Raw genomic sequence first — 56,078 nt, 5'->3', positions numbered from 1 at the left:
CGGTCGGCCTGATCTTCGCCGCCGTCTATATCAGCCTGAACATCATTGCGGACATAGCGGCCATCGTCGCCAATCCGCGTCTCAGACACCCGAAATAGGGGGCGGATATGCTCGATATCAAACGCATCCCCATCCCCGCTCTGATCGGCATCGTGCTGACGGCATTGTTCGTCCTGGCGGCGGTCTTCGCCCCCTGGATCGCGCCGCACGGCAACGGCGAAATCGTCGGCGATGTCTGGGAACCGATGTCGGCTGCTCATTTGCTAGGCACCGACAATCTCGGCCGCGACCTGCTTTCGCGCATGATCTACGGCGCCCGCATCACTTTGTTCATCGCGGTGCTGGCCACCGCGCTGTCGTTCTCGCTCGGCGCCATCCTCGGCTTCTCGGCGGCCGTGTTCGGCGGCTGGTTCGATACGCTGCTGTCGCGCCTCGTCGATCTCTTGATGTCTATCCCGACGCTGATCATGGGTCTCGTCGTGCTGTCCGTGCTGCCGACCAACCTGGTGACGCTGATCCTGGTGATGGGCATTCTGGATTCGACCCGCGTCTATCGCCTGTCGCGCGCGGTCGCCGTCGACATCAACGTCATGGACTATGTCGAGGCGGCGAAACTGCGTGGTGAGGGCAGCGGCTGGATCATCTTCCGCGAAATCCTGCCCAACGCATTGTCGCCACTGGTTTCGGAACTCGGCCTGCGCTTCATCTATGCCGTGCTGTTCCTGTCGACGCTGTCGTTCCTCGGCCTTGGCGTGCAGCCACCGGACGCCGACTGGGGCGGCATGGTCAAGGAAAACAAGGACGGCATCGTCTTCGGCATCGCGGCCGCACTCATCCCGGCGGCGGCGATCGCCTTGCTGGCGATTTCCGTCAACCTGGTTGCCGACTGGGTGCTCAACCGGACGACAAGCCTCAAGGGAGGACGCGGGTGATGGCCGACACCAAAGCGAAACCTGGCCTGTTGCTCGACATCCGCAATCTGCGCATCGAGGCCACCGTCTTCCCGCCCGGAGAGCCGCCGAAGAACATCGTGCTGGTGCACGATGTCTCGCTGACGCTCGAGAAGGGCAAGGTGCTCGGCCTGATCGGCGAATCCGGCGCCGGCAAGTCGACCATCGGCCTGTCGTCGATGGGCTATGGCCGCGGTGGCGTGCGCATCACCGGCGGCGAGGTGATCCTGAACGGCCGCGACATCCTCAAGGGCGGCAAGGACGGCTTCCGCAAATTACGCGGCCGCGAAGTCTGCTATGTCGCGCAGTCGGCGGCAGCGGCCTTCAACCCGGCGCACAGACTGATGGATCAGGTGGTGGAAGCCACGCTGCTGCACGGTACGGCGACACGTGCCGAGGCCGAGAAGCGCGCGGTTGCGCTGTTCAAGAAGCTCAGCCTGCCGAACCCCGAAACCATCGGCGAGCGCTTTCCGCACCAGGTTTCGGGTGGCCAGTTGCAGCGTGTGATGACGGCGATGGCACTCTGCTCCGAGCCGGACCTGATCGTCTTCGACGAGCCGACAACGGCGCTCGACGTGACGACGCAGATCGACGTGTTGGCGGCGATCAAGGACGCCATCCGCGACACCCATGTCGCTGCGCTCTACATCACGCACGACCTTGCCGTCGTCGCCCAGGTCTCAGACGAAATCATGGTGCTGCGCCATGGAAGGCTGGTCGAATGGGGCGGCACAAGGCAGATCATCAAGGAGCCGCGACAGGAATATACCAACGCGCTTGTCTCGGTGCATGAGATCGAACACCAGGAGCAGAAACCCGGCACGACGCCGTTCCTGTCGGTGAAGAACGTCACCGCCGCCTATGGCCGCAGCGACATCAAGGTGCTGAAGAACGTCTCGGTCGACATCTATCCGGGCCAGACACTGGCCGTGGTCGGCGAGTCCGGCTCCGGCAAATCGACGCTGGCACGCGCCATCACCGGGCTTTTGCCACCCGAAGCGGGTACGGTGACCTTCGACGGACGTCCGCTGGCCAACCGGCTGGCCGACCGGCCGAAGGAGGATTTGCGCCAGTTGCAGATGATCTACCAGATGGCCGATGTGGCGATGAACCCGCGCCAGACCGTCGCCACCATCATCGGCCGGCCGCTCGAATTCTATTTCGGCATGCGCGGCCGCGAGCGCGACAGGCGCGTTACCGAACTGCTCGACAAGATCGAGATGGGCAAGGGCTTTTCCGATCGCTACCCGGCCGAGCTTTCCGGCGGCCAGAAGCAACGCGTCTGCATCGCCCGGTCACTTGCCGCCAAGCCCAAGTTGATTATCTGCGACGAGGTCACCTCGGCACTCGATCCGCTGGTGGCACACGGCATTCTCGAGCTGCTGCTCGAGCTGCAGAAGGAAGAGAACGTCGCCTATCTGTTCATCACGCATGACCTCGCCACTGTGAAGTCGATCGCCGATTCGATCGCGGTTATGTATCGCGGCGAGGTGGTGCGCTACGGCCCCAAGAGCAAGGTGCTGAGCCCGCCCTTCGACGCCTACACCGACCTGCTGCTCTCCTCGGTTCCGGAGATGGAAATCGGCTGGCTGGAAAAGGCAATCAAGGGACGGCGCATGGCCAGCGCGGGGAACTAGATAGCAAGCCAGCGGTCCGCTAGGTCAGAGAAGCCGGCGCCCGTCATGCGGATGCAATATTAGAGCGCCACACGTCTCGCGGAGGGCGCCGCTCGCAGACTTTTAAACAGGGGTAGGACATGAAGACTGAACTCGATTATCTCGCCGAACTCGCCGGTCAAGGCCGGATATCGCGCCGCGCCTTTCTTGGGCGCGCCGCCGCGCTCGGCGTATCGGCGGCCCTGATGCCGGCGCTGGCCGGCAAGGCATTTGCCCAGACGGCGGTGAAGGGCGGTATCATCAAGGCCGGCCTGCAGGGCGGTGAATCCACCAACAGTCTCGATCCGGCGTTAAACCTCAGCCAGGTTACCTTCAGCTTCGGCAAGCTTTGGGGCGAGTATCTCGTGCGCCTCACACCAGACAACAAGCTGGTCAACCTGATTGCCGAAGAAATTGGCGCCTCAGCCGACGCCAAGACATGGACGATCAAGATCCGCGATGGCATCGAGTTCCACAATGGCAAGACGGTCGGCGCGGAGGATGTTGCCGCCACCATCGAGCGCCATGCGGATGAGAAGTCCAAGTCCGGAGCACTCGGCATCCTGAAGAATATCAAGGGCGTCAAGGCAAGCGGCAAGGAAGTCATCGTCACGCTCGGCGACGCCGATGCCGACTTCCCCTACCTGATGGCCGACTACCATCTCGTCATCCAGCCGAATGGCGGCAAGGACGATCCGAATGCCGGCATCAGCGCCGGTCCCTACAAGGTCAGCGTCAACCAGCCGGGCGTGCGCCATGGCGGCGAGCGTTTCGCCAATTACTGGCTGGGCGACAAGGCCGGCCATGCCGACCAGGTCGAGATCATCGTCATCAACGATGCAACGGCACGGTTGGCTGCCTTGCAGGGTGGTCAGGTGCACATGATCAACCGCGTCGAGCCCAAGGTGGTCGATCTGGTCAAGCGCATTCCCGGCGTCAGCATCGAGAACGCCTCGGGCAAGGGCTACTACCCGTTCAACATGTTCTGCGACACCGCCCCCTTCGACAGCGGCGATCTCCGCATGGCGCTGAAACTCGCCATGGACCGCGACGAGATGCTGGAAAAGATCCTGCGCGGCTATGGCTCGGTGGGTAACGACTTCCCGATCAACGAGGCCTATCCGCTGTTTTCCGCCGACATCGAGCAACGCAAGTTCGACCCGGAAAAGGCGGCGGCAGCCTACAAGAAATCAGGCCACAGCGGCTCGATCGTGCTGCGCACCTCGGACGTCGCCTTCCCGGGCGCCGTCGATGCCGCACAGCTCTATCAGCAGTCCTGCGCCAAAGCCGGCATCAAGATCGAGATCAAGCGCGAACCCGGCGACGGCTACTGGTCTGAGGTCTGGAACAAGCAGCCTTTCTCGCTCTCCTACTGGGGCGGACGCGCCACGCAGGACCAGATGTATTCCACCGGCTATGTCTCGACCGCCGACTGGAACGACACGCGCTTCAAGCGGCCGGAATTCGACAAGATGCTGTTTACCGCGCGCGGCGAGCTCGACCAGGCCAAGCGCCAGGCGATCTACCACGATATGGCAGTGATGATGCGTGACGAAGGCGGGCTGATCGTGCCCTTCTTCAACCAGTTCATCGACGCGGCCGCCACCAACAAGATCGGCGGCTATGCCAAGAGCCCTATCGGCGAAATGATGGACGGCTACGCGCTTGCCGAGTGCTGGCTCAACGCTTGAGCGGACTCTGATCGTCCGATTTCATCTATCAAGAACGCCGTGTGCCCAAGACGGCACACGGCGTTCCGTTTCAACTGCCAAGCCGCAAGGAGCCGCCCATGGCGCTCAAATCCAAGCTTTTGCTGATCATCCTCGACGGCGTGCCTTACCGGAACTGGCGCCGGCTGATGGGCAATCTCGAAGGCTGGGTGCAATCGGGCGAGGCGCGCGTCTGGAAGATGCGCTCGGTGCTGCCGTCGACCTCGGCCTGCTGCTATGCGTCGATCCACACCGGGGTCTCACCGCAGGTGCACGGGATTCTCTCCAACGAGAACCGGTTCCGCGTCGAGCAGCCCGATATCTTCTCCGAGATCAGCAAGGCAGGCGGCAAGACGGGAGCGGTGACCCATTCCTACTGGTCGGAATTCTTCCGCGCCTATCCGTTCGACCTGGTCGAGGACATGGAATTCGACGAGCCAAGCGGGCCGATCACGCATGGCCGCTTCCACACCATGACTGGTTACAATCTCCGCAACCAGATGACGCCGAGCGATGTCGACCTGTTCGCCACGCTGACGATGCTGACGAAACGCCATGGCATCGACTATGGCATCCTGCACACCTGCACGCTGGACTCGATGGGACACCGCTTCGGCCACGACTGCCACGAGATGGACCATGCCGTCTATGCGATGGACGGCATGCTGGCGGCCTTCCTGCCGCGCTGGATCGAAGCCGGCTATGAGGTGATCGTCACCGCCGATCACGGCCAGACCGATCGTGGCCATCATGGCGGCCACGACGACGAGATGCAGGATTTCGCGCTGTACTATTTTGGACAAGGTAAGGGTCCGCAGGCCGACACGCTGCTCGACCAGCTGCAGCTGGCGCCGACAGTGCTGAGCCGGCTGGGTGTGGCAATACCGGAGACGATGAAGGCTAAATCTTTCTTGGGGTGAAAAGCGGTCCGCGGAGCGGACGAGAAGCCAATTGCTTGGCTTCAAGCTTCGAACGCCCTGAGCCTGCGAAGGGCCGGGTGATCGGCGCGCGGTGGCGATGTCGTGCTGGAAGAAACGCGCCCGGCCGGCCCTACGCTATGGCTTCGGGCGTTCGTCACTTCAATCGACAAATCGTTGTCGATTGACCCGCCTCTGGCGGGACGCTCCTCACCCTCTGGCAACACTTCCTTACTTCGGCTAGCCTCCGCAAAATTCCTTGGCGGAGGATGAACCTTTTTGGGCCGATCAGCGACAGAGCAGACAGGAGCCAGGCGGCTCGACCGGCCATGACGGCAGCGACGGAGACCGATCGCGCGCTTGTCGACCGGGTCGCGAAGGGCGACCGTGCCGCCGTGCGGCTCCTGTTCATGCGTCACCACGCGCGGGTCTACCGCTTCGTGGCGCGCCAGACGGGATCGGAAATGATGGCCGACGATATCGCCAACGAAGTCTTCCTCGAGCTGTGGCGCCAGGCGCCAGGCTTCGAAGGGCGCTCCGAAGTCTCGACATGGCTGCTCGGCATCGCCCGTTTCAAGGCGCTGTCCTTTCTGCGCAAGAAGAAGGAAGACTGGATCGACGACGAGGCCGCCGCCGCGGTGCCCGACGGCGCCGACACGCCGGAAGTCGTCACCATGAAGGAAGACAAGGCTGCCGCCCTGCGGCGCTTCGTGGATGCCTTGCCCGAAGAGCATCGCGTCGTCATCGATCTTGCCTATTATCACGGACAGTCGGTGAGCGAGATCGGCGGGGTGCTCAACATTCCGGTCGCCACCGTCAAGACCCGGATGTTCTACGCCCGCAAGAAACTCGGCGAGGCCCTCAAGGCCGCCGGTTACGACAGGGGGTGGCCATGAGCGCCGCTGAAAAAATGTCGCGCCGCGACGAAATGGAAACGCTGCTGCCGTTCTACCTGAACGGCTCGCTGGAAGGTTCCGACCTGGAAGCCGTCGAGGAATGGCTGGCCAGCGATCCGGCCGCACTGGCCGCCCTTGGCGAGGCGGAAGCCGAATTCTCCGGCGCCACGGCCGCCAACGAAGCGATCCGTCCGCCGGCCGATGCGCTCAGCCGCTTCGCCAAGGCGCTCGACGCCGAGGCCGGGCCTGCGCGCAAGTCGGCAGGATCGTCCTGGCTGGCGCAGGCCTGGGGCCGCTTCATGGCGGTGCCGGTCGGTGTCGCCTGGGCGGCAGCCGCGGTTCTGCTGGCCTTGGTCATGGTGCAGTCGTTTGTCGAACCCGGCGGCAAGGGCAATGATTTCGAGATTGCCGGCGCGCAAGACGATCTGGCCAAAATGCCGTTCGCCCTGGTCAAGTTCAAGCCGGATTCGAAGATGTCGGACATATCCGCCTTCCTCGGCAGCAACGGGCTGAAGATCATCGGCGGACCGACCGCCGACGGCGTGTTCCGGCTTGGCATCCCGGCTGCCAACGCAGCCGACTACAACAAGCAAATCGGCCTTATTGCCGCCCAGCCTTTCACGGAGTCTGTGATCGAGGGAAGGAAACCCGTTGATGGCGGCTGAGGCGGTCACTCGATTTGCGGCAGTGCTTGCGACGGCGATGGCGATCGCCGTGCCCGCGTCGGCGCAGACCAACGATCCCAATCCCGACCAGACGAAGATCGACTGCCGCGACGGAGCCAATGCGGCGGGCGCCGACTGCGCCAGCGATGGAAGTGACACAAAGCGTGGATCGGATGCGGCGCAGGCCGATGCGGTGTTCCTGCCAGCCCTGATCGTCGACCTGTTTCCCAACCCGGCGGCGCCTCCGACCCCTGTGCCAACGCCACGGCCGGCACCCACGACGCTGCCTGATACTCAAGCCGGCCCCCCGCCTGGCGGCCCGATCGTCTCGCCGACCGATCTCATTGCCGTTCAGCCGCCGCGCGCGGTGGTTGGCGATTTCGTGCCCGACGAGGTGCTGGTGACCGTCGACGGCGATGCCGGCGCTGTCCAGCAGATCGCCGCCTCCTTCGGCCTGCAGGTGCGCTCGCAGCGCCAGTCGCGGCTGCTTGGCACCACGCTGGTGCGCTTCGGCATTCCCGACGGCCGGCCCGTCGGCGTCGTGCTGGCGCAACTGGCCGCCGACGGCCGCACCCAGCGGCGCGAGCCCAACCATGTCTATTCGCTGCAGCAGGCCGCCGGCATCGTCAACTATGCGTTCGATCGTATCGCGCTCGATTCCAAACAGGCCAGCGGCGAAAACGTCCGCATCGCGGTGATCGACACCGGCATCGACGACACCAATCCGGCGCTGTCGGGCGTCATTGCCGGGCAGTTCGACGCCATGCCCGACGTGCCGATCGAAAAGCGCGATCACGGCACGTCGATCGACGGGCTGATCGCCGGCGTCGGCGCGCTGGAGGGCATGGCGCCGGGCGCAAAAATCTATCACGCCCGCGCCTTCGAGGACGGCAAATCGACCATGGACGTCATCCTGTCGGCGCTCGACTGGGCGGCGGAACAGGACGTGGGCATCATCAATATGAGCTTCGTCGGGCCGAAGAACGATTTGCTCGGCGTCGCCTGCCGCAATGCCCGCGCACTCGGCATGGTGCTGGTCGCCGCCGCCGGCAACAATGGGCCGAAAGCACCCTATGGTTACCCGGCGGCTTTCGACGGCGTTATCGCGGTGACCGCCACCGATGCCAAGGACGGGCTGATGCCGCAGGCCAATCGCGGCGCCTATGTCTTCATCTCGGCGCCCGGCGTCGAGATGGTGGCGCCGAGCGGCGGCGGTTCGGACGTGGTCACAGGCACCTCATTCGCGGCGGCGATCGTGAGTGGCGCCATCGCCAATCTCATCCATGCCGCGCCCGGCCGAACGGCGGACGACATCGAAAAGGCGCTCGCGGCGACGGCCAGGGATCTCGGCCCCAAGGGACGAGACAATGATTTCGGCTACGGGCTGCTGGACATCAAGGCGGCAGGGGCTGCGAAGGAATAAATTCCGTTATTATACTTCGCGTACCCCAAGGGCTACGATCGATGATCCTACCCTTTCCATCTTGGCCGCAATCCGTTTCAGGCCACCGCGAGTGAAATTTAGGCCCCAGACAGGAAGGGCCGTTCGCCGACAAGGCTCTGATTTTTAGACTCAATAGAAAAGGTCGCCGGCAGGACTTCTTTCCGTATGGCCAATTCGCGAAGAGACGCCAGGGCCGGCTGATCTAGCTTTAGGTTCTGAATTCTCACTTCTTTGTAATCAGTAGGAACGATGGTGTTCCGTAACGATCCCTGGGCCGAATCCGATCTGTAGACACCATGAGCCAGAGCATCGGCCATTGCCAGCGATAGGCACATGTCTTTGGAAGAGAACGAAATGCTCCCTAGCAGACCAGCGAATTGCGTGCCGTTCAGTGCTTCAGTCACTTCGTTGAATATCTCAACCGCACCGCCGGCATTCTTGTGACCTTGCTCCATTACAATGTTCAACGGCCATTCCGTGCGTTTGGAAGTCAGGAACGAAATCGCCCACAGCAAGCAAACCCGAAAACACAGACCATATTCAGAATCCAAACGGATGCCGCGAGCCGGAGCGGGATTTCGATAGAACGAAGCATAGTCGTCGCGTCTGAAACCGGCGGATATGCCGAGTGCGAGGTATCGATCAATCAACGGGAAAAAGCGGCAGGCAAAGGAAGACCTCTTTTCCTTCTCCCAGCCGGCGAACTCCCCTTGTTTGGCCCGGTACTTCTTGGCGTGAAACCTCTTGATGTCGAACTCTGACAGGAGCGCCGCCAGATCGGTCTCATAGGTACCCCATTGGTCAACATCGCCTAGGAAGCCAGCCACGACCGTGTTGGTAGCCTCGGCACCATGGGTCCCGCTTTCGTCAAAGTGAGCCGTCATCACCATGAACGGGCTTCCTTGTCGCCAACAGTGCGGAGGAACCTCGCGAGCGGCGCAATTACCTGAGAAATGTCATTCCATATCTGTCATACCCCTTTGGGTACGCCAACTACAATATGCGGGCTTTGTTCTCATGCATGTCGTTGTCTCAAACCGGGCCACTTTTGAGCGACATGCGTTTAGCCTGGCGCTCCCGCCACCGATCCCCTGACCACCAGGTCGACCGGCCAGACCTCGCCGCGAGCGCCCTCCTCCAGGCCGGAAATCCGTGCCGCCAGCCGCTCGGCGACACGGGCGCCGGCGAGACGGATCGATGAACGCGTCGTCGACAGCGGCACCGAAAAATTCTCCGGCCTCAGCCAGGGAAAGACGTCATCATGAGCGATCAGCGACACGTCGCCTGGAATGCTCAGGCCGAGGTCGCGCACGGCGCGCACGACGCCCAGCGCCATGATCAGGCTGGAGCAGGCGATCGCGGTCGGCGCGTCGTCCTCTTCCAGCAAGCGCCTGGTGGCGCGATAGCCGTTCTCCTCGGTCATATCGACCGAGCAGACATGGCGTTCGCTCAATGACAGTCCGCTCGCGGCAAGCGCCCGGCGCACGCCGCGTTCGCGATGGATGGCGAAGGTCTCGCGGTCGTCACCGTTGATCAGCGCCAGCCTCCGATGACCGAGCTGGATCAGCAGCCTGGCCGCCTCGTGGAAGGCGCCCTCATTGTCGATGTCGGTAAAGGCATAGTCGAAATCGAAGCCCTCGCTGCGGCCATGGACGATGAAGGGAATGCCGAGCGTGTTGACCAGCGCCACGCGCCGGTCGGCGGGCCTTGGAGAGGAGATATAAACAGCGTCGACCTGCCGGTTGGCGACGATGCGCCGGTAGGTCGTCTCCTGGTCGTCGGCGTCGGCCGGCGACAGCACAAGGTCGAGCTCGTGCGAGCGGGCATAGTCGCCAAGACCGGACAGGAACTCGACGAAATGCGGATCGATGTCGACGGACGCACCGGTCGGCAGGACATAGCCGATCATGCCGGTCTTGCCGGTCGCCAGCCGGCGCGCGCTCGGGTTGGGACGATAGCCATGGCGCTTGGCGGCATCCATGACACGCCTGCGCGTCTCCTCGTTGACCTCGGGATAGCCGTTCAGCGCACGGCTTACCGTGGTTTGCGAAAGTGCCAGCATATGGGCGAGCTGCTTGAGGTTCACGAAAGGTCTCCATTCCCTCAAAGCGCTTTTAAATTGAATCGACCCAAGTCCCAGCGGGGCCGAGCCATACCAAGCCGAACCATAGACGCGGTTCGGGCATGTTTGAAACAAAAACTGCTGCTGCATCGCCATAATAGTATGTTGCAGCGCACTTTCAGGATGCAAATGCGCGAACCTAATCGATTAATCCGCCGGCCTCTTGACTTCCCAGCGATTCAATGGCGTGATCGAAAAAGCCAAAGCGCTTTGGAAGACTCTTCGAAAGGTTGCGGTTCCTTTCCGACTGAGTCACAGTCCTGCGGCGTCGGCGGGCGGAATGGAGGTTCCGTCCGGTGTGTGAGACCCACTGGGAGGAATACCGATGAAGAAAATGCTTTTGCTGGGTGCTGCGTTTGCCACGTTCGCCCTGAACGCGCCCGCGCAGGCCGAACTGAAGTTCAAGCCCGGCGAAGACAAGCGCTTCAACTGGGCGAACTACGAAGAGCTCAAGAAAGTCGACCTCAAGGGTGAGACGCTGTCGATCTTCGGACCGTGGCGCGGCGAGGACGAAGGCCTGGTGCGCGGCGTTCTCGACTATTTCTCGGAAGCCACCGGCGTCGAGATCAAATACTCCTCCTCAGAGAATTACGAGCAACAGATCGTCATCGACACGCAGGCCGGCAGCCCGCCGAACATCGCCGTGCTGCCGCAGCCGGGCCTCATTCAGGACCTGGCGTCGAAGGGCCTTTTGACGCCGCTCGGTGACGACACCGCCAAATGGGTCAAGGACAATTACGGTGCCGGCCAGTCATGGGTCGATCTCGGCACCTTTAAGGACAAGGACGGCAAGCCGGGCTTCTTCGCCTTCCCTTACAAGGCCGATGTGAAGTCGCTGGTCTGGTATTCGCCGGATAATTTCGAGGAAGCCGGCTACAAGGTGCCGAAGACGCAGGAAGAACTCGCCGATCTCGAAAAGAAGATCATCGCCGATGGCGGCAAGCCGTGGTGCATCGGCCTCGGCTCCGGCGGCGCCACCGGCTGGCCGGCGACCGACTGGGTCGAAGACCTGATGCTGCGCACCCAGCCTCCGGAGGTCTACGACAAATGGGTGAAGAACGAGATCCCGTTCAACGACCCCGCAGTGGTCAACGCCATCGACATTTTCGGCAAGATCGCCACCGACGACAAGATGGTCGACGGCGGCGCCAAGGCGGTTGCGGCGACCGATTTCCGCGACAGCCCGAAGGGCCTCTTTTCGGTGCCGCCGAAATGCTACCTGCACCACCAGGCATCGTTCATCCCGACCTTCTTCCCGGAAGGCACCAAGGTCGGCCAGGACGCGGACTTCTTCTACTTCCCGCCCTATGCCTCCAAGCCTGAACTGGGCACGCCGGTGCTCGGCGCCGGTACGCTGGCGATGATCACCAAGGACAGCAAGAGCGCGCGCGCGTTCATCGAATTCCTGAAGATGCCGCTCGCCCACGAGATCTGGATGGCCGAAGGCGGCTTCGTGACGCCGCTCAAGTCGGTCAACAAGGATGCCTATGCCAGCGACGCGCTGAAGAAGCAGGGCGAAATTCTCGCCAATGCTTCGACTTTCCGCTTCGACGGTTCCGACCTGATGCCGGGCAAGATCGGCGCCGGCGCCTTCTGGACCGGCATGATCGACCTGGTCGGCGGCAAGTCGGCGCAGGACGTCGCCACCGACATCCAGAAGAGCTGGGACGCGATCAAGTAGCGGCCTGCACGTAAGCGACCAACCATTCTCGCACTGGATCCGGGCCGTACTGGCCCGGATCCGACGGCGGCCCGTGCCGCAGCCTTTCGTCATGAGCGCATTGACATGAAGCGCGATCGGCAATGTGCGCAAGCCGCCGATGACGCGCTCCAAACAACTGAATCGGCGCCTGGTCCCCGTCACCAAGGTCATTCCTTGTCGGATCATGCGCAGGGGGAGAGGGACCCATGGCGGCTCAGATTTTCTCGGCCATATTCGTCATCATCATCGGGGTCGGCGGTTGCGTCGCCTATTTCTGGGGCGCCAACAAACTGGTCGACCTGATATTCCCGTCACGCGGCGTCGCCGGTGCCGCGGCCATCGACAATCTGCGCCGGCAAGGACTGGTCCGGCCATGGCTGTTCGTCGGTCCGGCGATGATCATCCTCACCATTTACCTGATCTATCCGGTGGTCGAGACGCTGCGGCTGTCGTTCCTCGATCGCAGCGGCATCAATTTCGTCGGCCTGGCGAACTATGAATGGGCGTTCGGCGATCGCGAGTTCCGCAACTCGATCCTCAACAACATCATCTGGCTGGCGGTGGTGCCGGCCGCCTGCACCTTCCTTGGGCTGATCATCGCCGTGCTTACGGACAAGATCTGGTGGGGCACGATCGCCAAGAGCCTGATCTTCCTGCCGCTGGCGATCTCCTTCGTCGGCGCCAGCGTGATCTGGAAATTCATCTACGAATATCGCGGCGAAGGCCAGACTCAGATCGGCATCCTCAACGCCATCATTCAGCATTTCGGCGGCCAGCCGCAGGTCTGGATATCGCTGCCGTTCTGGAACAATTTCTTCCTGATGATCATCCTGATCTGGATCCAGACCGGCTTTGCCATGGTCATCCTGTCTTCCGCCCTGCGCGGCATCCCCGAGGAAACGCTGGAAGCCGCCGTCATCGACGGCGCCAATCCGTTCCAGATCTTCTGGAAGATCATGGTGCCGCAGATCTGGGGCACCATCGCCGTGGTCTGGACCACGATCACCATTCTGGTGCTCAAAGTGTTCGACATCGTGCTGACCATGACCAACGGTCAGTGGAACAGCCAGGTGCTGGCTAATCTGATGTTCGACTGGATGTTCCGCGGGGGCGGCGATTTCGGCCGCGGCGCCACCATTGCCATCATCATCATGATCGCGGTCATTCCGATCATGGTCTGGAACATCCGCCAGGCGAACAAAGAGACGGGAGGACATTGAGATGGCCGTCGCGACCGGAAATTCCTTCGCCAGCCGCTTTGGCGTCCACATCGCCGTGCTCATCTTCGTCGCGATCTGGACCATACCGACGCTCGGCATCCTGGTCTCGTCGCTGCGCGACAAGAACCAGATCATCGCCTCGGGATGGTGGAACTCGTTCGCCAGTTCCACCCAGACGGAAGCCGGCCGGCTGCCGCCCGCCTCGGCGCAAGTCGAGAAGGACGGCAAGTTCCTCCTCGAGGGCAATATCTTCGGCGACGGCGCCAAGCGCGACATCAGCGCCTTCGGCGTCAAATCGGCGGCACCGACGCAATATCCCGCCGGCACCACAGCCGATCTCGGCGACGGCGTGACCTTGCAGCTCAATGCCGACGGCAGCTTCGTCATGCAATCCCCGAAAGCGTTCGAAGGCGATCGCGGCCAGCGCGTCTATTATGCTTCGTCGGCGCCGCCGAAATTCACCACCGACAATTACAGAACCGTGCTGTTCTCCGAGGGCATCGGACGGTCATTCATGAATTCGCTGACCGTCACTATCCCAGCGACAATCATCCCGATCCTGATCGCCGCCTTTGCCGCCTATGCGCTGGCCTGGATGCGGTTTCCTGGCCGGGCGCTGCTGATCGCGGTTATCATCGGCCTGCTGGTGGTGCCATTGCAGATGTCGCTGATCCCGTTGTTGAAACTCTATAATGGCGTCGGCGCTTTCTTCGGCATGCCGTCGAAGACCTATCTCGGCATCTGGCTGGCGCATACCGGCTTCGGCCTGCCCTTCGCCATCTACCTGCTGCGCAGCTACATTGCCGGCCTGCCGCGCGAAATCATGGAATCGGCGCGCATCGACGGCGCCAGCGATTTCGAGATCTTCGTCAAGATCGTCTTGCCGCTGTCGTTCCCGGTGCTGGCTTCGTTTGCCATCTTCCAGTTCCTGTGGGTATGGAACGATCTGCTGGTGGCGATGGTTTTCCTCGGTACAGAGGCAGACCAGATCGTGCTGACCGCCAAGCTCAACGCGCTGTTGGGCTCGCGCGGCGGCGACTGGGAGATTCTGACGACATCGGCTTTCGTGACCATCATCGTGCCGCTGATCGTGTTCTTCTCGCTGCAGCGCTATTTTGTCCGCGGGCTGCTTGCCGGCTCGGTGAAAGGAGGCTGAGACGATGCAATCCGCTTTGAAGGCCAGCTCGAAGCCTGACCTCGCCATCGATCGCGACTGGTGGCGGGGCGCGGTAATCTACCAGATCTATCCGCGCAGCTACCAGGACTCGAATGGCGACGGCATCGGCGATCTCAAGGGTATCATAGGCCGCCTCCCCTACATCGCCGCACTCGGCGCGGACGCCATCTGGATTTCGCCGTTCTTCAAGTCGCCTATGAAGGATTTCGGCTACGACGTGTCAGACTATTGCGACGTCGATCCGATGTTCGGCACGCTGGCCGATTTCGACGCGCTGACCGCCGAGGCACACAGGCTGGGCTTGAAGGTGATGATCGACGAGGTGCTGTCGCACACCGCCGACAACCACCCATGGTTCAAGGAAAGCCGGTCGAGCCGCAGCAACCCGAAAGCCGACTGGTACGTCTGGGCAGACGCCAGGCCGGACGGCACGCCGCCCAACAACTGGCTGTCGATCTTCGGCGGCTCGGCCTGGCAATGGGACACCAGTCGCCAGCAATATTACATGCACAATTTCCTGGCCGAACAGCCCGACCTCAACTTCCACAACCACGAAGTCCAGGACGCATTGCTCGACGTCACCCGCTTCTGGCTGGAGCGCGGCGTCGATGGTTTCCGGCTCGACACCATCAATTTCTACTTCCACAGCCAGGGCCTGGAAAACAATCCGCCGCTGCCGCCGGAAGAGCGCAACGACCAGACCGCGCCGGCGGTCAACCCCTACAACTACCAGGACCATCTCTACGACAAGAGCCGCCCCGAGAACCTCGGCTTCCTCGAACGGTTCCGCGCCCTGCTCGATGAATATCAGGCAACCGCAGCGGTCGGCGAGGTTGGCGATTCGCAGCGCGGGCTGGAAGTGGTGGCCGCCTACACCGCCGGCGGCAAGCGCGTGCATATGTGCTATTCCTTCGACTTCCTGGCGCCGGAAAAGATCAGCGCGGCCAAGGTCCGCTCGGTGCTGGAATCCTTCGGCAAGGTCGCCAGCGATGGCTGGTCGTGCTGGGCCTTTTCCAACCATGATGTGATGCGCCCGGCCTCGCGCTGGGCGGCCAATGAGGCCGACCCGACCGCCTACCTCAAGGTCATCTCGGCGCTGCTGATGTCCCTGCGCGGTTCGGTCTGCATCTACCAGGGCGAGGAGCTTGGGCTCGGCGAAGCCGATCTTCGGTTCGAGGATTTGCAGGACCCCTACGGCATCCGCTTCTGGCCGAAATTCAAAGGCCGCGACGGCTGCCGCACACCGATGGTGTGGGATGGTAGCGCCAGCAATGGCGGCTTCTCCTCGGCAAAGCCCTGGCTGCCGGTGCCGGCCAAGCATCTGTCGCAAGCGGTCAATGTCCAGCAGGGCGACCAGGCTTCGCTGCTCGAGCACTACCGGCGCTTTCTCACCTTCCGGCGTGCCCATCCGGCGCTCGTCAAGGGCGACATCAATTTCATCGAAAGTGAGGGAGATACCGTCGCCTTCACGCGCCGCGCAGGCAACGAGCAGATCGTCTGCGTCTTCAATCTGGGAGCCGGGCCGGCCAAGGTTGACCTTGGCGGCCGATCGCTGCAACCTCTGCCCGGGCACGGATTTTCGGGGCAGGCGAACAGCGGTTCCATCGAGCTTGGCGACTACGGCGCCTGGTTCGGGCGTCTCGACTGAATTTCCAATCACTGGAGGAAACCAATGGCCGATGTCACGCTAAGACAAGTGAAGAAGTCCTACGGCAATCTGAACATTCTCCACGGCATCGACCTCGATATTAAATCGGGCGAGTTCATCGTCTTCGTCGGCCCGTCGGGCTGCGGCAAGTCGACATTGCTGAGATCGATCGCCGGGCTCGAGGAAATCACCTCCGGCGAGCTTAGAATAGCCGGCGAAGTGGTGAACGACGTGCCGCCGTCGAAGCGCGGCATCGCCATGGTGTTCCAGTCCTACGCGCTCTACCCGCACATGACCGTCTACGACAACATGGCGTTCTCGATGAAGATCGGCAAAGAGAACAAGGCCGAGATCGACCGCCGTGTGCGCCAAGCCGCCGAGATCCTGCAGCTGACCAAATATCTCGACCGCCTGCCCAAGGCGATGTCAGGCGGCCAGCGCCAGCGCGTCGCCATCGGCCGCGCCATCGTGCGCAATCCGAAGGTGTTCCTGTTCGACGAGCCGCTTTCGAACCTCGACGCCGCGCTTCGCGTCGCCACCCGCATCGAAATCGCCAAGCTCAAGGAATCGATGCCCAACACGACCATGATCTACGTCACCCACGACCAGGTCGAGGCGATGACGCTGGCCGACCGCATCGTGGTGCTCAAGGACGGCCATATCGAGCAGGTCGGCACGCCGATGGATCTCTACAAGAAGCCCGGCAATCTGTTCGTTGCGCAATTCATCGGCTCGCCGGCCATGAACATCCTGCCCGCGACCATCGACAAGTCAGGCAATTCGACCGTCGTCAGCCATGTCGGCGGACGCAAGGCAACCGTGCCGATCGCAACGCCTGCTTCGGCGAAGGGTGCTGCGGTGAGCTTCGGCGTGCGGCCGGAAGACCTGATCATCGCCAGCGGCGCTGACTATCTGTTCGAGGGGACGGTCGACTATGTCGAGCAGCTCGGCGAGGTTCAGCTGGTCTATGTCGACATCGGTCGCGCCGACCTGCCGTTGGTGACCAAGCTGCCCGGCAATGTCGAGGTCAAGCGTGGTTCGACATTGCGGCTGAGCGCCAATGGCGAGGACCTGCATATCTTCGACGCTGACGGACGGTCGTTTGCCCTTCATGAGGCTGAAGCGAAGGCGGCCTGAGGCAAGACCGCCTCTCGGACGCAAAAAGAGCGGCGGGGTAGGCCCGCCGCTCTTTTGTTGAAGATCAGCTTCGGCTGTTAACGGCCGAAGAGATTCCGGTCGCTGCCCTGAGGGGCGGACTTCTCCACGTCGCCCGACGAATTGAGCAGCTTCTCGACGAGGCCACCGCTGTTGCGGACCGAGCTCGTATGCGCGCTGTCAACCGAAGTAACCGCAGGCTGACTGGCGCCATTGGAGCCAAAGTTGTCGCTGCCGGCGAACGCGCTGCCGGTGATGGCCAGAACGGCGGCGGCAGCAATAAGGATCTTGTTCATTTTAATCTCCTGAATTCTGGATTTCGCCAGGACGGCAGACACAGCTGCCGTCGCTTGCGAAATTGGCTGTTAGCGACCGAAGAGGTTACGGTCGCTGCCCTGAGCGGGCGTCTGGGCAGCCGGTTCCGAGGCCTTGGTGGAAGCCGTGTACGACTGGTCCACTGCGGCGGCAGGCTGGTTGGAGCCGTTCGAACCGTAGTTGTCGCTGCCGGCGAAAGCGCTGCCGGAGATGGCCAGAACGGCGGCGGCAGCAATGAGGATCTTGTTCATCTTAAATACTCCTGAATGTCTGAATTTCGCCAGGGCGGCGGGCGAGCCCGCCGTCGACTGGGAATCGGCTGTTAGTTGTTGCCGAAGAGGTTGCGGTCAGCACCCTGGGCAGGCGCCTGAGCAGCCGGTTCCGACTTCTTGGTCGAAGCGGTGTACGAGCTGTCGACAGCAGTGGCTGTCGCGGCGTTCGAACCGTAGTGGTCGCTACCAGCGAAGGCGCTGCCGGAAATGGCCAGAAGGGCTGCGGCAGTGAGAATGATCTTTTTCATTTTTGGTACTCCAGTATCGTCTTTTTTCCGTCCGTCTAGCGGCGTGTCTTTGGAAATGAAATCGCGTCGTTCGGACAGCCCCGATGTGGGAGGGCAGCCCCGTCTTTTCCAATCACGAAGTTGTTCCGTGTGGACCATGAATCCACACCTTGAAATTGTGCCAAGGGAGTCTAGAGATAGATTTTTCTTCTTTATATCAGCGTGTTAGGTTTAACCACCTAACGGATCACTGACTGTTTCAAAGGCCCAGCGTTCACACCGTCCTGCACGCACCGTCAACAGAAACGAACCGTTCGGTTCGATTTTAGAGCAAGCTAATAGTCACTTTTCGAAACCGTTAGCCTTATTTGACCTCCGCCAAGGGTCGGATTCGGGAAGATCGCAGCCGGCAAATGGCCGCCCGAGAGGTGGGATTTCGGCCTGCGACGGTCTGCGGGAACGTTCGCATGCCGTGTCGCGCCGCATGGATACGATGTCGTTTTCATGCCGACGGCGCGCCCCCGATCGTGGTTAGATCACACCATCTCAGGTGCCGCTTCGTGACGACGAGGCGGAGAATTGGGAAGCCGGTCAGAATCCGGCGCTGCCCCCGCAACGGTGGTGGAGTTCAAGTCGCAACGGGAGACCACTGGGCAACTGCCTGGGAAGGTGTCGCGATGGTCCGCAAGGACAACTCCAGAGCCCGGAAACCAGCCCGAGATTGTTAGACTCGACTGATCGCGGTGGGCGGTCAAGAGGTGGATAGCGCATGTCTGGCACCTAGCCGGCCTGCGTTTCAATCCTTCCTCCGTCACCACCAGTTCAGTCCTTAGAAACGAGGACAGGACATGGATACCCGCAACGACATGCTGAGGCTCCTGAAGGGGCGCCGGCAAGGCTTTTCGCTGGAGCAGCCCTTCTACACCGATCCGGACTACTTCAAGCTCGACATGGAGCTGATCTGGTATCGCGACTGGCTGTTCATCGGTCATGATTGCGAACTGCCGAAGCCGGGCAGCTACATCAACGTGCAGATCGGCGACTACCCGGTCGTCCTTGTCCGCGACCAGCACGGCAAGATCAACGCCTTCCACAATTCCTGCCGCCATCGCGGCAGCCGCGTGTGCAACGCGGAGAAGGGTACGGCGGCAAAGCTCGTCTGCCCGTATCATCAGTGGACCTATGAGCTGGACGGCCGCCTGCTGTTTGCCCGCCAGATGGCCGACGGTTTCGACAAGAGTGATTTCGGCCTGAAGCCGGTCGCCTGCGAGAGCGTCGGCGGCTACATCTTCATCTGCCTGGCCAAGGAGCCGGCGGATTTCGCGCCGATGCGGGCGATGATCGAACCCTATCTTTTGCCGCACCGGTTGCGTGAAGCAAAGATCGCCTTCGAGAGCACGATCGTCGAGAAGGGCAACTGGAAGCTGGTCTGGGAAAACAACCGCGAGTGCTACCACTGCGCCGCCAATCACCCGGAGCTGTGCAAGACCTTCCCCGAGGCTCCGACTGTGACCGGCGTCAACGGTGCCGACAGCGACCCTGAAATGGTCGCGCACTGGGCCAAATGCGAGGCATCAGGCCTGCCGAGCATATTCCGCATCGATCCGGCAGGGCAGTACCGCGCCACCCGCGCGCCGCTGCTGCGCGATGCCGTCAGCTACACCATGACGGGAAAACGGGCGGTCCAGAAGAACCTGTCCGACAGCGTTTCAACCGACCGCATCGGCTCCTTGCTGCTTTATCATTATCCGACAACCTGGAACCATATCCTCGGCGACCATGCCGTCACCTTCCGCGTGCTGCCGATCAGTGCCACGGAAACCGCGGTGACGACAAAATGGCTCGTCCACAAGGATGCGGTCGAAGGCGTCGACTACGATCTCGCTGAGCTCACCCATGTCTGGACCGAGACCAACGACCAGGACCGTCGCATCGTCGAGGAAAACGCCTTCGGCATCTTGTCGCCGGCCTACGAACCAGGCCCCTATTCGGAGCTGCATGAGGGCGGCGTGATCCAGTTCGTCGAGTGGTACGCGTCGTTCATCGGACCGCGCCTTGCAGAAGGCGACCGGCCGGCCCTGCGCAGCGTCGCCTAGCCCAGGGGACAAGAGGATGAATGCGATGACGGACCTTGGCCTCTATCGACATCTCGACCAGATGACGCCCTGGAACGACAGGCTGCAGGTGCTGGAAGTGATCGGCGTCAGTGACGAAGCGCCTGACGTGAAGACCTTCACCTTCCGCTCCGACAACCAGACCTGGTTCCGCTACAAGCCGGGCCAGTTCGTGACGCTGGAACTGCCGACATCGGACGGGCCCCTGATGCGCACCTACACGCTGTCGTCCTCGCCGTCGCGGCCGTTCTCGATCGCGGTGACGGTCAAGGCGCAGGCGGGCAGCACCGGTACGCGCTGGATGTTCGACCATCTGACGCCCGGTTCGCACGTCAAGGCCTATGGGCCGACCGGCGACTTTTCGCTGCACAGCCACCCGGCGGCCAAATATCTGTTCATTTCGGCCGGCTCCGGCGTGACCCCGATGATGTCGATGCTGCGTTGGCTGAACGACTGCGCGCCATGGACAGATGTCGGCTTCGTCAACTGTGCGCGCCGCCCGGAAGAGATCATTTTCCGCAAGGAACTCGAGCTGCTCGGCAGCCGCATGCCCGGCCTGTCGCTCGGCTTCATGATCGAGGAGCGGTCGAGCCGCGAGGGCTGGTTCGGCCATATGGGCCGCATCGACGCGATCCGGCTGCCATTGCTGGCGCCCGATTTCCGCGAGCGCGAGATCTTCTGCTGCGGCCCCGATCCCTTCATGCGCGCCGTGCGCGGCATGCTGGACGCCGCCGGCTTCGACATGGCTAAATACCATCAGGAAAGCTTCGCGGCGCCTGCCGTGGAGGAGATCCCGGCGCCGTTCTCGCCGCCGGCGGAAGACGGCGCCGCTGCTGCCGTCGAGGCCGTGACACCAATCCGGTTCTCGCTTTCCGATGTCGATGCCGAATGCGTCGCCGGCCAGACCGTGCTGCAGACGGCACGCGCCTCTGGGGTGCGGATTCCCGCCGCCTGCGAGTTCGGCCTGTGCGGCACCTGCAAGGTGAGGAAGGTCGCGGGCGATGTCGAGATGAGCCACAATGGCGGCATCCTCGATCACGAAATCGAGGACGGCTTTATCCTCGCCTGTTGCTCGAAGCCGCTTTCTGCGCTTGAAATCGAAGCGTGACCGGCTGCGCTCGCCCCGAGCCTGCGCTATCTTGCCAAAAACCCTGCAAATGGTTAGACGCCTGCAACGGTGGGGTTGACCGTAAGGCCCGAAGATCATCTCCGCGGCCTGCTCGGCGGGGGAGCAAACATGCGACAATCCGGCATCTATGCCATTGCCAGCAAGGATATCGTCTTTGAATCCTTCGACGGCGAAGCCGTCGTTCTTGACCTGACCACGGGCAAATATTTCGGCTTCTCTGATTCAGGCAGCAGACTTTGGGATGCACTGTCGTCCGGCGTGCCTGCCTCCGAACTGGTCGGCGCCGCGACCGGAATTGGCGCCCTCGATGCCGCCGCGATTGACGGCTTTGTTTCACAATTGCTCGAATTCGGTTTGCTGGCGGCCGTAACCGATGGCATGGCAAGACCGGTTCCAAGCGAATTGCTGGCTCAGCTCGCCGCTGCCAGAGAGCCCCTCAAGGTCGACATCCATGACGATCTCGCCGATCTCATTGTCGTCGACCCCATCCACGAGGTCGAGGAGCCCCTCGGCTGGCCCGCGGTGAAGCAAGCCAACTGAAGCGCCCATCAGGTTCTCGTTGCCGGACAGCTCCGGAACAGGCAGACCCATGCCGAACGTCACTCTCGAAAACTTGGTTGACTACGCACGTCATGTCCTGGCGCAAGCAGAGAGCAGCGCCGCGCATTATCCACTGACCCGCAAGGCGAGCTTGCCGCATCTGGATCTGACCGCGCATGTCAGCGCCGGCGCGTTGGCGGATGCCGTCGCTCATGGCTTTGTCACTGCTCCGGGCAACCGAACGCCTGCCGACATCTGCCGCGTCTTCGTCGCGCATCCCGGCATTGACGGCATCGCGGCACCGGCCAGTTGGGGCCAGGGACCCTTCACGCAGCATGGCTTCGCCACCCAACTGGCGGGAGCTGGATTGCGCGGCAACCATTTCCACGACCTGGATTTCTGGCAGTTCTATGATCCGCAACGTCGCGTTGGCGTGCAATTGATGGCCTCGGCCGATGCCTTTCCACCGTGGGAGCCGGGAGCGCCGCTGCGCCCCTTCCTCCATTGGGAATATGCGGCACGTGGCATGCGGCTGGCCCATGCGGGGACGCTCGGCACCAATGGCAAGGGCGTGCTGCTGGCCGGCGCGGGCGGCGCCGGGAAATCCGGAACCGTCGCAGCCGGCCTTCTCCACGGGCTGGACAGCGTCGGCGACGACTATGTGCTGGTCGACCTTGCCAACGGCGTGACTGCCCGCCCACTGTTTTCAACGCTCAAGCAGGATCCCCAAGGGTTCGCGCGGCTTGGGCTGAAGCATCGGCTGCCGGCGCATGGTCCGCTCAACTGGCAAGGCAAGCATGCTTTTCACATTGATGACATCGCGCCTCGGCCCGTGCCCGAAACTCTGGACATCGTTGCGCTGGTGGTGCCACATATCGGCGGAGGCGAGGCAAGTTCAATCGTGCCGGTGTCGCGCAGGGATGCCATGATTGCCTTGGCGCCGTCCGGCATAGCGCAGATGCCGGGCGAGCGGGAGAGCGGCTTTCGCTTCTTCAGCGACCTGACCCGCCTGCTGCCGTGCTATCGTCTGTCGCTGGGGACGCAGCCCCAGGAGATAGCCGGCACGATTGCCGACTTTCTCGCGCGGGGCGCTTCGTGAAACTGAGCGTGATAATGCCCGTCTACAACCGTGAGCGCTATGTCGTTTCGGCATTGCGCTCGCTGGTGCGGCAGCGGGACGCCGCCGATCTCGATATCATCGTCATCGACGACGGCTCGACCGACGGCTCTACTGAGGCCGTGCGCTCGATGATGCGCGAAAACCCCTGCATCCGACTGTTCCAGCAATCCAACATGGGCGTAGCCAGGGCGCGCAACGCGGGGCTGCGGCAACTGCCGCCGGATGCGGAGTTCGTGTCATTCCTGGATTCGGACGATATCTCGCCGGCCGGGCGCTTCAAGAAGGACCTTGCGCGCTTCAGAGCAGACCCCGGACTCGAGCTGACCTATTCGCTGATGACGCTGGTCGAGCGGATTGACGATGAGCGGCTGAAACCGGCAGTCGACAGCCGCACGATGACGCTTCGGGGAATTTCGCTGAGCGCCGCCGTGTTCAGCAGAGGGCTTGTCGACCGGACGGGCGAGTTCGATGAGGATTTCGAGCAGGCTGAAGATACCGACTATCTGCTGCGCGTTTTCGAGGCGGGACCGAACTACGAATTGTTGGACGCGGTCGCGATCTACTACCGACGCCACGCCGGAAATGTCACCAAGGAGTATAGCGGCAGGGTCCGCAACCATTTGCGTGCAATCCACAAGTCGATGCGGCGGCGCAAGGCCGATCCGTCACGGCGTGAGGTCCAGGGCATCTTCGAATTGAAGAGTCCCGCTGATTGGCGGATGCTATGATGCTCGACACAATCGGGTCGGATCAGCCAAGCCCGGAACGCTGCCGGAGACGCCCATGAAGCTGAGCGTCATCATGCCGGTCTACAATCGCGAACAATTCGTTGGCCTGGCGCTGCGCTCGCTGCTCAGGCAGCGCGAAGACATTGATCTTGACATCATCGTCATCGACGATGGGTCGACCGATGGCTCTGCGGCCGTCGTGCGGTCGTTGATCGACGAGGCCCCGTGCATTCGTCTTTTCCAGCAGGTCAATGGCGGGGTCACCAAGGCGCGCAATGCCGGGCTGAGGCAGTTGCTGCCGCAGACTCGTCTGGTGTCGTTTCTCGATTCGGACGACATCTCCCCGATAGGGCGTTTCAAGGCGGACCTCGCCTGCTTCGAAGAGGATCCTGGCCTCGACCTGACCTATTCGCGCATGACGCTGGTCGACAAGATAGATGGCGAGACGCTGGAACCGGCCGCCGACAGCCACTCCATCACCGTGCGAGGGATCCACCTGTCCGCCGGAATCTTTGCGCGAGACCTCATCGAGCGCACCGGTGGTTTCGACGAGGATTTCAAACAGGCCGAGGACACCGACTATCTGTTGCGTATCTTTGAGAGCCAGGCAAAATACGTTATGCCCGATACGGTGGCTCTCTATTACAGGCGTCATCCCGGCAACATGACCAAGGAAGCCGATGTGCCCTTTCGCGAGTTCATGCGCGCCATTCACAAGTCGATGAAGCGTCGCAAGGCCGATCCCAGCTTGCGCCGGGTGGAGGGGATTTTCGACTTCAAGGATCTCGCGCAGTGGCGGTTCCTTTGATGGCAGGCTACGGCGTCGTCATTCCGGCTTTCAACGCGGCCGCCACCATAGGCGCGGCCCTGAACTCCGTTCTGGCCCAGACGGCAAAGGCGGAGACCATCGTCGTGGTCGATGACGGTTCGACCGACGATACGGTTGCCGTGATCGGCGCGATGAACCTGCCGGTGACGGTGCTGCGGCAGGACAATGCCGGACCTGGCAGCGCAACGACCCGTGGCATTGCGGCACTCTCGACGCCGCTCATCGCGACGCTCGATGCCGACGATTTGTGGCTGGCGGACAAGGTCGAAAAGCAGCTGGCCTATCTCGATAGTCATCCCGAGACAGCGGGCGTCTTTACGCATTGGCGGACGTTTCGCGGCGACAGCCCCGATTTGCCCGAAGCGACCAGTGGAGCTGGCTGGTCGCGCACGACGATGATGATCCGCCAGGAGGTGGTGCAGAGCGTCGGTCCCATCATCGACCCACCAGGCGGTCGCGGCGAGATGATCGACTGGATCGCCCGGGTTCGTGAGGCAGGCTTTGCCCTTGCCATGCTCGACGACGTGCTTGCATTGCGCCGCATCCGTCCGGGCAGCCTTTCCTACGGCCGCGATCCGGCACGCGACCGGGGCTATCTCCAGGTCGCAAGGCTCGCCATGCAGCGGCGAGCCCGGAACAAGGCAGGCTCCAATTGAACGCCAGGCCCGTTCGCCGCGTCGGCCGCCGCTTCCCGGACTATGGCTGGTCGTGGCCCACCGGCCAGCTGGACCTGTTGCTAAAGGCGGCGCTGCTCTCCGACGAGGACGCAGCCGCCGGCTGCGCCGCGCGCTGGCTGGACGAGAACGACATCGATCTCGTCTCGTTTCGAGAACATCGCCTGCTCGCCGCCATCTCCGACAGGTTCGGCAGGAAGCTGGCCGGGCATACCGCGCACCCGCGCCTCGTCGGCCTGCAGAAGATGCTGTGGACGAAGTCGCGCATGGCGATGCGCGAGGCCGAACCGGCGCTGAAGGCGATGGCAGACGGCGGCGCCGACATCATGCTGATCAAGGGCGCCAGCCGCATTGCCTTGAACGCGTCGGCGCAGCGTGGCCGGGTGGCGCATGACATCGACATACTGGTGCGCCCGCGCGACATGGCTGCCGTCTTCGACATCTTGCGCGATCGCGACTGGCAGATCGCCTCGGGCGTCAGCGCGCAATATCTGCGAACCCGGTTGGCGTCACTGCGGTCGATGAACTTCTTCAAGGGCCGTTTCGGCGACATCGACCTGCACCAGCTCGGCTATGACGGTTCGCAGACGAGCGCGGAAGACGACCTGGCGATCTGGCAACGGGCGGTCCCGGCACAATTCAGCGGCGTCGCGGTCTTCGTACCGTCGCCGGCCGATCGCATGGCCCTGGCCATCGCCCATGGCGGCCTCGACGCCCACACCCACAGCGACTGGCTTGTCGACTGCGCGGTCGCCATCCATGGCGAAGACGTCGATTGGGACATGTTCCTCGACATCGTCGGCAGACGCGGCCTGGCGGTTCCAGCGGCGGTGGCGTTATCCTATCTGGCGTTTGAGATCGGCATTCCGGTGCCGGAACCGACAATGGTCAGAATCTTGGAGATGGCCGACGGAGCTGGCCTGTCGCGTTGGTCGTCGGTTCTGCAAGCCAAGCCGCGCACGGATTTCGGCGGCCTTGTCTGGCTGTCGCGCGGGCTTGCCAAGCAGTTGCGCCTGAAGCGGAAGAAGGGCCGGTTGCAACAGGAGCCACCCGCCAAACCTTGGCGCGGCAAACCGGCCGCGCGCAAGCCGCAGGCCGTCCCGGCGCTATTGGTGTTTTCGCAGGCCATCGCCTGTCCGCAAACGACCGGCGACATGATGCTCGATATCACCGTCAGGATCGGCGTTCCGCCGGTCCGGCGCCGCATCGAAATGGAGATCAATGACGGTGGCGAGCATATCGCTCGCCTGCGCGCCATGGCTATCAGCCGATCCGGCAGGGAACGCGTGCTGCATTTTCGCGGCAAGGTGACGCTCGACGGCGCCCGAGTTGCCTTGACGCTCGAGGCGCGACCATCGCGACAGTTTCGCGAGTGGAACGACGCGGCCATGGTGGCCGCCTATGGCGCCTTGCCTTTCCAGTTGCTGTCGGCGGATTTCTCACCGGTCGGCTGAACAGCGAATATCCATGCGGCAATCATCGGGGGTCCGGGGCGATCAGCCTCAAGGACGGGAAGTAGGTCCGGTAGCGGCCGACATCACGGGTCAGAAGCGGAAGCTTGGCGACGGCGGCATGGGCGCCGATGAAGAAGTCAGGCAAGACGCCGGTCCTCGATCCTCCTGATCGGCGGTATTGCGTGAATACCTTTCCAGCAAGGAAAAGCGCGGCTCTTGGCATCGGAGCCATTTCGAGACCGGCCACATCCAGAAAGGCCTCAAGATCCTCGATGCTGATGTAGCGAACAGCAAGTTCGGCATAGACCGCACCATTGATCAACAATGGCCCATTGAGGCTCGCGGCCTCAAGCTGCGCAACCGACCAGTCCGCCCAATTGGGATCGTCGGTGACAAGGTCGAGCAGAACGTTGGTATCGACGAACGTCACGCTTCGCCACGCGTCAGCGCCATGATCGCGTCGGTCGTGAGCCCCTCGCCGGCATGGCCGCGCAACTTGGCGAAGCGGCTCGCCGGTGGCTCTTTGTCAACACGAGCCAGCACGACGCTGCCATCGGCGGCGCGTCGGAAATCGACCTTGGTACCCGGGACGATCCCCAGGAGATCGCGGACCGGTTTCGGAATGGTCACTTGTCCCTTTGCCGTAACGGTGGTGGCCATCTTAATTCCTCGGTAATACCATATTTCAACAAGGTATTACCTCGCGGATCGAATTTCAATGCTTGAAGCGTCGAGCCCCCGACCGAACCGTCGGAGCCAAGACGACATGCATTGGCGGCCTCCGTTCAAACTCCGTATCGTTCGGTGCGAATGTTTTCCGCCGGCACGCCGGCATCGATCAGCGCCTGGGCGGCGGCTGACACGAAGGCGTTGGAGCCGCAGACGAAGGCGATGCCAGGCGGCTCCGGCAGCCGCGCCATGGCTTGCACCATCATCGCAACGTCCACCCGCCGCGCATAGTCGGTTGGGCGGCGTGCGGCTTCGCGGGTCAGTGTCAGCACCAGGTCGAAGCCGTCCTGGCGCTCGTCGAGAACGATCAGCTCGTCACGAAAGATCACTTCGTCCCAGACCCGCACCGAAAAGACCAGGACGACGGGCACCGCTGAATTACGTGCGGCGCGGTGGCGGAGCATCGACATCAAGGGCACGACGCCCGAACCGCCGCCGACCAGAACAAGCGGGCCACTCTCATCCTCGGGCCAGACGAAATGCCCGCCAAGCGGCCCGCGCAGTTCGATTTCATCGCCCACTGCCGCGACCTCGTGGAAGAAGGGCGAGACCTCGCCATCGTCGAGTTTTTCGATCGCCAGTTCAATTACGCCATGCGTTTCGGGCGCGGAGGCGATGGAATAGGAGCGGCGCGCCTGATAGCCGTCCGGCGCCGTTAGCCTGACGTCGACATGCTGCCCTGCGCGATAGGCGAAGGGCCGAGACGGCTGGAAAAAGAAGCTGGCGACACGCGGCGTGCGCTTTTCGATGCGGACGATGCTGGCTGTTTGCCAGGGCGACTGCACTGCTGCCGCATCGCTCATGGATCATCCGTGTAGCGCTGCTCGCGCCATGGGTCGCCATAGATGTGGTAGCCGCGTAATTCCCAGAAACCGGGCTCGTCGCGCGAGGTGAATTGCAGGCCGTTCAACCATTTGGCCGATTTCCAGAAATAAAGATGCGGCACCAGCAGCCTTGCCGGGCCGCCATGGTCCGGTGTGATCGGCTTGCCTTCATAGAGCAGCGCCACCATGGCCTTGCCGGCGGTGAGATCCGTGACCGGTACGTTGGTGGTGTAGCCGTCGAACGCGTGCGCCAGCGTGAAACCGGTCGGCGGCTCGACACCCGCATCGGCAAGGATATCGTCGACCAGCACGCCCTGCCACGGCGTGTCGAATTTGGTCCATGCTGTCACGCAATGGATATCGCGTGTCATCTTGGTCAACGGCAGCGCGTTGAACTCGGCCCAGTTCCATTTCTTGATCGGGCGTGGCCCGTGTTTCAGCGTGAAAGACCAATCCTCGGTACGCACGCGCGGCGTCGGGCCGGCCGACAGCACCGGGAAACCCTGTTCTAGATATTGGCCTGGCGGGATGCGGGCATCGCCATAAGTTGGCGGGCGCCGTCCTGAAGAGAAACCTCGGGTGACCATAGCGGCAATCCCCATGCAATCAGGCCACTATCGGCCTGACGCAATGTTCTCGAAGATGTTGTGACGGGCAACCGAAATCTTGACGGGCGGAGACCGGCGGGACCGTCACCGATGGACCTGCCGCTCCCGCGTTCACGTCAACGCCATTTCTCAGCCACTTGCAAAAGGCACCGCGATGTACATTTGAGCGTCGCCACGCTCGACCAGCAACAGCACCGATTTCCTGCCGGATTTGCCGGCCAAGGCGATCGCCTGGGTTACCTGCCTGGCATTCTTCACCGGCACCTGATTGACGGCAACGATGATGTCGCCGGCCTGTATTCCGGAAGCGGCGGCCGCTTTGTCGGGGTTGACGCTGGCAACCACCGCGCCGTGCTGCTTGCCGGCAAGGTTCATCTGCTGGCGAATGTCGGGTGTTATATCCATCAAGCCGAGCCCTATCGCCGGAGCGCGCCCGGCGCTCGGCGCGTCGGACCCGTCGTCCAGCGACGCGGTCTTCGCATCGGCGCTGTTTTGGCCGACATCGACGGAAATCCGAATCGGCTTGCCTTTGCGCCAGACATCGACCGTTTCCCGTGCGCCCGGCGCGACATCGGCGACCGCCCGCGACAGGTCCTTGGGATCCTTCACGTCCTGCCCGGCAAAGCTGGTGATGACGTCACCCGTCTCGATGCCGGCCTTGGCCGCCGGCGAACCGTCGTTGACCTCTGAGACCAGTGCGCCGCCGGAATGGTCGAGCCCGATGGCGCTCGCGACATCCGGCGTCACCTCCTGGATCTGAACGCCGATATAGCCGTACTGGATGGAGCCGCCCTTCATCAGCTTGGCGACCACCTTCTGGGCCTGGCCCGACGGAATGGCAAAACCGACGCCGACGCTGCCGCCATTGGGTGAATAGATCGCCGTGTTGATGCCGACGACATTGCCGGCGACATCCACCAGCGGGCCGCCGGAATTGCCGTGGTTGATCGGCGCGTCGATCTGGATGAAATCGTCGAAAGGCCCACTATGCAGGTCGCGGCCGCGCGCCGAGACGATGCCTGCCGTGACGGTGGTGCCGATGCCGAACGGGTTGCCGAAGGCCAGCACCTGGTCGCCTGGCATGAGCTTGTCGGAATCGCCCCATTTGACTGTCGGCAGGGGTTTGTCCGACTTGATCTTGAGTACGGCGAGATCGTTCTTGGCATCGCGGCCGACAAGCTTGGCCGGAAGTTCGGTGCCGTCGTCGAGCGTAACCTTGATCGAAGAGGCGCCATCGATGACGTGATTGTTGGTGACGATGGTACCATCCGCGCCGACGATGAAGCCGGAACCCAGCGCCTCGGCGCGCTGCGGTTGCTGTTGTGGCGGCGTCTTGGGCGTCGGCATGCCCTGGTCACCGAAGAACTGGCGGAAATAGTCATCGAAAGGCGAGCCGCCGTCGAAAGGAGAGGCATCGCTCATCGTTTCAGGCTGTGCCTTCATGACGGTGGTGACCGTCACCACCGCCGGCTTGTCGGCGGCAACGATGGGTGCGAACGAGCCATTGGGCGCGGTGATGCCGGCGACAGGCGTCTGGGTCGTCGGAATAGTGTTGCCCTCGCCTTGGGCGAAAGACATGACGAAGGGGGATATGATCAGCGCAGCGCCCAGCAAGGCCGCGACGCGATGCCTACGAAGGATATCTGACATGGTCGTTTGTCCGGGCGAGAGTTGATCCAGCGCCGTGGCCTCTCCCGTGCGGGGAAAATCGGTCATCGGCGTGTCGAGGTCGCAATTGCCCGTCTCGCCTACATGGCAGCCAACCGGATCGACGGCCTTGCATCTAGGGCGCGGATTGGCCCGATTTAGGGTTTTCGGGCGACCTTACGAAGATTTAATATCCGCACGGCGGCAGGTCACAAAGTCGTCGGGCCGCGCCTTGCTGCCTCGCTGGAGCCTCAGCCACCGGCGGTTCGTCCGAGATAGGCCGTGGCAATCTCGCACATGCGCTTGCCGTCGAAGCTCGGTCCGTGTCCACCATGACCGATGCGGATCGGCAGGTCGAGCAGACGCCGCATCGTGCTGATATAGGCGGCTCGGTCGGAATCCGGCAGGTCATCGATCAGCATGGCGTCGTAGATGGCATCGCCGCTGAAGAACAGGCCGTCGGCCTCGTCGAACAGCGCGATCGAATCCGGTGAATGGCCCGGCAGATGCAGCACGCGGAACTGCCGGTCGCCGAGATCGATGACATCGCCCTCGTCCAGGGTTCGCGTCAACGGCGCGGGCGGGATCCTGTAGTCAGCCGACTTCCATCCGGGCGCCGGCAGTTTCGAGACGGCACCCTCGAGGTCATGAAACATGTAGGCGTAGGTCGCGGCCTCATCCATGGTCTCGAACTGCGCCGCGCTCATCCTTGGTCCTGCCCGCAACGGGAATTCATGCAGCGAGCCGACATGGTCGAGATGGATGTGGGTGGCAACGACCAACAGCGGCTTGCCCTCCGTCGTCTCGACCTGCGGCGCCAGCGGACAGATGCCCATGCCGGTGTCGACGAGCAGGTCGGCATCGCGACCGCGCAGATGCCAGATATTGGCCCGAACATAGGCATGCACGAAGGGCTCGGTCAGCATCGTCGTCTTGTCGTCGACGACGCTCCTGCTGAACCAGCCTGGCATCAAGTGTGAGTCCGGCATGAGAAGCGAGCCGGGCATCAGACGAAGGGCTTCCCGACCTTGTACTTTTCCGGCACCAGTCGCTTGAGATAGGCCATGCCGGCATCCGACAGCTGATTGACATCGGGCTTCATGAAATCGTCCGGCATGTGGCGTGTCTTGCCGGCGACGTTCTTGAGCGGCACCTTCTTCAGCACCGTTCTGGTGCCGTCATATTGAAGCGCCACCGAGCCGCCGCCCTGTTCGGCGACGGTGACGGCGAAAGCGCCGGCATCGAAAGCCTCCTGCGCGTCGACCACGCTGATGGCACCGATATAGCCGCGCGGCATGTAGCCGAGCGCATCGACGCGGGCCCGCTTGCCCGGCAGGCCTTCCGCCAACGCGCGCTCGAGTGCGGCCGGCAGGTCGCTGCCCGACAATTTGACGTTGCCGTGCGCGTCGCGCTCGAGCTTGTCCGGCGGCACCAGGCTTTCGACCAGGGCCTTGCCGTCGGCGGTGCTGACGCCTTCCGAAACGGCGACGATGCAGCGCTTGTGGCGATCGAGCGTGGCACGGACGTCGTCGATGAAGCCGGCGGCTGAGAATGGGCGCTCGGGCACGTAGACGAGGTGCGGGCCGCTGTCGGCGTCGAGCTGCCAGGCGGCCGCGGCCGCGGTCAGGAAGCCCGCATGCCGGCCCATGACGATGCCGACATAGATGCCGGGCAGCGCACGAAAATCGAGATCGACGGACAGGAAGGCGCCGGCGACGAACTCGGCCGCCGAAATGAAGCCCGGCGTGTGGTCGTTTTCCTCGAGATCGTTGTCGATGGTTTTTGGCGCATGGACGAAGGCAATTGAACCGCCGGCGGCATCGGTCAGGATCTGCTGCGTACCCGACGTGTCGTTGCCGCCGATATAGATGAAGGCGTCTGCGCCGGTCTTCTTCAGGCCGTTGAGGATGACATCGCAATAGGCGGCGTCGGGCTTGTCGCGGGTCGAGCCGAGGGCGGCGCTCGGCGTGCCGGCAATCAGCCGCAGCCGGTCCTCGGGGATGGCGGAAAGGTCGACATAATTGCCGTCACGGATGCCGCGCACACCATGGATGGAACCCAGCACCTTGGCACCGGGATGCCGCTTGCGGATCTCCAGCGTCGCCCCGACCACCGTCTGGTTGATGACGGCGGTTGGGCCGCCGCCTTGCGCGATGACAAACGTTCCAGCCATGCTTGATTTCTCCCGGCGCGATGGTTTTCAAGGCACCTTGGCCTGTCTTGCCGCATCGCGCAACGGGAGTTTCGAGCGGCGCCAACACGCCGCATAAGCGTCAGACGACGACGACCGGATTTTTCTTGGAGACGCGGCTGTAGAGGTCGATGATGTCCTGGTTGATCAGGCGCACGCAGCCCGACGACATCGCCTGGCCGATGCTCCACCATTCGGGCGAGCCGTGGATGCGATAGCCGGTGTCCTTGCCGTCCTGGTAGATGTAAAGGGCACGCGCGCCGAGCGGATTGGTGAGGCCGCCGGGCTGTCCGGTCTGCCACTTCACCAGTTCAGGCTTGCGGGCGATCATCTCCGGCGGCGGCGTCCAGGTCGGCCATTCCCTGCCGTACTGGATGTTGGCGCGGCCGGACCAGCGGAAACCATCCTTGCCGATGCCGACGCCGTAGCGAATAGCGTCGCCACCCGGCTGGACGAGATAGAGCATGCGCTCCTTGAGATGGACGACGATGGTGCCGGGGGCCTCGCCTGTCGTGTCGACGACGATCTGGCGGCGGAATTCCGGCTTGACCTTCAGATATGGCACTTCCGGCACGTTGAAGCCGCCGTCGGTCAGCCCGGCATACATGACGCCGGGGCTGGTGATGTTCTTGTCGACGCTGATGCTTGGCCGGATCGGCCGCACAGAACCCGTGGTGACGTCGTCGAGTTCGAGCGCCGGCAGGCCACCGCCCGAGGTCGAGCAGCCAGCGGCGCTCAGCAGCGCGAGCGCCCCAGCCCCGGACAGGATGGCGCGGCGGGAAAGATGATGATCGGTTTCGATTGCGTCGCCGTTTCGCGGCGGCGTCAGACCTTCCGGCAACTCACGCATATACCCAGACCCTACGCTGTCGGCGGGAAGCACGGTCCGGCCGGATAGCGGGCATTTTCATCATTCATGGTTGATAAAGCGTGAAGACCTTGCACAGCCTGCATTTGCGCATGGCCTAGACGATGTCCGACCTTCTTGCCTGGGCTTGAACGAAGGCTGCTGCACAAAAAGACCTCGGTCGGGTCATATTCCCGACGCCGGCGTTTTTACTCCTCGAACCATCAGCGAGGGGCTCCCATGTGCAAGACCTTAAAAACCGACATCAAGCTTTTTGCCGCTGCCATTGTCGCGGCGGCAACCGTTCTCGGTGCCAATGTCAGCCTAGCCGATATTGTGAGCACGCTGAGCGGCGCGAACTGACACCGATCCGCCGCTGGCGCAGTCAGGTCAATCGCCTCTTTACATTCTCCCGGGCCTAAGGATTTATCCTCTTCTTTAAGCTCAAAGGAGACGAGCATGTCCTTCGAAAACTGGGCCGCCTTCGCCGCCGCGTCGACGATCCTTCTCATCATTCCGGGACCGACCATCCTTCTCGTCGTGTCCTATGCGCTGGGCCAGGGTTGGCGCACCGCGCTGCCGATGGCCGTCGGCGTGGCGCTGGGCGACTTCACCGCCATGACCTTGTCGATGCTGGGCATCGGCGCGCTGCTGGCGGCTTCGGCGACCGTCTTCACCATCCTGAAGCTGATCGGCGCCGGCTATCTGATCTATCTCGGCGTGAAACTGTTTCGCGCCGGTGGCGCGCTGAAGGCCGAACCGCGCACCGACGCGGTCTCCTCGGCCAAGATGATGGCGCACGCCTGGCTGGTTACCGCGCTCAATCCGAAAAGTATCACCTTCTTCGTCGCCTTCCTGCCGCAGTTCCTCGACCGGCACGCCGATTTCTGGACGCAGATGCTGATCTTCGAGACGACCTTCCTGGCGCTCGCCTTCGCCAATGCTTTCGGCTATGCGCTGATCGCCTCACGCGCACGCAACATGGTGCGCAATCCCAAGGCGATCCGCATCTTCAACCGCACCGGCGGCACACTGCTGGTCGGCGCCGGCATCGCCACCGTGGCGATGCGTTCCAGCAATTAGGCTCTCTGTCTGACCATGACCCCGAAACTGTTTTTCGGGGTCATGACCGGCCTTACCATTTGACGCTGAACCCCAGATTGCCTTCGAGGATCCGACGCTCGTCGCCGCCGAGATTGGTGGTGTAGTCGCCGGTGGCGAAGATGCTGACCTTGTCCGTCACCTTGGCGATCACACCGCCACCGAATTCGAACGAGGTCGATCTGCCCTCGGTGGAGATATCGGTGGTGTCGAAATTGACATGGCTCGTGCCGCCGAAATCGTGCCAGATGTTGGCCTTGAGGTACGGCTGCAGCGCCATGCCATTGATCGTTGTTTCGCCTTGCAGCCGTGCGCCGAGCCGGCCGGTCACGCTGCCGTCCGTATCGAAGGAAACCGAAGCAAAGCGGTCCGACGCATCGTCGAGCGACAGTTGCTGCCAGACCAGTTGCGCCTGCGGTTCAAGCGTCCAGCCTTGCCCCAGCGCGATGGGATAGCCGCCTTCCAGCGAAGCGGTGATGCCGGTCCCGCCGACATCGATGCCGATGTCGCGCGACGATGTTGCGTTTCCGCCGAAGAAGGTGGCCATGAGGACGCCGTCCAGGTACCAGCCACCCTGACCGATCCGGGTCCAGTAACCGCCGACGCTGGTGCCGTTGATATCCATGCTGCCGACGGACAGATTGTCCCAGCCCAGCGCCTGGCCGCGCACGTCGCCATTCATGCTGGCATAGGCGACGAACAGGCCGGCGCGATCGGTCTGGCCCGACGCGGTTTCGCGGCCGAACAGATCGAAGCCCGCCTGAAGGCCGAACAGGGTGCCGTCGAAGGACGGCGATACCGTTCCTGAATACGCCATCTTGCTGTCCTGACCGAAGATGCGGCCCCAGACCGGCAACAGCTCGGTGTTCGACAACAGGCTCTGCTCGCCGCGCCGTTCGTGGAAGGTGCCGAGCGTCGTCATCGCCAGATGTTCGGCGACCGGCGGCAAGGCCGAATAGACCGGAACCTCGATGCGATAGAGCAGGATCTCCTCGCCCGCCGCTGGTGTCGGTAGGTCGGGCACCTCCGTTGGCACCACCGGCGGCGGCGGGGGCGGATCTGCCACTGGTGCCGGCGGTGGTGCCGGTGGTGTCGCGGGCGGCGGATCGGTCGGCACGACCGGCGGCGCCGGATCAACCGGATCGGGGTCGCCGGGGGTGGATTCCGGCGGTGGCGGCGGCGCAGGGTCGATGGGCGGCGGCGGCGGCGGTTCGGTTGCCGGCGGCTCAGGTTCCGGCGGCGCAGCAGGTTCCAGCACCGGCGGGGCTGCGGCCGGCGGGGCCGGCGTGTTCAGCGTCGAGCGCAGGTACCAGTTCTCCTCGCTGCCGGCGCTGACGCCGCCCTTGAACAGGTAATATTCGAAGGCACCGGCGGCGACCGGGGCGTCGAGCGCAAATGTCGTGGCGCCCGAGGTGGCGCCGTTGATTGCCTGGACGACCATGATGCCGTCCTGCGTGGTCGCAGCCCCCGCGCCGCCGAGATTGACCACGGAAATGCCGGTCGAACCGGAAGCCGTTCCGCTCGACAGGACCAACTTGTCGGATGCGGAGGAATCGTCACCGAGCTCGGTCTGGATAAGCAGCAGGCCACCCAGGCCGATATAATTGCCCGAAATCGTCAGGCTGTCGGTGGCACCGGTGCTGCCATTGGTCAGGTCGATGCGTCCGGCATTGGTGACCTGCGCCAACTGACCCGCCGTAAACGCCTGGATCGCCGCGTTGAAACCGCCGCCATAGAGCGTGCTTGCGGCATCGACACTGAGCGAACCTGTGCCGGTGCCGCTGTCGCCGAGCACCAGATTGCCGTCGAGCGTCAGCTCGGTGTCATTGGTGGCGTCGATGCTTTCCCAGTTCTGGAGCCGGCTGATCCCGTCCAGTTTGACGTTGTCCAGGGTCAGCGCGTCGGTGCCGAGACCACCCGATATGGTATTCGTGGCACCGAGATTGGCGTTGGTGAGGTTGCTGAGTTCGGCGGTGTCGTTGTCGCCGCCGAGGTCGACGGCGCCATAGATGATGCCGCCGCCATTCCAGACGAAGTTATCGGCGCCAACGCTCATCAGTATATCGCCACCGACCGTACCGCCGGTGACCGTGACGCTGTCGTTGCCGCCGCTGACGCTGATGTTGCCGCCGATGGTGCCGCCCGACAGGATGATCGTGTCCTTGTCGAAGCCGGTGACGAGGTTGCGGTCGATGGTGCCGCCGGACATGTTGAAGTAGTTCTGGTCGAGCTTCATGTTGACGCGGCCGATGCGGCCACCGGTCATCACGGCACGGTCGCCATCGTCGAAGAAATCGACGATGCGCCCGCCGGTCATGGTGAAGGTGTCGAGGCCATCGCCCTGGTTGAGCGAACCGATCTGGCCGCCGCTCATGTTGAAGTCGTCGATGCCGGCGCCCTGCTGGACATTGCCGGCGACGGTACCCGCGCCGATGGTGAAGAAATCCGTGCCGCCACCCTGATCGACGGCGCCGGTGATGGTGCCTGACTGCATATCGATGCGATCCGTGCCTACACCAAAGGTGACGTTGCCTGATATCTGCCCGGTGCCGCCGGCGGGAAAATTCAGCGTGTTGTCGCCATCGGGATCGGCGAGGCTGCCGCCTGAGTCGCCGCTATCACAGGTGTAGACGGTGTTTCCGGCGGATGGACCCAGCACGCATGCGGCAAACGCGGCGGAGTTGGGCAGCAACGCAAAAGCCGTAGTTGAGAAGATGCTAATAAGCCACGGGTGTAGCGGCTGCGGCTTTCGCCGTAGCGAAGCAACTGCCACCTGCACATCCTCCGAACGACTATTCGGAAGTGAGTTCTTCATATGCCGCATCGCGTCCCCTCTCGATTCGCGATTTCCAGCCCCCGCCAGTCGCCGTAATGAAGACACAATTCATTCGATTTTACAAAGCCTAATCTACCCCGCATGGTTGCTAAACTGCAAAGACTACTCAAATGACCTGGCGTAGCGCGCGGTTGGCGTTGCCGTGGCCCATGCTTTAGGATCGGTTTGGGCCGAAGGATCGAGGGCCTGTCACGGGTCGATAAAAGGACATCGCATGGCAACCAGGGACGCATTCGGCCTGGCACTTTCGGGCGCCACGGAGGCGGGATTCACCCCCTACAGCCAGGCAGTGCGTGAACTGCAGTGCTTCGTCGGCGATCCCGTAGCCTCCGTCGACCGCGCCATCGCGGAAAATCCCGGCTTCGTCATGGCGCATGTCTTCAAGGGTTATCTGTTCGGCCTCGCCACCGAGCGGGAGGCGACGGCCGTGGCCAAGGCCTGCCATGAGGCCGCACTGCCGCTTGCCGCGACCACGCGCGAGCGGGCGCATGTCTCGGCCCTCGGGCATCTCGCCAGCGGACGATGGCATCAAGCCAGCCGCATTCTCGAGGACGTCGCCATCGAGACCCCCCGCGACGGGCTGGCGCTGCAGGTCGGCCACCAGATCGATTTCTTCACCGGCAATGCACGCATGCTGCGCGACCGCATCGCACGGGCCCTGCCGTCATGGCAAAGCTGCATGCCCGGCTACCACGCCATGCTCGGCATGCAGGCCTTCGGGCTGGAGGAAATGGGTGATTATGTCAGGGCCGAGCAGCTTGGCCGCGCGGCGGTCGACATGGAGCCGCGCGATGGCTGGGCGCAGCACGCCGTCGCCCATGTCATGGAAATGCAGAGCCGGCAAAGGGATGGCATCGCCTGGATGCAGGCCAACCCGGAAGCGTGGACAAGGGAGAGCTTCCTGCAGGTGCACAATTGGTGGCACCTGGCGCTGTTCCACTATGATCTCGGCGAGACCGACGCGGTGCTGGCCCTCTATGACGGCCCTATCTACAGCGTGCAATCGACGATGGCGCTCAACATGGTCGATGCCTCGGCAGTCTTGTGGCGGCTCGCCCTCCGCGGCGTCAATGTCGGCGACCGCTGGGCGGCGCTCGCCGCCAATTGGCACAAGGCCGGCGCCGGCAATTATGCCTTCAACGATGCCCACGCGATGATGGCCTTTGTCGGTGCAGGGTTAGATGTGCCGGCCCTCGCTTTGCTTGAGGCTCAGCGCGATGCCATGCGTGGCAGCGACGACAATGCGGCTTTCACGCGGGATGTCGGCCATCCGCTGACGCTCGCCATCAAAGCATTCGGGGAGGGCAGCTACGCCGAGGCCGTGCGCCTGATCCGGCCGATTCGGTCGATCGCTCATCGCTTCGGCGGCAGCCACGCCCAGCGCGATGTGATCGACCTGACGCTGATCGAGGCAGCGTTGCGCGCCGGTGACGGTGCGCTGGCCAGGGCGCTCACGGCGGAGCGTTCGATGGCGCGGCCCGACAGTCCGCTGTCAGCGCTATTTGTGCGACGCGCCGCCGATTTGTCCGAGAATTGACCCGAAGCGGATCTTGTTTTAAAAACTGGCCAAGCCAGATTTTTTCGAGACCCGAAAAAATTAACTGGCGTGGGAGGAAGACATGTATCTGGGCCTCGATCTCGGGACGTCGGGCGTCAAGGCGCTGCTGATCGATGCCGGGCAAACCGTCATCGGTTCCGGCCATGCGTCGATCGACGTGTCGCGGCCGCATCCCGGCTGGTCGGAACAAAACCCGGACAACTGGATCCGCGCCTGCGAAGAGGCGATTGCCGACCTCAGGGCCAGGCATCCAAAAGAGTTCGCCGCGGTCAAGGGCATCGGCCTGTCCGGCCACATGCATGGCGCCACGCTGCTCGACGCCGCCGACAAGGTGCTGCGTCCCTGCATCCTGTGGAACGACACGCGCAGTCATGCCGAGGCGGCTGTCCTCGATGCCGATCCGCGCTTCCGCGCCCTGACCGGCAACATCGTCTTTCCCGGTTTCACCGCGCCGAAACTTGCCTGGGTGAAGAACAACGAGCCCGCTGTCTTCGCCAAGGTGGCAAAAGTGCTGCTGCCCAAGGATTTCCTGCGGCTCTGGCTTTCGGGCGAACACATTTCGGAAATGTCGGATTCTGCCGGTACGTCCTGGCTCGATGTCGGCAAGCGGCGCTGGAGTACGGACCTGCTCGCAGCGACGTCGCTCGACGAGAGGCAGATGCCGTCGCTGGTTGAGGGCACGCACAAGGCAGGCGCACTGCGCAGCGAATTGGCATCGAAATGGGGCGTCCAGGCCGGCATTCCGATCGCCGGCGGCGCCGGCGACAATGCGGCCTCGGCCTGCGGCATGGGCACGGTCGGCGCCGGCCACGCTTTCGTCTCGCTCGGCACATCGGGCGTGCTGTTTGCCGCCAACGCTTCCTACCTGCCCAACCCGGCAAGTGCCGTGCATACCTTCTGCCACGCGCTGCCGAACACCTGGCATCAGATGGGCGTCATTCTGTCGGCGACGGATTCGCTTAACTGGCTGTCCGAAATCACCGGGAAGAGCGCCGGCGAATTGACCACTGAGCTCGGCGACACATTGAAGGCGCCCGGAGGCGTGTCCTTCCTGCCTTACCTTTCAGGTGAGCGCACACCCTACAATGATGCCGCCATTCGCGGCGCGTTCACAGGGCTGGCGCATGAATCGAGCCGTGCCGTGCTGACCCAGGCCGTGCTGGAGGGTGTAGCCTTTGCCTTCCGTGACAGCCTCGAAGCCCTGGCCACGGCCGGCACGAGCTTGACGCGAGTGACGGCGATCGGCGGCGGCTCGCGCTCGCGTTACTGGTTGAAGGCGATTGCCACCGCGCTTCAACTGCCTGTCGACATTCCCGCCGACGGCGATTTCGGCGCCGCCTTTGGTGCCGCACGGCTCGGTCTGATTGCTGCGACGGGTGCCGATCCGCTTGAAGTCTGTACGGCACCGAGAACGGATGCGACGATCGAACCGGACGCGGCGCTTGGCGGGGTCTATGCCGACGCCTATCAGCGCTACCGGGCGCTTTATCCGGCAATCAAGGTCGCCACGGCGTGAGCGATCTTTCGCCCACGCCGCGGCTGTCCGGCTCACTGCGCAGGCACCTTGTCGAGAAAGCCGGTGACGCTCTTCAGGCGGCCGTTCTCGATGATTCCGATGTCGGTACCTTCGATCACCGAAGGCGTCCCCTCAGGTCCGAGATTCCACGAAAAGCGGATCTTGTCGGCAAAACCGTCCGGCGTGCCCTTCAGCGAGAACCGGAAGCCGGCAAAGCGCTGCTGCACGCCGTCGATCAGAGCCGCGACGCCTTCATGGCCGTCGCCCTGCATGAGCGGATCACGATAGCTGACGTCTTCCGTGAAGGTCGCCTTGAGCAATTCGGCCCGGCGGCCGGCATCGCTTTCGTTCCAGGCGGTGATGTAGTTTTCAGCGATATTGGTGAGGTCGGTCATGGTCTGTCTCCTTCGTTTGGTGGCTTTGACATGACCCTTTTCGACCAGCGCTGGCCTGAAACCAATTACGCCTGAGGTAATGGCGGCAGAACTTTGTGAGAGGACAGAAATCATGAGCAGCGGATTCTTCGGCGACATCAAGAAAATCAAATATGAAGGGCCGGATTCGACCAATCCGCTGGCTTATAGATTCTACAATCCCGACGAGGTCGTCGCCGGCAAACGGCTGGAAGACCATCTGCGCTTCGCCGTCGCCTACTGGCACTCCTTTGCCTGGCCGGGCGGCGATCCGTTCGGCGGCCAGACCTTCGACCGGCCGTGGTTCCCCAAGGCCGGCGGCACCGACACGATGGAGTTGGCCAAGCTCAAGGCCGACGTCGCCTTCGAGATGTTCTCGCTGCTTGGCGCGCCCTATTTCTGCTTCCATGACGCCGATGTGCGGCCGGAGGGCAAGGACTTTTCCGAAAGTGCCGCGCGCCTCGACGAGATCGCCGATTACTTTGCGGGCAAGATGAAGCAGACCGGCGTCAAACTGCTTTGGGGCACCGCCAATCTGTTCTCCAACCGCCGCTTCATGTCGGGTGCGGCCACCAATCCCGATCCGGACGTCTTTGCCTACGCGGCGGCGACGGTAAAAAGCTGCATCGACGTCACCAAGCGGCTGAAGGGCGAAAACTACGTGCTGTGGGGCGGGCGCGAAGGCTATGAGACGCTGCTCAACACCGACCTCGCGCGCGAGCAGGAACAGGCCGGCCGGTTCCTCAGCATGGTCGTCGACTACAAGCACAAGATCGGTTTCAAGGGCACGATCCTGATCGAGCCGAAGCCGCAGGAGCCGACTAAGCATCAGTACGATTACGATGTCGCCACGGTCTACGGCTTCCTCAAGCGCTTCGGGCTGGAGAAGGAGGTCAAGGTCAATATCGAGCAGGGCCACGCCATCCTGGCCGGCCATTCCTTTGAGCACGAACTGGCTCTGGCCAATGCGCTCGGCATTTTCGGTTCGATCGATATGAACCGCAACGACTACCAGTCGGGCTGGGACACCGACCAGTTCCCCAACAACGTGCCAGAAATGGCGCTGGCCTACTATCAGGTCCTGCAGGCCGGCGGCTTCAAGACCGGCGGCACCAATTTCGACGCCAAGCTGCGCCGCCAGTCGCTCGATCCGCAGGACCTGCTGATCGGCCATATCGGCGGCATGGATTCTTGCGCACGCGGCCTGAAAGCCGCGGCCCGCATGGTCGAGGACAAGGCGCTATCGGCGCCGCTGGCCGAACGTTATGCCGGCTGGAACACGGCCGAGGGCAAGGCGATGCTCGCCGGCAAGCGCACGCTTGAGGATATCGCCGAGCGTGTCGTCAAGAAGAAGATCGAGCCGCAGCCGAGGTCCGGCCGCCAGGAACTGCTGGAAAATATCGTCAACCGCTACGTGTAAGGCGCGCGCCGCTCCATCTCTGGACCGACATCCGACACTACTGGCTGAAAGCCGCCGCCATCGCCATCTGCTAGTCAGCCCACTTCGCACGAGGCTGCCGAGGATCGCACAGATCTTCGGCAGCCAGCGTGTAATCAAGATGCCACGCGTGTCGCCGAAAGAGGGCCCGTGCGGCAGCCTTTATTTTATGCATGTCGCCATCCCAAAATCGCTGTGCGCTTTTGGGCGACATGCATTGGCGGGAGACGGAAAATGGCAGAGGATCGAATCATCGTGCGCCCGGCGCAGGCGAGCGATATTCCGGCGTTGAAGCAGGTGCTGCATGAAACCTTCGAAGGCACATGGCTGCCGAACATCACCGAAGCAGCGGCGCGGCGCTATGTCGAGACGGATATTGGCGGGCGCTATGTCGACCAGAGCTGGCCTGAATTCGCCGTTGCCGAGATCGATGGCGAGGTCGCCGGCCTGATCCATTGGCGCGCGGATTTCATCGAGGCCCTGCACGTCATGGCGTCCCGTCAAGGCCAAGGTGTCGGCCGCAAGCTGCTTTCCCATGCCGAACAGGCGATCGGCGCCGCCGGATTGGCGCAGGCGCGGCTGGAAACCGACACGTTCAACCTGCCCGCACAAGCACTCTACAAGGCGGTCGGCTATATCGAAAAAAATCGCTATCCAGACGACGAATGGGACAGTGGCTTCACCACGGTGCTGTTCGAAAAGCGGCTGTAGATCTCTCCTTGACCTGACCTGCCAAGGCGCAGGAACAGCTTTGCGCATGGCCCGGTCACGCGACATGGTTTTGCCCTTCGACGCCCTTCAATGACCTCGCTCTTGCCTTCAAACTGCCGTCACGAATCTCGTATAAGACTGGCTCGTGGCGGGAGATGAAGAAGGAGGCGAACCGATATGCAGAACGAACGTGAAATCGACGCCCTGCTCTCACCTGGCGAGGCCGGATCGATCATCGACCGGCTGATGGCGATGCCGCATCCGAAGGATGGTACGCGCCGCTCCAACGAATGGGACCGCGCCGTTGCCAGCCGTTTCGAGACCCATCTTGCCAGACAGATGCGCTCGCAGATCGACGGCGACCGTCAGAACGCGGCCTGATCGCCCGTTGAAACCTACCCCCTCCGCAATCTGACCGGCGCTTCGCCGAAAGTCCGTGAAAACGCCCTCGAAAATGCGGCGGCGGACGAGAATCCGGTCCGCCCGGCAATATCGGCCATCGCCACTCGCGTGTCTACCACCAGCCGGCGCGCGGCGGCGAGGCGCAGCCTGAGGTAATAGGCGCCCGGCGTCTCGCCGATCGATTTGCGAAAGATGCTCTCCAGGGTTCGCGCCGTCACGCCGGTGCGCTTGGCCACCGCTTCGATAGTCAGCGGCTGGTCTACATGCGATTCCATCAGCCGGATGGCTTGCGCAAGGCGCGGGTCGTAGCCATCGAGCCGGCCGAGCGAGACCAGCGGCTGTGCGTCGGTGGCGGCGCGCGCCTGGTCGTAGATGAAGACGCTGGCGACATCGAGCGCCACCGCCATACCGAGCCGCGTGCGGATCAGATGCAGCATCAGGTCGAAGGTCGGCGACGCGCCACCCGAGGTAAACACCGGTCCGTCAATGACATAGCGATCCGGGCGGACATCGACGCCAGGGAAGGCCGAGGAAAAATCCTCCATGTCCTCCCAATGGGTGGTGGCACTGCGCCCTTCCAGCAGGCCGGCGCGAGCCACCAGCCAGGTGCCCGCCTCGACACCGCCGCAAGCACGCGCCGTGCGTGCCGCCCGGCGCAGTCCGGACAACAGAGCCGAGGTTGCATAATTCTGGGTGCCGAAACCGGCGACGACGACGAGAACGTCAGTCGGCTCGGCCGCGTCGAAACGACCACTGACCGCCACCGGCAGGCCGCATGTGGTGACCGGAGCCTCGCCGGTCACCGAGACCAGCCGAAAATCAAACAGGGTCTCGCCGGAGATACGGTTGGCGGCGCGTAGCGGATCGACGGCCGAGGCCACGCACATGATCGACGAGCCGGAAAACACCAGCAGCGTCACCTTGAGCGGCAGACGCTCGGCGCGAAAGATCGTCGGTTTTTCGCTTTTTGTCATGGAAGCTTCGTAAAACGCAAAACAGTTTCCGGCAAGTCGGGCATTGTTGTGGTCTGTTTCTATCGGAGGAGAGTTCCATGCCGCTTGCGATGAACCGTGAGGTCTTCATTACCTGTGCCGTGACCGGGTCCGGCGGGTCGCAGGACCGCAGCCCGCATGTGCCGCGCTCGCCAAAGCAGATCGCGGACTCCGCCATCGATGCGGCCAAAGCGGGCGCCGCCATTGTGCATTGCCATGTGCGCGATCCCGAGACCGGCAAGCCCAGGCGCGACGTGCATCTCTATCGCGAGGTGACCGAGCGCATCCGCGAGGCCAATGTCGACGTCGTGCTGAACCTGACCGCCGGCATGGGCGGCGACATGGTGTTCGGATCGCCGGAAGCGCCGCTGCCGCTCAACGAAAAAGGCACCGACATGGGCGGCGCCACCAACCGCATGGAACATGTGCGCCAGTGCCTGCCGGAAATCTGCACGCTCGACTGCGGCACCATGAATTTCGCCGAAGCCGACTATGTCATGACCAACACGCCCGGCATGCTTCGCGCCATGGGCGGCATGATGACGGCGCTCGGCGTCAAGCCGGAGATCGAGGCCTTCGACACCGGCCATCTGTGGTTCGCCAAGCAACTGGTCGAGGAAAAGGTGCTGAACCCGGATGCGCTGGTGCAGCTCTGCATGGGCGTGCCGTGGGGCGCGCCTGACGACCTCAACACCTTCATGGCCATGGTCAACAATGTCCCGTCGACCTGGAACTGGTCGGCCTTCGCCATCGGCCGCAACCAGATGGCCTATGCCGCGGCGGCGGTGCTGGCCGGCGGCAATGTCCGCGTCGGGCTGGAAGACAATCTGTGGCTCGACAAGGGCGTGCTGGCGACCAATGCTCAGCTGGTCGAGCGTGCCGCCAGCATCGTCACCAATCTGGGCGCCAGGATCATCGGCCCCGAGGAAGTGCGCAAGAAGCTGAACCTGACCAAGCGGGCGCCGATAGCGGCATAAGCATGATCCCGAAAAGTGGGAACCGGTTTTCGGATAAGATCATGCTGAAACAAGAAGTTCATTCATCGGAAGGGTCGACATGACTACCGTCAAATTCACCGCGATGAAGGATGGCGATCGGGACGATTACGAGTTCCTGACCGCGCATGAAATCGACTATGCGGCCAGGACCGGCGAACGGCTGCTCGACGCGCTGGTGCAACTCGACGCGGGCCTGTCGGGCTACAAGATCACAAGGCTCGGCCATTCGCTGCAGGCGGCGACGCGTGCCTGGCGTGACGGCGCCGACACCGACTGGATCGCCTGCGCGCTGCTGCACGACATCGGCGACATCTATGCGCCTTACAATCACGACGAATATGCCGCTTCGATCCTGAAACCCTTCGTGCGCGAACAATGCACCTGGGTGGTGGAGAAACATGGCGACTTCCAGCGGCTCTATTATGCCCATCATCTGGGCGGTAACCGCCATGCGCGCGATCGCTTTGCCGGCCACGCCTATTTCGACGATTGCGACCAGTTTTGCGAGCGCTGGGACCAGTCGAGCTTCGACCCCGACTATGACACGCTGCCCATCGAATTCTTCCGGCCCCTTGTGATCGAGGTCTTTGCCCGCAAGGCCTACGATCCCTCGGTGATCCGCGCCGGTGAGCGCGTGCCGCTCGTCGATCCCGCAACAGCCACGACAAGAACCGGAGCTTCCGCATGAGCATCATCAACAAGGCAGCCGCCATCGGCGGCGGCGTCATCGGCGCCGGCTGGGTGGCGCGGCTCTTGCTCAACGGCATCGACGTGTCGATCTTCGACCCCGATCCCGAGGCATCGCGCAAGGTTGGTGAAGTGATGAAGGGCGCGCGCCGCGCCTATAGGCAGATGGTTCCCGGCGGTCTGCCCAAGGAGGGCAAGTTGACCTTCGCCAAGACCATCGCCGAGGCAGTGGCCGATGCCGATTTCATTCAGGAAAGCGTGCCGGAACGGCTCGACCTCAAGCACCGGGTGCTCGCCGAGATCGATACCCACGCGCCGGCCAATGCGATTGTCGGCTCCTCGACCTCGGGCATCAAGCCAACCGACATGCAGGTGGCGATGAAGAAGCATCCGGAGCGGCTGGTCGTCGGCCATCCGTTCAACCCGGTCTATCTCCTGCCGCTGGTCGAGATCGTGGGCGGCGAGCAGACCTTTCCCGAGGCGATCGAGGTCGCTAAGGAGATGTATGCCTCAATCGGCATGAAGCCGGTCGTCATCCGCAAGGAGATCGAGGCCTTCGTCGGCGACCGCCTGCTCGAAGCGGCATGGCGCGAGGCGCTGTGGCTGATCAAGGACGGCATCTGCACGGTCGAGGAACTCGACGATATCATGCGCTACGGCTTCGGCCTGCGTTGGGCGCAGATGGGCATGTTCCAGGTCTATCGCGTCGCCGGCGGCGAGGCCGGCATGCGCCACTTCATGGCGCAGTTCGGGCCCTGCCTGAAATGGCCATGGACCAAGCTGATGGACGTGCCGGAGTTCAACGACGAGCTGGTCGACCTGATTGCCACCCAGTCGGACGAGCAGGCGCATGGCATGTCGATCCGCGAGCTGGAAAAGATCCGCGATGACAATCTGGTCGCGATCATGGATGCGCTGTCGAAGCAGAACAAAGGCAAGGGCTGGGGCGCCGGCGCATTGCACAAGGACTATACCAGGCAGCTGGCCAGACTGGCGGCGAAGAAACCGACGGCCTCCAAGGCTGCCGAGAAAGCCAAAGCGTTGAAGCCGGTGAAGAAAGCCGAAAAGCCGAAGAAAAAGACCGGCAAGAAGAAGGGCTGAGAGCATGGATTTCGGTCTGTCGGAGGAACAGAGGCTCATCGTCGAGACGACGCGTGCGTTCGTCGAAAATGAGCTTTACCCGCATGAGCGCGAGGTCGAGCGCACCGGCGTGCTGCGCCGCGACCTGATCGAGGAGATCAAGGTCAAGGCAATCGAGACTGGGCTCTATGCCGCCAACATGCCGGCCGATGTCGGCGGCGCAGGCCTCGATACAGTGACCTGGCTGCTCTACGAAAAGGAGCTTGGCCGCGCCAACTATGCGCTGCACTGGACCTGCGTGGCGCGGCCCTCCAACATCCTTCTGGCCGGCACGCCGGAGCAGCGCGAGAAATATCTGTTCCCCTGCATCCGCGGCGAGAAATGGGACTGCCTGGCGATGACCGAGCCGGGCGCAGGCTCCGACTTGCGCGGCATGAAGGCGACGGCGGTGCAGGATGGCGACGACTGGGTGCTGAACGGCACCAAGCATTTTATCTCCCACGCCGACCTCGCCGACTTTGCCATCGTTTTCATGGCCTCAGGCGAAGAGGATTCGCCGCGCGGCAAACGCAAGAAGATCACCGCCTTCTTCGTCGACAAGGGCACCAAAGGCTTCACCGTCCGCGATGGCTACCGCAACGTCTCGCATCGCGGCTACACCAACGCCATCCTCGAATTCGACGATTGCCGGCTGCCCGCCGCCCAAGTGTTGGGCGAAGTCCACAAGGGTTTCGACGTCGCCAATTCCTGGCTCGGCGCCACCCGGCTGCAGGTCGGCGCCACTTGCCTCGGCCGCGCCGAGCGGGCGCTTGGGCATGCCGTGGAATACGCCGCGCAGCGCCAGCAATTCGGCCAGCAGATCGGCAAGTTCCAGGGCGTGTCGTTCAAGCTCGCCGACATGGCGACCGAACTGAAGGCCGCCGACCTGATGGTGTTCGAGGCCGGCTGGAAGTACGATCAGGGTACCGTCACCGATCAGGACATGGCCATGGCCAAGCTGAAGGCCACCGAGATGCTGGCATACGTCGCCGACGAGGCGATCCAGATCCATGGCGGCATGGGGCTGATGGACGATCTGCCGCTGGAGCGCATCTGGCGCGACGCCCGCGTCGAGCGCATCTGGGAGGGCACGTCGGAAATCCAGCGCCACATCATTTCACGGGCGCTGCTGCGTCCGTTTGGGGCATAACATATGCATAAACTTGAGCGTCTCCTGCGGCCGAAATCGATTGCCGTGTTCGGCGGTGCGCAGGCCGCGGCCGTCGTCGCCCAATCGATCAAGATGGGCTTTGCCGGCGAGATCTGGCCGGTGCATCCGACCAAGGACGAGGTCGCGGGCCGCAAGGCCTATCGTTCGGTCGCCGATTTGCCTGACGCGCCGGACGCTGCCTTTATCGGCGTCAACCGGCATTTGACCATCGAGGTGGTCAAGGCGCTGGCCGAACGCGGCGCCGGCGGTGCCGTCTGCTTTGCCGCCGGCTTCCTCGAAACCGAGGCCTATGACGATGATGGCGAGCGGCTGCAGGCCGAGCTGGTCGGGGCGGCCGGCTCGATGCCGATCATCGGGCCGAATTGCTACGGCCTGATCAATTATGCCGACGGCGCGCTTCTGTGGCCCGACCAGCATGGCGGCATAAGACTGGCTGAGGGCGGCAAGGGCGTCGCCATCATCACCCAGTCCTCCAACATCGCCATCAACATGACGATGCAGAAGCGCGGCCTGCCGATCGCCTTTCTGATGACCGCCGGCAACCAGGCGCAGACCGGCCTGTCCGAAATGGCGCTCGGCCTGATCGAGGATGAGCGCGTCACGTCGCTTGGCCTGCACATCGAAGCCTTCGATTCCGTAGCCGGCTTCGAACGGCTGGCGGCGCGAGCCCGCGAGTTGAAGAAGCCGATCATCGCCATGAAGGTCGGCCGTTCCGAACAGGCCAGGCAGGCGACCGTCTCGCATACCGCCTCGCTCGCCGGCTCGGACGCGGCCTCGGGTGCGTTCCTGAAGCGGCTCGGCATTGCGCGCGTCGATTCGATCCCCGCCTTCATCGAGGCGCTGAAGCTGCTGCACATCACCGGACCTTTGCCCGGATACAGGCTGTCGTCGATGAGCTGCTCCGGCGGCGAGGCCTCTGTCATGGCCGACAGCGCCGAAGGGCGCTGGGTCAATTTCCCTGTGCTGACCGACAGCCACCGCGCCCATGTCAAATCGACGCTCGGGCCGCTGGTCGCGGTCGCCAACCCGCTCGACTACCACACCTTCATCTGGAACAACGAGCCGGCGATGACCGCCACCTTCACGGCCATGGTGTCGGGCGGTTTCGACCTCAACATGCTGGTGCTGGATTTTCCGCGCCCCGACCGCTGCTCGGTCACCGACTGGTGGGCGACGCTGCGCGCCTTCGAATCGGCGCTGAAGACCAACAAGGCGCATGGCGCGATCGTCTCCTCGCTGCCGGAGAACCTGCCGGAGGAATACACGGCCGAGTTGATGGCGCGCGGCATGGTGCCGTTGTTCGGCATTTCGGAAGCCATGGATGCAGCCGGGGCGGCGGCCTTCATCGGCTGGGCTTGGGCTGAACCGCAGGCGCAGCAGATCGACACTTCTGCTGCTGGTGCGCCTGGCGGTGACCACGTCACGCCCGATGAGGCCGAGGCGAAGTCACGGCTGATCAAGGCTGGCCTGCCGGTGCCGAAGGGCGAACGCGCCGCCAATGCGGTCGAGGCGGTGATCTCTTCCATGGCGCTTGGCTTTCCCCTCGCTCTGAAGGCGCTCGGCGTCACCCACAAATCCGAAGTTGGGGCTGTCAGGCTCAATCTCAGGGATGCCGAATCCGTTAGCACCGCAGCGCATGACCTGTTGCCACTCGGCACCGGGCTCTATGTCGAGCGCATGGTGCGCGACGGCGTCGCCGAACTCATCGTCGGCTTCACCCGCGACCCTATGTTCGGCGCGGTGATGACGCTCGGCACCGGCGGCGTGCTGGTCGAATTGTTGCGCGACAGCGTCACGCTGATGCTGCCGGCGACGCGCGACGATATTGAGGCGGCGTTGCGCGGCCTGAAACTGTTCCCGCTGCTCGAAGGCTATCGCGGCCGGCCGAAGGCCGATGTCGCGGCTGCCATCAATGCCATTTCGGGCATTGCCGCCTTCGTGCAGCAGAATGCCGGTGAGATCGAGGAACTCGACATCAACCCGCTGATCGTCTGTGCAGAGGGCAAAGGCGCCTGGATCGCCGACGCGCTGCTGGTGCTGGGAGAGAACAAGAATGTCTGACGTCATTTCGACCCGCCGCGAGGGCACCATCCTCGAGGTCACCCTCGACCGGCCCAAGGCCAACGCCATCGACCTGAAGACCTCGCGGCTGATGGGCGAGACCTTCAAGGCGTTCCGCGACGATCCGGATTTGCGCGTCGCCATCGTCAAGACCGCCGGTGACAAGTTCTTCTGCGCCGGCTGGGACCTCAAGGCCGCCGCCGGCGGCGATGCGGTCGACGGCGACTATGGCGTCGGCGGCTTTGCCGGCCTGCAGGAACTGCGCGACCTCAACAAGCCGGTCATCGCCTGCGTCAACGGCATGGCGGTCGGCGGTGGCTTCGAGCTGGCGCTGTCCTGCGACCTCATCTACGCCTCGGACCATTCCTCCTTCGCGCTGCCCGAAATCCGCGCCGGTACGCTGGCCGACGCGGCGACGATCAAACTGCCGAAGCGCATCCCCTATCATGTCGCCATGGACCTGCTGCTCACCGGCCGCTGGATGGATGTCGCCGAGGCGCATCGCTGGGGCCTGGTTAACGAAGTGCTGCCCAAGGAAAAGCTCGAGGAGCGCGTCTGGGAGATCGCCCGGTTGCTCGCCAGCGGTCCCCCATTGGTCTTTGCCGCGATCAAGGAGACCGCGCGTGTGGCCGAGGCGCTGACCTTCCAGGACGCGATGAACAGGGTGACGCGGCGGCAGCTGCCGACGGTCGATGCACTCTACGGCTCCGAGGACGGCATGGAGGGTTTTCGCGCTTTCGCCGAAAAGCGCGAGCCGGTTTGGAAGGGGAAGTAGCAGGAACGATGGCGTTCCGTCACACCCCCCTCTGCCCTGCCGGGCATCTCCCCCGCAAGGGGGGAGATCGGACGTCGTTTCTGCTTTCGCCAATAGTCGACGCTGCAAGAAGAGCACCGCGATCGAAACTGCCAATCTCCCCCCTTGCGGGGGAGATGGCCGGCAGGCCAGAGGGGGGTGCCCAGGTTCGACTTCGGCAGCCTCACTCATGACCGACTACAAAACCCTCATCGACGCCGAGACGTGGGCCTTTATCGAGCGGACGAATTCCTATTACCCGCCCGATACGATCGACTACACGATCGCGCAGCAGCGCGAGATCTATGACCGGATGTGCCGCGAGTTCTTTGCCGGCCATCCCGACGGCGTTGCGGTCGAAACCTCCGCAATTTCAACCCTCAGGCACGACATCCCGATCCGCATCTACCGAAGCGCGCCGCAGGCGGCAGTGACGGTGCTTTATGCCCATGGCGGCGGTTTCATCCTCGGCGGACTGGACAGCCATGACGATGTCTGCGCCGAACTGTGCGCCCGCACCGGCTATGAGGTGGTCTCGGTCGATTATCGGCTGGCGCCGGAGCATCTGCATCCGGCCGCTTTCGACGATGCTACGAGCGCCTTCGAATGGGCCGCCGCCAATCGCCATCATCCTATCGTGCTCTGCGGCGACAGCGCCGGCGGCAATCTCTGCGCCGCCGTCAGTCACGCCACGCGCGGCCATTCGAAAAGGCCGATCGGCCAGGTTCTGATCTATCCCGGCCTCGGCGGCGACCGGTCGCAAGGATCGTACATAACGCATGCCGAAGCGCCGATGCTGACAACGCGCGATCTCGAATTCTACAAGAACATCCGCACCGGCGGGCAAGACGGCACCGGCGACATCACGCAGTCGCCGCTTGCCGACGCCGATTTCGCCTACCTGCCGCCGACAGTGCTGATCACCGCGCAATGCGATCCCCTGTCGTCCGACGGCGAAGCCTATCGCGACCGCATCGTCGCGGCCGGCGGACGGGCATACTGGTTCGAGGAACCGGGCCTGGTGCATGGCTATCTCAGGGCTCGGCACACGGTCGGCCGCGCCCGCGCGAGTTTTACCCGGATCGTTGACGCGGTTGCTGCCCTTGGACAGGGTGCCTGGCACTGGTGAGCGGTCTTTTCGCCTCGCCGCCTGAAACCTTATTACACCGAGGCAGCCGCCGACCGGCCGGCGCTGCGGCCGGAAAAGATGCAGCCGCCGAGGAAGGTGCCTTCGAGCGCCGCATAGCCATGCACGCCGCCGCCGCCGAAACCGGCGGCTTCGCCGACGGCGTAGAGCCCGGCGACCGGCTGGCCATCGGCACCCAGCACGCGGCTGTCGAGATCGGTCTGCAGGCCACCCAGCGTCTTGCGGGTCAGGATGTTGAGCCGCACCGCGATCAGCGGGCCGTTTGCCGGGTCGAGCATCTTGTGCGGCTTTGCCGTGCGGATCAGCCGGTCGCCGGGATAGGCGCGCGCCCCGCGCAAAGCGGTGATCTGCATATCCTTGGAGAACGGGTTGTCGAGCTGCCGGTCGCGGGCGCGGATTTCGCGCTCGACCTGGGCCACCCCAAGAAGCGGCTCGCCGCCGGCAAGCGCGTTCATGCGCGCGACCAGCGCCGGCAAATCGGCCTCGACGATGAAATCCTCACCTTTTTCCATGAACGCCTTGACCGGACCCGGAATGCCCGAGGTGGCGCGGCCGAGCACCTGGCGCCAGCTCTTGCCGGTCAAATCGGGGTTCTGTTCTGAGCCCGACAGCGCGAACTCCTTCTGGATGATCTTCTTGGTCAGGATGAACCAGGAATAATCGAAGCCGGTGCTCATGATGTGGCTGAGCGTGCCCAGCGTGTCGAAGCCGGGATAGAGCGGCACCGGCAGGCGCTTGCCGCGGGCATCGAGCCACAGCGATGACGGGCCGGGCAGGATGCGGATCGCATGGTCGGTCCAGATCGGCGCCCAGTTCTTGATGCCCTCGACATAGTGCCACATGCGGTCGCGGTTGATGATCGAACCGCCGGCCTGTTCCGTGATCGCCAGCATGCGGCCGTCGACGTGATCGGGCACGCCGGCGATCATGCGCTTCGGTGCAGCGCCGAGCCGTTGCGGCCAGTTTTCGCGGACAAGCTGGTGGTTGGCACCGATGCCGCCGGAGGCGACGATCACCGCTTGCGCATGAAGCTCGAAATCGCCGGTGACATCGCGCGAACTCTTGTGGCCGCGGTCGACGGGGCTTGGCTGCAGGATGTCGCCGCGCACGCCGGTTACAACAGCGCCCGTGCGGGTCAATTCATTGACGCGGTGCCGGAACCTGAAGCTGATCAATCCACGCTTTTCCGCCTCGCGCACGCGCAGGACAAAAGGTTCCAGCACGCCGGGCCCGGTGCCCCAGGTGATGTGGAAGCGCGGCACCGAATTGCCGTGGCCGATGGCATTGCCGCCGCCGCGCTCGGCCCAGCCGACCACGGGGAAGAATTTCAGGCCGCGCTGCATCAGCCAGGAGCGTTTTTCGCCGGCGGCAAAGCCGACATAGGCTTCCGCCCATTTGCGCGGCCAGAAATCCTCGGGCCGATCGAAAGCCGCGGTGCCCAGCCAGTCTTCCAACGCCAGGTCATGCGAATCGCGGATGCGCATGCGCCGCTGCTCGGGCGAATCGACGAGGAAAAGGCCGCCGAACGACCAGAACGCCTGGCCGCCGAGCGACTGCTCCGGCTCCTGGTCGACGATGATGATTCTCTTGCCGGCCTCGGCAAGCTCGGCGGCGGCAACCAGCCCGGCAAGGCCGGCGCCGACAATGATCACGTCCGCATCGTCAGCCATCTTTCCTCCCAGAATTAGCCGGTTACTTTATTGCCGGGGTCAGACGGTCTCCCAGCCGTCCGTGCCGCCGGCGCGGAAGATGGCATCGATGACTTTCTGGTTGAGCACAGATTCCTCCAGCGTGAAGACGCGCTCCTTGCCGCCCTGTGCCGCACGCGCGAAGGTCTCGACCTCCAGCCGGTATTGCTGCGTGCCGGGAAAGCGGAACACCTGCGCCTCGGAGTGGTTCTGGTTGTGCAGTTCGACGCGGTGGTGGTCGTAGAGCCCGGCATTGAAAGGCGAGAACAACTCGATGAAACCCTTCTCACCGTGGAACACCATGACCTGGCGCGCCGCCATCTGCGTCGACAGGTAGAAGGACAGTTCGAAGTCACCGAAATCGGCGCGGATCGAGGAGTAGATGTCGGTGCCGAATGTCTTGTCGCGCTCGATCGTCGCCTGCACGCGCAGCGGCTCCTTGCCGGTCGAAAAGCGCGTCGACACGGTCGGGTAGACGCCGATGTCGGGCAGCGCGCCGCCGCCGAGGTCGAGCTGGTTGCGCATGTTGCTGGGGTCGACGTTGTAGTAGGAGAAGGCACCCTGCACATGGCGCAGCCGGCCGATGGCGCCGCTGGCGATGAGGTCGCGTACCTTGATCCATTGCGGGTGGTAGATGACCATGAAGGCCTCGCAGACCAGCACCTTTTTCTGGTCGCGCAGCTTGATCAGCGGCAGGATGTCCTTGGCGTCGAGCGCCAGCGGCTTTTCGACCAGCACGTGCTTGCCGGCTTCGATGGCCTTTGCCGTCCATTCGACATGCTGCGAGGTCGGCAGCGGGATGTAGACGCCGTCGACTTCGTTGGAGGCAAGCAGTTCCTCATAGGAGCCGAAGGCATGGCGCGCGCCGAAGCGGTCGGCGAGCGCCTTGGCCTTCGACAGGTCGCGGCTGGCGATCGCCGACAGCACGCCGTTCTCCGCCTCGACCATGGCCGGCAACAAATGCTCGCGGCCGATCTTGGCCGTCGACAACACACCCCATCGGAACATCAGGCTTCTCCATCACGATTACAGGCCACGAGGTTTGCCCGAAATTGCCGGAAAAGCCAATGACGAGGGTCAGCCCCTTTTCCCCGTCAGCGTCATGTCGAAGTCGACGATGTTGGAATAGATCGGCGTGCCGACATCCATGCCGTAGCGTGACCTCAACACCTTGCCGGTGACATGGAATTTTATGGTGCCAGCCTTGAGACCGCCAAGCTCGGCCGTGAATTTTTCCGGGAACGTCTTGCCGCGCGCCGTCAGCCGGCCGCTGACGAGGGCCGTGGTGTCGCTGGTTCGGGTCACGCTGGTCGAGCGGAACTGGATTTCCGGGTTCTTGGCAGCATCGAACACCGCGTCGGAGCGCAGGAAGGCATCGATACGGCCCTGGCCGGTGCCGACGCTTTCGGGAAAGATGGTGAAATTGACCTGCGAGCGCCCGACATCGCTGTTGTCGATGCGGATCGACCCCTTGAAGCGGGCAAAGGCGCCATTGAGGCCGCCGCCGCCGACCTTGTCGATGGAGAAGCGGATGCTGGAGCTGGCCGGGCTGATCGAATAGCTGCCGGCGGCGTCACCAAGCGCGACGGCCGCTGAAACAGGCATGGCAAGGCAAGCGGCGACCGCCGCAAATCCGAGGATGCGCGTGTACATGGGATGTTCCTTGTTGGAGGCAGCGCATTTCTTGCGCCCTCACTCCATGAACGAATGAACCGCTCGCTCTATTCCGGATCTGACGAAGGCGTGATCATGCGCGTGAGCACGCCATCCCTGAGCTGGAAATGATGCCGCAGTGCCGCCGCGACGTGGAGAGCCACGAGCGCCATACCGGCATAGGCGAGATACCAATGCGCCGCCGCCCAGAAGCTTTCGGCACCATCCGATTCGGCCAGTGGCAGGTTCGGCATGACGAACAGGTTGAACGGCAGGCTGGGGATCT

General features: G+C 63.2%; 55 protein-coding genes and 1 riboswitch (2 of these 56 running past the window's edge). Of the genes, 35 read left to right on the top strand and 20 right to left on the bottom strand.

The genetic code is table 11. The annotated features are described in order from the left end of the window. The 8 genes from EOA13_RS03365 to EOA13_RS03330 form a co-directional block, all read left to right on the top strand. Positions 1-98 carry the end of an ABC transporter permease gene (locus tag EOA13_RS03365; protein WP_127289704.1) on the top strand. It extends 862 nt beyond the left edge of the window, so 98 of the gene's 960 nt are visible here — the last part of the coding sequence; its start codon lies beyond the left edge, outside the window; its stop codon occupies positions 96-98. 9 nt (positions 99-107) lie between these two features. Next, the gene (locus tag EOA13_RS03360; protein WP_023813640.1) at positions 108-932 is read left to right on the top strand and encodes an ABC transporter permease; all 825 of its coding nucleotides are present in this window, start codon (positions 108-110) and stop codon (positions 930-932) included. Further along, a complete protein-coding gene (locus EOA13_RS03355) occupies positions 932-2,587 on the top strand; it encodes an ABC transporter ATP-binding protein (protein WP_127289702.1) in 1,656 nt (551 codons plus the stop codon). Before EOA13_RS03360 ends, EOA13_RS03355 begins: the two co-directional genes overlap by 1 nt. A 119-nt stretch (positions 2,588-2,706) precedes the next feature. Continuing rightward, on the top strand, positions 2,707-4,296 hold the full coding sequence (locus tag EOA13_RS03350) for an ABC transporter substrate-binding protein (RefSeq protein ID WP_127289700.1): 1,590 nt from the start codon (positions 2,707-2,709) through the stop codon (positions 4,294-4,296). A gap of 98 nt (positions 4,297-4,394) precedes the next feature. Continuing rightward, entirely contained in the window at positions 4,395-5,234 is an 840-nt protein-coding gene (locus EOA13_RS03345; RefSeq protein WP_127289698.1) for an alkaline phosphatase family protein, read from the top strand. Positions 5,235-5,560: 326 nt separating this feature from the next. Next, positions 5,561-6,127, top strand: coding sequence for a sigma-70 family RNA polymerase sigma factor (locus EOA13_RS03340; protein ID WP_127289696.1), 567 nt, complete (start codon positions 5,561-5,563; stop codon positions 6,125-6,127). After that, the gene (locus EOA13_RS03335) at positions 6,124-6,792 is read left to right on the top strand and encodes an anti-sigma factor (protein ID WP_127289694.1); all 669 of its coding nucleotides are present in this window, start codon (positions 6,124-6,126) and stop codon (positions 6,790-6,792) included. Before EOA13_RS03340 ends, EOA13_RS03335 begins: the two co-directional genes overlap by 4 nt. Further along, the gene (locus EOA13_RS03330; protein ID WP_127289692.1) at positions 6,782-8,215 is read left to right on the top strand and encodes a S8 family serine peptidase; all 1,434 of its coding nucleotides are present in this window, start codon (positions 6,782-6,784) and stop codon (positions 8,213-8,215) included. Before EOA13_RS03335 ends, EOA13_RS03330 begins: the two co-directional genes overlap by 11 nt. Before the next feature lie 98 nt (positions 8,216-8,313). On the opposite strand, the gene EOA13_RS03325 is transcribed toward EOA13_RS03330, so the two are convergent. Together EOA13_RS03325 and EOA13_RS03320 are read right to left on the bottom strand one after the other, a co-directional pair. Continuing rightward, positions 8,314-9,126 carry a DUF3800 domain-containing protein gene (locus EOA13_RS03325; protein WP_127289690.1) on the bottom strand — a complete coding sequence of 271 codons (813 nt, stop codon included), beginning with the start codon at positions 9,124-9,126 and terminating at the stop codon, positions 8,314-8,316. 173 nt (positions 9,127-9,299) lie between these two features. Continuing rightward, complete coding sequence (locus EOA13_RS03320; RefSeq protein ID WP_127289688.1) at positions 9,300-10,322, bottom strand: substrate-binding domain-containing protein; 1,023 nt, start codon at positions 10,320-10,322, stop codon at positions 9,300-9,302. 361 nt (positions 10,323-10,683) lie between these two features. Here EOA13_RS03320 and EOA13_RS03315 point away from each other — a divergent pair, with 361 nt between their 5' ends. The 5 genes from EOA13_RS03315 to ugpC all read left to right on the top strand — a co-directional run bounded on the left by EOA13_RS03315 (position 10,684) and on the right by ugpC (position 17,242). Beyond that, on the top strand, positions 10,684-12,039 hold the full coding sequence (locus tag EOA13_RS03315) for an ABC transporter substrate-binding protein (protein WP_127267791.1): 1,356 nt from the start codon (positions 10,684-10,686) through the stop codon (positions 12,037-12,039). Positions 12,040-12,266: 227 nt separating this feature from the next. After that, positions 12,267-13,280 carry a sugar ABC transporter permease gene (locus EOA13_RS03310; protein ID WP_127289686.1) on the top strand — a complete coding sequence of 338 codons (1,014 nt, stop codon included), beginning with the start codon at positions 12,267-12,269 and terminating at the stop codon, positions 13,278-13,280. A gap of 1 nt (position 13,281) precedes the next feature. Beyond that, positions 13,282-14,436, top strand: coding sequence for a carbohydrate ABC transporter permease (locus tag EOA13_RS03305; RefSeq protein WP_127289684.1), 1,155 nt, complete (start codon positions 13,282-13,284; stop codon positions 14,434-14,436). 4 nt (positions 14,437-14,440) lie between these two features. Continuing rightward, entirely contained in the window at positions 14,441-16,105 is a 1,665-nt protein-coding gene (locus tag EOA13_RS03300) for an alpha-glucosidase (protein ID WP_127289682.1), read from the top strand. Between the two features lie 24 nt (positions 16,106-16,129). Next, positions 16,130-17,242 (top strand): sn-glycerol-3-phosphate ABC transporter ATP-binding protein UgpC, encoded by a 1,113-nt coding sequence (ugpC, locus tag EOA13_RS03295; protein WP_127289680.1) that lies wholly within the window; start codon positions 16,130-16,132, stop codon positions 17,240-17,242. Positions 17,243-17,319: 77 nt separating this feature from the next. Here the strand turns inward: ugpC and EOA13_RS03290 are convergent, their stop codons facing one another. The 3 genes from EOA13_RS03290 to EOA13_RS03280 form a co-directional block, all read right to left on the bottom strand. Beyond that, positions 17,320-17,556: a DUF680 domain-containing protein gene (locus EOA13_RS03290; protein WP_127289678.1), complete on the bottom strand. Its 237-nt coding sequence runs from the start codon at positions 17,554-17,556 to the stop codon at positions 17,320-17,322. 69 nt (positions 17,557-17,625) lie between these two features. Beyond that, positions 17,626-17,826: a DUF680 domain-containing protein gene (locus EOA13_RS03285; protein WP_127289676.1), complete on the bottom strand. Its 201-nt coding sequence runs from the start codon at positions 17,824-17,826 to the stop codon at positions 17,626-17,628. Between the two features lie 71 nt (positions 17,827-17,897). Further along, positions 17,898-18,095 (bottom strand): DUF680 domain-containing protein, encoded by a 198-nt coding sequence (locus EOA13_RS03280; RefSeq protein WP_127289674.1) that lies wholly within the window; start codon positions 18,093-18,095, stop codon positions 17,898-17,900. Between the two features lie 510 nt (positions 18,096-18,605). After that, positions 18,606-18,808: riboswitch (cobalamin riboswitch) on the top strand. A gap of 114 nt (positions 18,809-18,922) precedes the next feature. On the opposite strand from EOA13_RS03280, the gene EOA13_RS03275 reads away from it, so the two are divergent. From EOA13_RS03275 to EOA13_RS03240, 8 genes are all read left to right on the top strand, one after another. Continuing rightward, positions 18,923-20,170, top strand: a complete 1,248-nt coding sequence (locus EOA13_RS03275; RefSeq protein ID WP_127289672.1) for an aromatic ring-hydroxylating dioxygenase subunit alpha — start codon at positions 18,923-18,925, stop codon at positions 20,168-20,170. Positions 20,171-20,195: 25 nt separating this feature from the next. After that, a complete protein-coding gene (locus EOA13_RS03270) occupies positions 20,196-21,296 on the top strand; it encodes a hybrid-cluster NAD(P)-dependent oxidoreductase (RefSeq protein WP_127289670.1) in 1,101 nt (366 codons plus the stop codon). A 129-nt stretch (positions 21,297-21,425) separates the two neighbouring features. Continuing rightward, positions 21,426-21,857: a PqqD family protein gene (locus EOA13_RS03265; protein WP_127289668.1), complete on the top strand. Its 432-nt coding sequence runs from the start codon at positions 21,426-21,428 to the stop codon at positions 21,855-21,857. Between the two features lie 49 nt (positions 21,858-21,906). After that, positions 21,907-22,956, top strand: a complete 1,050-nt coding sequence (locus tag EOA13_RS03260) for a serine kinase (RefSeq protein WP_127289666.1) — start codon at positions 21,907-21,909, stop codon at positions 22,954-22,956. Then, entirely contained in the window at positions 22,953-23,705 is a 753-nt protein-coding gene (locus EOA13_RS03255; protein WP_164779962.1) for a glycosyltransferase family A protein, read from the top strand. The genes EOA13_RS03260 and EOA13_RS03255 overlap by 4 nt, the downstream gene beginning before the upstream one ends. Positions 23,706-23,760: 55 nt before the next feature. Beyond that, entirely contained in the window at positions 23,761-24,513 is a 753-nt protein-coding gene (locus tag EOA13_RS03250) for a glycosyltransferase family A protein (protein WP_127289664.1), read from the top strand. Next, the gene (locus EOA13_RS03245) at positions 24,513-25,190 is read left to right on the top strand and encodes a glycosyltransferase family A protein (protein WP_127290099.1); all 678 of its coding nucleotides are present in this window, start codon (positions 24,513-24,515) and stop codon (positions 25,188-25,190) included. Before EOA13_RS03250 ends, EOA13_RS03245 begins: the two co-directional genes overlap by 1 nt. Next, positions 25,187-26,662, top strand: coding sequence for a nucleotidyltransferase family protein (locus EOA13_RS03240; RefSeq protein WP_127289662.1), 1,476 nt, complete (start codon positions 25,187-25,189; stop codon positions 26,660-26,662). The genes EOA13_RS03245 and EOA13_RS03240 overlap by 4 nt, the downstream gene beginning before the upstream one ends. Positions 26,663-26,684: 22 nt before the next feature. On the opposite strand, the gene EOA13_RS03235 is transcribed toward EOA13_RS03240, so the two are convergent. The 8 genes from EOA13_RS03235 to EOA13_RS03200 form a co-directional block, all read right to left on the bottom strand. After that, positions 26,685-27,092, bottom strand: a complete 408-nt coding sequence (locus EOA13_RS03235; RefSeq protein ID WP_127289660.1) for a type II toxin-antitoxin system VapC family toxin — start codon at positions 27,090-27,092, stop codon at positions 26,685-26,687. Continuing rightward, entirely contained in the window at positions 27,089-27,322 is a 234-nt protein-coding gene (locus EOA13_RS03230; protein ID WP_127289658.1) for an AbrB/MazE/SpoVT family DNA-binding domain-containing protein, read from the bottom strand. The genes EOA13_RS03235 and EOA13_RS03230 overlap by 4 nt, the downstream gene beginning before the upstream one ends. A 125-nt stretch (positions 27,323-27,447) precedes the next feature. Further along, positions 27,448-28,194 (bottom strand): FAD-binding oxidoreductase, encoded by a 747-nt coding sequence (locus EOA13_RS03225; protein ID WP_127289656.1) that lies wholly within the window; start codon positions 28,192-28,194, stop codon positions 27,448-27,450. Next, positions 28,191-28,802, bottom strand: a complete 612-nt coding sequence (locus EOA13_RS03220) for a sulfite oxidase-like oxidoreductase (RefSeq protein ID WP_127289654.1) — start codon at positions 28,800-28,802, stop codon at positions 28,191-28,193. Before EOA13_RS03220 ends, EOA13_RS03225 begins: the two co-directional genes overlap by 4 nt. A gap of 150 nt (positions 28,803-28,952) precedes the next feature. Beyond that, complete coding sequence (locus EOA13_RS03215) at positions 28,953-30,473, bottom strand: DegQ family serine endoprotease (protein WP_127289652.1); 1,521 nt, start codon at positions 30,471-30,473, stop codon at positions 28,953-28,955. A 248-nt stretch (positions 30,474-30,721) separates the two neighbouring features. Beyond that, positions 30,722-31,441 (bottom strand): MBL fold metallo-hydrolase, encoded by a 720-nt coding sequence (locus tag EOA13_RS03210; RefSeq protein WP_127289650.1) that lies wholly within the window; start codon positions 31,439-31,441, stop codon positions 30,722-30,724. 35 nt (positions 31,442-31,476) lie between these two features. Further along, on the bottom strand, positions 31,477-32,643 hold the full coding sequence (locus EOA13_RS03205) for a diphosphate--fructose-6-phosphate 1-phosphotransferase (RefSeq protein ID WP_127289648.1): 1,167 nt from the start codon (positions 32,641-32,643) through the stop codon (positions 31,477-31,479). A gap of 100 nt (positions 32,644-32,743) precedes the next feature. Further along, positions 32,744-33,511 carry a L,D-transpeptidase gene (locus EOA13_RS03200; protein ID WP_127289646.1) on the bottom strand — a complete coding sequence of 256 codons (768 nt, stop codon included), beginning with the start codon at positions 33,509-33,511 and terminating at the stop codon, positions 32,744-32,746. Between the two features lie 237 nt (positions 33,512-33,748). Here EOA13_RS03200 and EOA13_RS39320 point away from each other — a divergent pair, with 237 nt between their 5' ends. Then, positions 33,749-33,871, top strand: a complete 123-nt coding sequence (locus EOA13_RS39320; protein WP_013528283.1) for a hypothetical protein — start codon at positions 33,749-33,751, stop codon at positions 33,869-33,871. A 96-nt stretch (positions 33,872-33,967) separates the two neighbouring features. Beyond that, a complete protein-coding gene (locus EOA13_RS03190) occupies positions 33,968-34,591 on the top strand; it encodes a LysE family translocator (protein WP_127289644.1) in 624 nt (207 codons plus the stop codon). A 52-nt stretch (positions 34,592-34,643) separates the two neighbouring features. Here the strand turns inward: EOA13_RS03190 and EOA13_RS03185 are convergent, their stop codons facing one another. Next, positions 34,644-37,433 (bottom strand): autotransporter outer membrane beta-barrel domain-containing protein, encoded by a 2,790-nt coding sequence (locus EOA13_RS03185; protein ID WP_127289642.1) that lies wholly within the window; start codon positions 37,431-37,433, stop codon positions 34,644-34,646. Positions 37,434-37,659: 226 nt separating this feature from the next. Between EOA13_RS03185 and EOA13_RS03180 the strand changes: the two genes are divergently transcribed. Next, positions 37,660-38,982: a tetratricopeptide repeat protein gene (locus EOA13_RS03180; RefSeq protein WP_127289640.1), complete on the top strand. Its 1,323-nt coding sequence runs from the start codon at positions 37,660-37,662 to the stop codon at positions 38,980-38,982. Between the two features lie 82 nt (positions 38,983-39,064). After that, on the top strand, positions 39,065-40,519 hold the full coding sequence (xylB, locus tag EOA13_RS03175; RefSeq protein WP_127289638.1) for a xylulokinase: 1,455 nt from the start codon (positions 39,065-39,067) through the stop codon (positions 40,517-40,519). Positions 40,520-40,551: 32 nt separating this feature from the next. Here the strand turns inward: xylB and EOA13_RS03170 are convergent, their stop codons facing one another. Further along, the gene (locus EOA13_RS03170) at positions 40,552-40,914 is read right to left on the bottom strand and encodes a nuclear transport factor 2 family protein (RefSeq protein ID WP_127289636.1); all 363 of its coding nucleotides are present in this window, start codon (positions 40,912-40,914) and stop codon (positions 40,552-40,554) included. Positions 40,915-41,026: 112 nt separating this feature from the next. On the opposite strand from EOA13_RS03170, the gene xylA reads away from it, so the two are divergent. The 3 genes from xylA (at position 41,027) to EOA13_RS03155 (ending at position 43,462) form a co-directional block, all read left to right on the top strand. Continuing rightward, positions 41,027-42,352 (top strand): xylose isomerase, encoded by a 1,326-nt coding sequence (gene xylA, locus EOA13_RS03165; protein ID WP_127289634.1) that lies wholly within the window; start codon positions 41,027-41,029, stop codon positions 42,350-42,352. Between the two features lie 252 nt (positions 42,353-42,604). After that, positions 42,605-43,081 (top strand): N-acetyltransferase, encoded by a 477-nt coding sequence (locus EOA13_RS03160; protein WP_127289632.1) that lies wholly within the window; start codon positions 42,605-42,607, stop codon positions 43,079-43,081. 177 nt (positions 43,082-43,258) lie between these two features. After that, entirely contained in the window at positions 43,259-43,462 is a 204-nt protein-coding gene (locus EOA13_RS03155; RefSeq protein WP_127289630.1) for a hypothetical protein, read from the top strand. A 14-nt stretch (positions 43,463-43,476) separates the two neighbouring features. On the opposite strand, the gene EOA13_RS03150 is transcribed toward EOA13_RS03155, so the two are convergent. Further along, positions 43,477-44,457, bottom strand: coding sequence for a GlxA family transcriptional regulator (locus EOA13_RS03150; protein WP_127289628.1), 981 nt, complete (start codon positions 44,455-44,457; stop codon positions 43,477-43,479). A gap of 77 nt (positions 44,458-44,534) precedes the next feature. On the opposite strand from EOA13_RS03150, the gene EOA13_RS03145 reads away from it, so the two are divergent. From EOA13_RS03145 to EOA13_RS03110, 7 genes are all read left to right on the top strand, one after another. Beyond that, on the top strand, positions 44,535-45,452 hold the full coding sequence (locus EOA13_RS03145; RefSeq protein ID WP_023775990.1) for a 3-keto-5-aminohexanoate cleavage protein: 918 nt from the start codon (positions 44,535-44,537) through the stop codon (positions 45,450-45,452). Between the two features lie 79 nt (positions 45,453-45,531). Continuing rightward, positions 45,532-46,161, top strand: a complete 630-nt coding sequence (locus EOA13_RS03140; protein ID WP_127289626.1) for an HD domain-containing protein — start codon at positions 45,532-45,534, stop codon at positions 46,159-46,161. Further along, entirely contained in the window at positions 46,158-47,261 is a 1,104-nt protein-coding gene (locus EOA13_RS03135; RefSeq protein WP_127289624.1) for a carnitine 3-dehydrogenase, read from the top strand. Before EOA13_RS03140 ends, EOA13_RS03135 begins: the two co-directional genes overlap by 4 nt. A 4-nt stretch (positions 47,262-47,265) precedes the next feature. Continuing rightward, positions 47,266-48,429 carry an acyl-CoA dehydrogenase gene (locus EOA13_RS03130; RefSeq protein WP_127289622.1) on the top strand — a complete coding sequence of 388 codons (1,164 nt, stop codon included), beginning with the start codon at positions 47,266-47,268 and terminating at the stop codon, positions 48,427-48,429. A gap of 3 nt (positions 48,430-48,432) precedes the next feature. Next, positions 48,433-50,511 carry an acetate--CoA ligase family protein gene (locus EOA13_RS03125; RefSeq protein WP_127289620.1) on the top strand — a complete coding sequence of 693 codons (2,079 nt, stop codon included), beginning with the start codon at positions 48,433-48,435 and terminating at the stop codon, positions 50,509-50,511. After that, on the top strand, positions 50,504-51,286 hold the full coding sequence (locus EOA13_RS03120; protein ID WP_127289618.1) for a carnitinyl-CoA dehydratase: 783 nt from the start codon (positions 50,504-50,506) through the stop codon (positions 51,284-51,286). The genes EOA13_RS03125 and EOA13_RS03120 overlap by 8 nt, the downstream gene beginning before the upstream one ends. A gap of 208 nt (positions 51,287-51,494) precedes the next feature. Further along, positions 51,495-52,433 (top strand): alpha/beta hydrolase, encoded by a 939-nt coding sequence (locus EOA13_RS03110; protein ID WP_127289616.1) that lies wholly within the window; start codon positions 51,495-51,497, stop codon positions 52,431-52,433. Between the two features lie 32 nt (positions 52,434-52,465). On the opposite strand, the gene EOA13_RS03105 is transcribed toward EOA13_RS03110, so the two are convergent. The 4 genes from EOA13_RS03105 to EOA13_RS03090 all read right to left on the bottom strand — a co-directional run. Then, positions 52,466-54,121: an FAD-binding dehydrogenase gene (locus tag EOA13_RS03105; protein WP_127289614.1), complete on the bottom strand. Its 1,656-nt coding sequence runs from the start codon at positions 54,119-54,121 to the stop codon at positions 52,466-52,468. Between the two features lie 39 nt (positions 54,122-54,160). Continuing rightward, positions 54,161-55,147, bottom strand: coding sequence for a Gfo/Idh/MocA family oxidoreductase (locus EOA13_RS03100; protein WP_127289612.1), 987 nt, complete (start codon positions 55,145-55,147; stop codon positions 54,161-54,163). A 69-nt stretch (positions 55,148-55,216) separates the two neighbouring features. Further along, on the bottom strand, positions 55,217-55,792 hold the full coding sequence (locus tag EOA13_RS03095) for a YceI family protein (protein WP_023810598.1): 576 nt from the start codon (positions 55,790-55,792) through the stop codon (positions 55,217-55,219). A 68-nt stretch (positions 55,793-55,860) separates the two neighbouring features. Continuing rightward, positions 55,861-56,078 carry the end of a cytochrome b gene (locus tag EOA13_RS03090; protein WP_127289610.1) on the bottom strand. The gene runs 355 nt beyond the window's last position, so only the last 218 of its 573 coding nucleotides appear in the window; the start codon falls outside the window, past its right edge; the stop codon is at positions 55,861-55,863.

This window comes from Mesorhizobium sp. M7A.F.Ca.US.011.01.1.1 (assembly GCF_003998295.1).
Taxonomy (GTDB): domain Bacteria; phylum Pseudomonadota; class Alphaproteobacteria; order Rhizobiales; family Rhizobiaceae; genus Mesorhizobium.
The sequence above is the reverse complement of the archived record's forward strand: the minus strand, read 5'-3'. Positions and strand labels throughout refer to the sequence as shown.

Excerpts from the sequence above, each read along its gene's own strand:
- EOA13_RS03355 (WP_127289702.1), top strand. The coding sequence starts at position 932 with ATGGCCGACACCAAAGCGAAACCTGGCCTGTTGCTCGACATCCGCAAT.
- EOA13_RS03285 (WP_127289676.1), bottom strand. The coding sequence starts at position 17,826 with ATGAACAAGATCCTCATTGCTGCCGCCGCCGTTCTGGCCATCTCCGGC.
- EOA13_RS03220 (WP_127289654.1), bottom strand. The coding sequence starts at position 28,802 with ATGGTCACCCGAGGTTTCTCTTCAGGACGGCGCCCGCCAACTTATGGC.
- EOA13_RS03155 (WP_127289630.1), top strand. The coding sequence starts at position 43,259 with ATGCAGAACGAACGTGAAATCGACGCCCTGCTCTCACCTGGCGAGGCC.
- EOA13_RS03205 (WP_127289648.1), bottom strand. The coding sequence starts at position 32,643 with ATGGCTGGAACGTTTGTCATCGCGCAAGGCGGCGGCCCAACCGCCGTC.
- xylA (WP_127289634.1), top strand. The coding sequence starts at position 41,027 with ATGAGCAGCGGATTCTTCGGCGACATCAAGAAAATCAAATATGAAGGG.
- EOA13_RS03270 (WP_127289670.1), top strand. The coding sequence starts at position 20,196 with ATGACGGACCTTGGCCTCTATCGACATCTCGACCAGATGACGCCCTGG.
- EOA13_RS03135 (WP_127289624.1), top strand. The coding sequence starts at position 46,158 with ATGAGCATCATCAACAAGGCAGCCGCCATCGGCGGCGGCGTCATCGGC.
- EOA13_RS03130 (WP_127289622.1), top strand. The coding sequence starts at position 47,266 with ATGGATTTCGGTCTGTCGGAGGAACAGAGGCTCATCGTCGAGACGACG.
- EOA13_RS03200 (WP_127289646.1), bottom strand. The coding sequence starts at position 33,511 with ATGCGTGAGTTGCCGGAAGGTCTGACGCCGCCGCGAAACGGCGACGCA.
- EOA13_RS03100 (WP_127289612.1), bottom strand. The coding sequence starts at position 55,147 with ATGTTCCGATGGGGTGTGTTGTCGACGGCCAAGATCGGCCGCGAGCAT.
- EOA13_RS03145 (WP_023775990.1), top strand. The coding sequence starts at position 44,535 with ATGCCGCTTGCGATGAACCGTGAGGTCTTCATTACCTGTGCCGTGACC.
- EOA13_RS03340 (WP_127289696.1), top strand. The coding sequence starts at position 5,561 with ATGACGGCAGCGACGGAGACCGATCGCGCGCTTGTCGACCGGGTCGCG.
- EOA13_RS03360 (WP_023813640.1), top strand. The coding sequence starts at position 108 with ATGCTCGATATCAAACGCATCCCCATCCCCGCTCTGATCGGCATCGTG.
- EOA13_RS03260 (WP_127289666.1), top strand. The coding sequence starts at position 21,907 with ATGCCGAACGTCACTCTCGAAAACTTGGTTGACTACGCACGTCATGTC.
- EOA13_RS03120 (WP_127289618.1), top strand. The coding sequence starts at position 50,504 with ATGTCTGACGTCATTTCGACCCGCCGCGAGGGCACCATCCTCGAGGTC.
- EOA13_RS03190 (WP_127289644.1), top strand. The coding sequence starts at position 33,968 with ATGTCCTTCGAAAACTGGGCCGCCTTCGCCGCCGCGTCGACGATCCTT.
- EOA13_RS03105 (WP_127289614.1), bottom strand. The coding sequence starts at position 54,121 with ATGGCTGACGATGCGGACGTGATCATTGTCGGCGCCGGCCTTGCCGGG.
- EOA13_RS03230 (WP_127289658.1), bottom strand. The coding sequence starts at position 27,322 with ATGGCCACCACCGTTACGGCAAAGGGACAAGTGACCATTCCGAAACCG.
- ugpC (WP_127289680.1), top strand. The coding sequence starts at position 16,130 with ATGGCCGATGTCACGCTAAGACAAGTGAAGAAGTCCTACGGCAATCTG.
- EOA13_RS03325 (WP_127289690.1), bottom strand. The coding sequence starts at position 9,126 with ATGGTGATGACGGCTCACTTTGACGAAAGCGGGACCCATGGTGCCGAG.
- EOA13_RS03215 (WP_127289652.1), bottom strand. The coding sequence starts at position 30,473 with ATGTCAGATATCCTTCGTAGGCATCGCGTCGCGGCCTTGCTGGGCGCT.
- EOA13_RS03265 (WP_127289668.1), top strand. The coding sequence starts at position 21,426 with ATGCGACAATCCGGCATCTATGCCATTGCCAGCAAGGATATCGTCTTT.
- EOA13_RS03210 (WP_127289650.1), bottom strand. The coding sequence starts at position 31,441 with ATGCCAGGCTGGTTCAGCAGGAGCGTCGTCGACGACAAGACGACGATG.
- EOA13_RS03170 (WP_127289636.1), bottom strand. The coding sequence starts at position 40,914 with ATGACCGACCTCACCAATATCGCTGAAAACTACATCACCGCCTGGAAC.
- EOA13_RS03225 (WP_127289656.1), bottom strand. The coding sequence starts at position 28,194 with ATGAGCGATGCGGCAGCAGTGCAGTCGCCCTGGCAAACAGCCAGCATC.
- EOA13_RS03330 (WP_127289692.1), top strand. The coding sequence starts at position 6,782 with ATGGCGGCTGAGGCGGTCACTCGATTTGCGGCAGTGCTTGCGACGGCG.
- EOA13_RS03350 (WP_127289700.1), top strand. The coding sequence starts at position 2,707 with ATGAAGACTGAACTCGATTATCTCGCCGAACTCGCCGGTCAAGGCCGG.
- EOA13_RS03110 (WP_127289616.1), top strand. The coding sequence starts at position 51,495 with ATGACCGACTACAAAACCCTCATCGACGCCGAGACGTGGGCCTTTATC.
- EOA13_RS03280 (WP_127289674.1), bottom strand. The coding sequence starts at position 18,095 with ATGAAAAAGATCATTCTCACTGCCGCAGCCCTTCTGGCCATTTCCGGC.
- EOA13_RS03275 (WP_127289672.1), top strand. The coding sequence starts at position 18,923 with ATGGATACCCGCAACGACATGCTGAGGCTCCTGAAGGGGCGCCGGCAA.
- EOA13_RS03300 (WP_127289682.1), top strand. The coding sequence starts at position 14,441 with ATGCAATCCGCTTTGAAGGCCAGCTCGAAGCCTGACCTCGCCATCGAT.
- EOA13_RS03140 (WP_127289626.1), top strand. The coding sequence starts at position 45,532 with ATGACTACCGTCAAATTCACCGCGATGAAGGATGGCGATCGGGACGAT.
- EOA13_RS03250 (WP_127289664.1), top strand. The coding sequence starts at position 23,761 with ATGAAGCTGAGCGTCATCATGCCGGTCTACAATCGCGAACAATTCGTT.
- EOA13_RS03160 (WP_127289632.1), top strand. The coding sequence starts at position 42,605 with ATGGCAGAGGATCGAATCATCGTGCGCCCGGCGCAGGCGAGCGATATT.
- EOA13_RS39320 (WP_013528283.1), top strand. The coding sequence starts at position 33,749 with ATGTGCAAGACCTTAAAAACCGACATCAAGCTTTTTGCCGCTGCCATT.
- EOA13_RS03150 (WP_127289628.1), bottom strand. The coding sequence starts at position 44,457 with ATGACAAAAAGCGAAAAACCGACGATCTTTCGCGCCGAGCGTCTGCCG.
- EOA13_RS03290 (WP_127289678.1), bottom strand. The coding sequence starts at position 17,556 with ATGAACAAGATCCTTATTGCTGCCGCCGCCGTTCTGGCCATCACCGGC.
- EOA13_RS03345 (WP_127289698.1), top strand. The coding sequence starts at position 4,395 with ATGGCGCTCAAATCCAAGCTTTTGCTGATCATCCTCGACGGCGTGCCT.
- EOA13_RS03245 (WP_127290099.1), top strand. The coding sequence starts at position 24,513 with ATGGCAGGCTACGGCGTCGTCATTCCGGCTTTCAACGCGGCCGCCACC.
- EOA13_RS03185 (WP_127289642.1), bottom strand. The coding sequence starts at position 37,433 with ATGCGGCATATGAAGAACTCACTTCCGAATAGTCGTTCGGAGGATGTG.
- EOA13_RS03125 (WP_127289620.1), top strand. The coding sequence starts at position 48,433 with ATGCATAAACTTGAGCGTCTCCTGCGGCCGAAATCGATTGCCGTGTTC.
- EOA13_RS03095 (WP_023810598.1), bottom strand. The coding sequence starts at position 55,792 with ATGTACACGCGCATCCTCGGATTTGCGGCGGTCGCCGCTTGCCTTGCC.
- EOA13_RS03180 (WP_127289640.1), top strand. The coding sequence starts at position 37,660 with ATGGCAACCAGGGACGCATTCGGCCTGGCACTTTCGGGCGCCACGGAG.
- EOA13_RS03315 (WP_127267791.1), top strand. The coding sequence starts at position 10,684 with ATGAAGAAAATGCTTTTGCTGGGTGCTGCGTTTGCCACGTTCGCCCTG.
- EOA13_RS03310 (WP_127289686.1), top strand. The coding sequence starts at position 12,267 with ATGGCGGCTCAGATTTTCTCGGCCATATTCGTCATCATCATCGGGGTC.
- xylB (WP_127289638.1), top strand. The coding sequence starts at position 39,065 with ATGTATCTGGGCCTCGATCTCGGGACGTCGGGCGTCAAGGCGCTGCTG.
- EOA13_RS03335 (WP_127289694.1), top strand. The coding sequence starts at position 6,124 with ATGAGCGCCGCTGAAAAAATGTCGCGCCGCGACGAAATGGAAACGCTG.
- EOA13_RS03305 (WP_127289684.1), top strand. The coding sequence starts at position 13,282 with ATGGCCGTCGCGACCGGAAATTCCTTCGCCAGCCGCTTTGGCGTCCAC.